The 47,972-nt window shown below is 59.7% G+C and carries 43 protein-coding genes (1 of these 43 only partly in view); 17 read left to right on the plus strand and 26 right to left on the minus strand.

All coding sequences use genetic code 11. The annotated features are described in order from the left end of the window. The 9 genes from truB to ACO54Z_RS03435 form a co-directional block, all read right to left on the minus strand. A protein-coding gene (truB, locus tag ACO54Z_RS03395) for a tRNA pseudouridine(55) synthase TruB (protein ID WP_485995753.1) crosses the window boundary here: on the minus strand, nt 1–431 show its 5' portion. Its footprint begins 469 nt before the window's first position; 431 of the gene's 900 nt are visible here — the first part of the coding sequence; it begins with the start codon at nt 429–431; its stop codon lies beyond the left edge, outside the window. Further along, a complete protein-coding gene (locus tag ACO54Z_RS03400) occupies nt 406–1,836 on the minus strand; it encodes a DUF945 family protein (protein WP_485995754.1) in 1,431 nt (476 codons plus the stop codon). The genes truB and ACO54Z_RS03400 overlap by 26 nt, the downstream gene beginning before the upstream one ends. 304 nt (nt 1,837–2,140) lie before the next feature. After that, on the minus strand, nt 2,141–5,206 hold the full coding sequence (locus ACO54Z_RS03405) for an NAD-glutamate dehydrogenase domain-containing protein (RefSeq protein ID WP_485995755.1): 3,066 nt from the start codon (nt 5,204–5,206) through the stop codon (nt 2,141–2,143). A 169-nt stretch (nt 5,207–5,375) separates the two neighbouring features. Further along, on the minus strand, nt 5,376–6,473 hold the full coding sequence (gene mcrC, locus ACO54Z_RS03410) for a 5-methylcytosine-specific restriction endonuclease system specificity protein McrC (protein ID WP_485995756.1): 1,098 nt from the start codon (nt 6,471–6,473) through the stop codon (nt 5,376–5,378). A gap of 2 nt (nt 6,474–6,475) precedes the next feature. Further along, nucleotides 6,476–8,659, minus strand: a complete 2,184-nt coding sequence (locus ACO54Z_RS03415; protein ID WP_485995757.1) for an McrB family protein — start codon at nt 8,657–8,659, stop codon at nt 6,476–6,478. A gap of 50 nt (nt 8,660–8,709) precedes the next feature. Next, nucleotides 8,710–9,333, minus strand: a complete 624-nt coding sequence (locus tag ACO54Z_RS03420) for a GDSL-type esterase/lipase family protein (RefSeq protein WP_485995758.1) — start codon at nt 9,331–9,333, stop codon at nt 8,710–8,712. Between the two features lie 32 nt (nt 9,334–9,365). Continuing rightward, complete coding sequence (gene recJ / locus ACO54Z_RS03425; protein ID WP_485995759.1) at nt 9,366–11,039, minus strand: single-stranded-DNA-specific exonuclease RecJ; 1,674 nt, start codon at nt 11,037–11,039, stop codon at nt 9,366–9,368. Between the two features lie 313 nt (nt 11,040–11,352). Next, nucleotides 11,353–12,663, minus strand: a complete 1,311-nt coding sequence (locus tag ACO54Z_RS03430) for a homoserine dehydrogenase (RefSeq protein WP_485995760.1) — start codon at nt 12,661–12,663, stop codon at nt 11,353–11,355. Nucleotides 12,664–12,727: 64 nt separating this feature from the next. After that, entirely contained in the window at nt 12,728–13,651 is a 924-nt protein-coding gene (locus tag ACO54Z_RS03435) for a mevalonate kinase family protein (RefSeq protein WP_485995761.1), read from the minus strand. Nucleotides 13,652–13,864: 213 nt separating this feature from the next. Here ACO54Z_RS03435 and ACO54Z_RS03440 point away from each other — a divergent pair, with 213 nt between their 5' ends. After that, nucleotides 13,865–14,611: a carbohydrate-binding family 9-like protein gene (locus tag ACO54Z_RS03440; protein ID WP_485995762.1), complete on the plus strand. Its 747-nt coding sequence runs from the start codon at nt 13,865–13,867 to the stop codon at nt 14,609–14,611. 60 nt (nt 14,612–14,671) lie between these two features. Here the strand turns inward: ACO54Z_RS03440 and ACO54Z_RS03445 are convergent, their stop codons facing one another. The 8 genes from ACO54Z_RS03445 to ACO54Z_RS03480 form a co-directional block, all read right to left on the minus strand. After that, nucleotides 14,672–14,974, minus strand: a complete 303-nt coding sequence (locus ACO54Z_RS03445; RefSeq protein ID WP_298081130.1) for a cupin domain-containing protein — start codon at nt 14,972–14,974, stop codon at nt 14,672–14,674. A 366-nt stretch (nt 14,975–15,340) separates the two neighbouring features. After that, entirely contained in the window at nt 15,341–17,410 is a 2,070-nt protein-coding gene (mdoH, locus tag ACO54Z_RS03450; RefSeq protein ID WP_485995763.1) for a glucans biosynthesis glucosyltransferase MdoH, read from the minus strand. Further along, complete coding sequence (locus tag ACO54Z_RS03455; RefSeq protein ID WP_485995764.1) at nt 17,407–18,960, minus strand: OpgD/OpgG family glucan biosynthesis protein; 1,554 nt, start codon at nt 18,958–18,960, stop codon at nt 17,407–17,409. Before ACO54Z_RS03455 ends, mdoH begins: the two co-directional genes overlap by 4 nt. A 112-nt stretch (nt 18,961–19,072) precedes the next feature. Next, nucleotides 19,073–19,519 (minus strand): hypothetical protein, encoded by a 447-nt coding sequence (locus tag ACO54Z_RS03460; RefSeq protein ID WP_485995765.1) that lies wholly within the window; start codon nt 19,517–19,519, stop codon nt 19,073–19,075. A 111-nt stretch (nt 19,520–19,630) separates the two neighbouring features. Then, a complete protein-coding gene (gene rho / locus ACO54Z_RS03465) occupies nt 19,631–20,893 on the minus strand; it encodes a transcription termination factor Rho (protein ID WP_485995766.1) in 1,263 nt (420 codons plus the stop codon). Nucleotides 20,894–20,948: 55 nt separating this feature from the next. Continuing rightward, a complete protein-coding gene (gene trxA / locus ACO54Z_RS03470) occupies nt 20,949–21,275 on the minus strand; it encodes a thioredoxin (RefSeq protein WP_298081135.1) in 327 nt (108 codons plus the stop codon). Between the two features lie 195 nt (nt 21,276–21,470). Beyond that, nucleotides 21,471–22,130 (minus strand): orotate phosphoribosyltransferase, encoded by a 660-nt coding sequence (pyrE, locus tag ACO54Z_RS03475; protein WP_485995792.1) that lies wholly within the window; start codon nt 22,128–22,130, stop codon nt 21,471–21,473. Between the two features lie 248 nt (nt 22,131–22,378). Next, nucleotides 22,379–23,212, minus strand: coding sequence for a transferrin-binding protein-like solute binding protein (locus tag ACO54Z_RS03480; protein WP_485995767.1), 834 nt, complete (start codon nt 23,210–23,212; stop codon nt 22,379–22,381). Nucleotides 23,213–23,345: 133 nt separating this feature from the next. Between ACO54Z_RS03480 and ACO54Z_RS03485 the strand changes: the two genes are divergently transcribed. From ACO54Z_RS03485 to phnE (ACO54Z_RS03510), 6 genes are all read left to right on the plus strand, one after another. Then, complete coding sequence (locus ACO54Z_RS03485) at nt 23,346–24,122, plus strand: exodeoxyribonuclease III (RefSeq protein ID WP_485995768.1); 777 nt, start codon at nt 23,346–23,348, stop codon at nt 24,120–24,122. A gap of 18 nt (nt 24,123–24,140) precedes the next feature. Further along, nucleotides 24,141–25,058, plus strand: coding sequence for an AraC family transcriptional regulator (locus ACO54Z_RS03490; RefSeq protein ID WP_485995769.1), 918 nt, complete (start codon nt 24,141–24,143; stop codon nt 25,056–25,058). A 296-nt stretch (nt 25,059–25,354) separates the two neighbouring features. Beyond that, the gene (gene phnD, locus ACO54Z_RS03495) at nt 25,355–26,374 is read left to right on the plus strand and encodes a phosphate/phosphite/phosphonate ABC transporter substrate-binding protein (RefSeq protein ID WP_485995770.1); all 1,020 of its coding nucleotides are present in this window, start codon (nt 25,355–25,357) and stop codon (nt 26,372–26,374) included. 25 nt (nt 26,375–26,399) lie between these two features. Beyond that, nucleotides 26,400–27,158, plus strand: a complete 759-nt coding sequence (gene phnC, locus ACO54Z_RS03500; RefSeq protein ID WP_485995771.1) for a phosphonate ABC transporter ATP-binding protein — start codon at nt 26,400–26,402, stop codon at nt 27,156–27,158. Beyond that, nucleotides 27,155–27,958, plus strand: coding sequence for a phosphonate ABC transporter, permease protein PhnE (phnE, locus tag ACO54Z_RS03505; protein WP_485995772.1), 804 nt, complete (start codon nt 27,155–27,157; stop codon nt 27,956–27,958). Before phnC ends, phnE (ACO54Z_RS03505) begins: the two co-directional genes overlap by 4 nt. Then, a complete protein-coding gene (phnE, locus tag ACO54Z_RS03510) occupies nt 27,951–28,766 on the plus strand; it encodes a phosphonate ABC transporter, permease protein PhnE (protein WP_298081142.1) in 816 nt (271 codons plus the stop codon). The genes phnE (ACO54Z_RS03505) and phnE (ACO54Z_RS03510) overlap by 8 nt, the downstream gene beginning before the upstream one ends. 208 nt (nt 28,767–28,974) lie before the next feature. Here the strand turns inward: phnE (ACO54Z_RS03510) and ACO54Z_RS03515 are convergent, their stop codons facing one another. From ACO54Z_RS03515 to ACO54Z_RS03540, 6 genes are all read right to left on the minus strand, one after another. Continuing rightward, the gene (locus tag ACO54Z_RS03515) at nt 28,975–29,679 is read right to left on the minus strand and encodes a lipoyl protein ligase domain-containing protein (RefSeq protein ID WP_485995773.1); all 705 of its coding nucleotides are present in this window, start codon (nt 29,677–29,679) and stop codon (nt 28,975–28,977) included. A 31-nt stretch (nt 29,680–29,710) separates the two neighbouring features. Further along, entirely contained in the window at nt 29,711–30,568 is an 858-nt protein-coding gene (locus tag ACO54Z_RS03520; RefSeq protein WP_485995774.1) for an EamA family transporter, read from the minus strand. A 177-nt stretch (nt 30,569–30,745) separates the two neighbouring features. Then, nucleotides 30,746–32,107: a hypothetical protein gene (locus tag ACO54Z_RS03525; protein ID WP_485995775.1), complete on the minus strand. Its 1,362-nt coding sequence runs from the start codon at nt 32,105–32,107 to the stop codon at nt 30,746–30,748. Between the two features lie 21 nt (nt 32,108–32,128). Then, complete coding sequence (locus ACO54Z_RS03530) at nt 32,129–32,407, minus strand: RnfH family protein (RefSeq protein WP_298081145.1); 279 nt, start codon at nt 32,405–32,407, stop codon at nt 32,129–32,131. A gap of 2 nt (nt 32,408–32,409) precedes the next feature. Continuing rightward, nucleotides 32,410–32,946 (minus strand): hypothetical protein, encoded by a 537-nt coding sequence (locus ACO54Z_RS03535; protein WP_485995776.1) that lies wholly within the window; start codon nt 32,944–32,946, stop codon nt 32,410–32,412. A gap of 1 nt (nt 32,947) precedes the next feature. After that, entirely contained in the window at nt 32,948–33,379 is a 432-nt protein-coding gene (locus ACO54Z_RS03540; RefSeq protein ID WP_485995777.1) for a type II toxin-antitoxin system RatA family toxin, read from the minus strand. A gap of 39 nt (nt 33,380–33,418) precedes the next feature. Between ACO54Z_RS03540 and smpB the strand changes: the two genes are divergently transcribed. The 8 genes from smpB (at nt 33,419) to ACO54Z_RS03580 (ending at nt 39,057) form a co-directional block, all read left to right on the plus strand. Beyond that, a complete protein-coding gene (gene smpB / locus ACO54Z_RS03545; RefSeq protein WP_298078709.1) occupies nt 33,419–33,889 on the plus strand; it encodes an SsrA-binding protein SmpB in 471 nt (156 codons plus the stop codon). 186 nt (nt 33,890–34,075) lie between these two features. Next, complete coding sequence (locus tag ACO54Z_RS03550) at nt 34,076–34,777, plus strand: MBL fold metallo-hydrolase (RefSeq protein WP_485995778.1); 702 nt, start codon at nt 34,076–34,078, stop codon at nt 34,775–34,777. Continuing rightward, nucleotides 34,770–35,195, plus strand: a complete 426-nt coding sequence (locus ACO54Z_RS03555; protein WP_485995779.1) for a GNAT family N-acetyltransferase — start codon at nt 34,770–34,772, stop codon at nt 35,193–35,195. Before ACO54Z_RS03550 ends, ACO54Z_RS03555 begins: the two co-directional genes overlap by 8 nt. Before the next feature lie 150 nt (nt 35,196–35,345). Then, a complete protein-coding gene (locus tag ACO54Z_RS03560; RefSeq protein WP_485995780.1) occupies nt 35,346–36,374 on the plus strand; it encodes a methionine ABC transporter ATP-binding protein in 1,029 nt (342 codons plus the stop codon). Then, nucleotides 36,364–37,092 carry a methionine ABC transporter permease gene (locus tag ACO54Z_RS03565; protein WP_485995781.1) on the plus strand — a complete coding sequence of 243 codons (729 nt, stop codon included), beginning with the start codon at nt 36,364–36,366 and terminating at the stop codon, nt 37,090–37,092. The genes ACO54Z_RS03560 and ACO54Z_RS03565 overlap by 11 nt, the downstream gene beginning before the upstream one ends. Before the next feature lie 240 nt (nt 37,093–37,332). Next, nucleotides 37,333–38,109 (plus strand): MetQ/NlpA family ABC transporter substrate-binding protein, encoded by a 777-nt coding sequence (locus ACO54Z_RS03570; protein WP_485995782.1) that lies wholly within the window; start codon nt 37,333–37,335, stop codon nt 38,107–38,109. 101 nt (nt 38,110–38,210) lie between these two features. Next, nucleotides 38,211–38,399 (plus strand): hypothetical protein, encoded by a 189-nt coding sequence (locus ACO54Z_RS03575; RefSeq protein WP_485995783.1) that lies wholly within the window; start codon nt 38,211–38,213, stop codon nt 38,397–38,399. 388 nt (nt 38,400–38,787) lie between these two features. Beyond that, nucleotides 38,788–39,057, plus strand: coding sequence for a DUF2335 domain-containing protein (locus tag ACO54Z_RS03580; RefSeq protein WP_485995784.1), 270 nt, complete (start codon nt 38,788–38,790; stop codon nt 39,055–39,057). 162 nt (nt 39,058–39,219) lie between these two features. Here the strand turns inward: ACO54Z_RS03580 and ACO54Z_RS03585 are convergent, their stop codons facing one another. The 3 genes from ACO54Z_RS03585 to xerD form a co-directional block, all read right to left on the minus strand. Then, a complete protein-coding gene (locus ACO54Z_RS03585) occupies nt 39,220–39,459 on the minus strand; it encodes a hypothetical protein (protein ID WP_485995785.1) in 240 nt (79 codons plus the stop codon). A gap of 158 nt (nt 39,460–39,617) precedes the next feature. Next, nucleotides 39,618–40,769, minus strand: a complete 1,152-nt coding sequence (locus tag ACO54Z_RS03590; RefSeq protein WP_485995786.1) for a disulfide isomerase DsbC N-terminal domain-containing protein — start codon at nt 40,767–40,769, stop codon at nt 39,618–39,620. A gap of 92 nt (nt 40,770–40,861) precedes the next feature. After that, a complete protein-coding gene (gene xerD, locus ACO54Z_RS03595) occupies nt 40,862–41,728 on the minus strand; it encodes a site-specific tyrosine recombinase XerD (protein ID WP_485995787.1) in 867 nt (288 codons plus the stop codon). 26 nt (nt 41,729–41,754) lie between these two features. On the opposite strand from xerD, the gene ACO54Z_RS03600 reads away from it, so the two are divergent. Together ACO54Z_RS03600 and ACO54Z_RS03605 are read left to right on the plus strand one after the other, a co-directional pair. Beyond that, entirely contained in the window at nt 41,755–43,089 is a 1,335-nt protein-coding gene (locus ACO54Z_RS03600) for a hypothetical protein (protein ID WP_485995788.1), read from the plus strand. A gap of 2,025 nt (nt 43,090–45,114) precedes the next feature. Further along, nucleotides 45,115–47,463, plus strand: a complete 2,349-nt coding sequence (locus tag ACO54Z_RS03605; protein WP_485995789.1) for a transferrin-binding protein-like solute binding protein — start codon at nt 45,115–45,117, stop codon at nt 47,461–47,463. The last annotated feature ends 509 nt before the right edge of the window (nt 47,464–47,972 follow it).

Raw genomic sequence — 47,972 nt, forward strand, 5'->3', positions numbered from 1 at the left:
GGCAATTCGCCGCGCCGTGCCAGCGCGTAGGCGCGTTCGCCGCCGACTTTCAACGCGGAAAAGGCGGGCGGCACCTGCCGCTGCACCCCGCTGAACCGCGCGCACAGCGCCGCCCAGTCCACCGCATCCAGCAGCGGCGGCGCGGCTTCGCGAATAACCGTGCCGGTGCCGTCGCCGGTGTCTGTCTCCGCGCCGAAAGCGAGCGTCGCCTCGTAGGCCTTGTCGCCATCGAGAAAATAGCGGCCAAACTTGCTCGCCTCGCCAAACAGCACCGGCAACAGCCCGGTGGCGAACGGGTCGAGCGTGCCGCCATGCCCCGCCTTCTCCGCCTGATAGAGCCAGCGCGCCTGCTGCAATGCCTGATTGCTGCTGATACTGGCGGGTTTGTCGAGCAGGAGTACGCCGTCAATTTTTTTGCGTTTGCGCGTCATGGTTGTGGTCACCGCGTATGAATGCAGTCAATGCGTTGAAAAACGTCTGCGCTTCGGCGGCATCATGGGATTGGCCGTTAACCAGAAGATGCGCATCCTGAATGCTGATATCGAGTGCGTAGCCTTTGTCATCCGCAATGATTGCCGGATTGCCGGTAATAAATTTCAGCGGAATAATGCTGGTCTTGGGGTTATCGGTAAACCATTCCTTGTTGGCGCGGAAAGTCAGAGTGCTGCCCTGGAAAGTGGATATTATGGATTTGGCATTATCCATTTTCAGGTTATCAAGTGTCTTTTTGTCTTTAATATGCTCGGCAATCTGGATGCCAAAATGAATATTTTTATCACCGCTATCCATAGAAAGTTGATATTTTGCGATGAGGTCGCGCATCAACAAATCCTGATAGAGCCGCAATCCCAATCCCATGACCATAAGATCCGGTTTGTTGTTCGTGTCGTCAATGCTGTCTATAAATACCGTCAGCGCCTTGATGGTATCTTCACTCACATTGTGCAGCGATACCTTTGCTTCAAGGTGATCGGGAATAAGCGGGAATTGTTCGGCCAGCCGCGATTTTAATTTGCCGTCAATGGTAAAGTGAGCATCAAAATGCCCCAGCAAATCGTAACTTTCGCCTTCCTGCGCTATGCCCAAAATCACCGAACTGTCATGAAAAACGGTATCTGCGGTGCCATCGGGGTTGGTCATGCGCGCGCCGGCAAAATGAATCTTGGCATTGGCCCGTGTTTTTTTGCCACCCACTGTAATGTTGCCCAAGGTCATTTGCGGTTTTTCCAGGATAAACTCACTCTTGTTGGCAAACTGCGCGTGGATTTTGTCCACAGAAAGCGAGAGCTTATTATCCTGCACATCCAGTTGGAATTGCCAGGGCAGTAGGGTCAAGGTGTCGTCATGGCCACCATTGAAAGTGGCATCCCAGTGCATATTGCGCGGAAATGTTTTTTCCGCACCACTGATCACAATTGTGCCGCCCTGGAAAAACACTTTGCCATTTTGTTGTGGCGGCAGCGTTTGTGTCCATAGCAATTGCCGTTTCCAATTAACACGCGAATCGCCCTCCGGCCAGGATTTGTCTTCATCCACGATACGGATACGGGCAAGATCCTGTCCGGTTTTTATCAATGGTGCATGAGTAATGACGAGTAAATAGCGGGAAGAATCTTTTTCCATATCCACGCGCAATGTCGCCGTGGATGTCGCATAGCCACGCTGATAATCCTCCAACGTCAATTTGATGTCCGAAAATTCCGGTATTTCCAGCGGGGCAACGCCTTGTTGTACTTTGCTCCGCAATTCTTGCTCAACCAGGATTCCGGTCAGCCACGGCGACGCCGCGAATCCGCCGAGCAGCAAAATCATGGCGGCTATCAACCCTTTTTTCATGATGTAAACTCCGTAGAAAAACAGCGCGCATTTTAGCGAAGCCGCCACGACCGCGCCGCAGGTTTGTGTGACGTCCCGACCTGCCCCGCTTTGCGAGGCGCCGAATGGCAAACTGCCCTGAATCCCGTGCGAGGCACCGCTTCGCCATACTGGACTTTGTGAGGATGGCCATACATGAATCGGTGCCCGCATCTATTAACCCCAACCCTCCCCCAAGGAGGAGGGGGCATATCGGTGGATGGCTACAAAGCACGCGCATAAAGAAACCCGCCATCAGGCGGGTTTCTTTCGTATGAACAGAGAGTTATTGGAACATTCCCTGCGCGGCGAGGCGGGCGACGGTTTCCTGCCACTGTTGTTCGAGGCTGGTGTCGTCTTTGGCTTCAAGGCAGGCTTTCAGTGCTTCCAAATGCAGCGGCAGGGTGGCGATGCGTTCGGCGAGCGCTTCCGGCAGGCCGAAGTTTTGCCAGGCCGCCTTGTCGCGCGGGCGGCTTTGCCCGTGCTGGTAGTGCGTGGTCGATAGCAGCGCGGTGATGCGGTGTTGCAGGGGGGTAATCGCTGCTTCGAGGTCGTCATAACTGCCGCCGTGGCGGGCGAGGGTTTCGATGCTGCGCTCCAGGTGGTCGCGGATGCGCAGTTGCAGTTCGTCTTGCAGGGTGGCGGGGACGCGGTTGTCCTGGGTTTCCAGCTCGCGCCAGAGGGCGTCCGCGCCGCTCACTTCGCGCGCGATGGTGTAGTGATTCACCAGCGCCGGGATGCTGCCGCTCGTTTGGCTGGCGCGCCAGGTGCCGGCGATGCCGAGGCGGTTTACCAGGTCATTGGTCATCCAGGTACTGGTGATTTCGCGGTGCAGGCGGTGCGTGCCCATGTATTTGCCGTATTTTTCGGCGAGTTGCGCCGGGAAGTAGTGGCGCAGGTTTCGTTGGTGGTACGGCGCATCCGGCAAGGGGGATTCCAGCAGGTGGTCGTAGAGCCACATTTTGGTGTAGGCGAGCAGTACGGCCAGTTCGGGCGCGGTGAGGTTGTCGCTGGCGTCGCGGCGTTTGCCGAGGCTGGCGTCGTCCGGCAGGTTTTCGATGGCGCGGTCGAGGCGTTCTTCGGCTTCGAGCTGCTGCATCAGGCGGGCGTAGTCGTCGAGGTTTTCGCGGCGGGAGAGGGCGAGGCTGATGGTTTGCGGCTGGAGGTAGTTCTGCCGCAGGACGTGCGCGGCGACGCTGTCGGTCATCTCATGTAGCAGCGTGTTGCGCGCGGCGTGGTCGAGTTCGCCTGCCTCAATCGCCTGATTCAGCAGGATTTTAATGTTGACTTCGTGGTCGGAGCAGTTGACGCCGCCGGAGTTGTCGATGGCGTCGGTGTTGAGGCGGACGCCGTTTTGTGCGGCTTCGATGCGGCCGCGCTGGGTCATGCCGAGGTTGCCGCCTTCGCCGATGATTTTCGCGCGCACGTCGCGCCCGTTGATGCGCAGCGCGTCGTTGGCGCGGTCGCCGACTTGGGCGTTGGTCTCGTCGCTTGCCTTGATGTAGGTGCCGATACCGCCGTTCCAGATGAGGTCAACCGGTGCTTTCAGCAGGCGGCTGATGAGTTCGGTCGGCGTCAGGCGGTCTTCGCTGATGTCAAACGCCGCCTTCATTTCCGGGGTGATGGCGATGTTTTTGTCGCTGCGGGCGAAGACGCCGCCGCCTTTGCTGATGAGGGCGGCGTTGTAGTCCGCCCAAGTGGAGCGCGGCAGGCGGAACAGCCGTTCGCGTTCGGCAAGGCTCGTCGCCGGGTCGGGGTTGGGGTCGATGAAGATGTGCAGGTGGTTGAAGGCGGCGAGCAGTTTGGTGTTTGCCGAGAGCAGCATGCCGTTGCCGAAGACGTCGCCGCTCATGTCGCCGATGCCGACGGCGGTGAAGGTGTCGTCTTTCTGGATGTTTTTGCCGAGCAGGCGGAAGTGGCGCTTCACCGATTCCCACGCGCCGCGCGCGGTGATGCCGATGCCTTTGTGGTCGTAGCCTGCCGAGCCGCCGGAGGCGAAGGCGTCGCCGAGCCAGAAGTGGTATTCGGCGGCGATGCTGTTGGCGATGTCGGAGAATTTGGCGGTGCCTTTGTCGGCGGCGACGACGAGATAGGGGTCGTCTTCGCCGTGGCGGACGGTGTCGGCGGGCGGGACGATTTTGCCATCGACGAGGTTGTCGGTGAGGTCAAGCAGGCCACGGATGAAGGTGCGGTAGCAGTTTTTGCCCGCCTCCAGATAGGCGTCGCGGTCGGCGGGCGGGTTTTTGACGACGAAGCCGCCTTTGGAGCCGACCGGGACGATGATGGCGTTTTTCACCATTTGCGCCTTGACAAGGCCGAGGACTTCGGTGCGGAAGTCGCCGTGGCGGTCCGACCAGCGCAGGCCGCCGCGTGCCACTTTGCCGCCGCGCAAATGCACACCTTCGACTTCGGGTGAGTAAACCCAGATTTCGTAGAGTGGTTTCGGTTTGGGCAGGTTGGGGATGTCGCGCGCGGCGAATTTGAAGGAAAGGCGGTTTTTCGGGCGACCGTCGGCGTCTTTTTGGTAGTAGTTGGTGCGCACCAAGGCGTTTAAGAGGTCAAGGTACCAGCGCAGGATGGCTTCGTGTTCGCCGCTTTTGACTTGTTGCAGTTGGTTTTGCAGTTCGGCCAGCGCGGCAGCGGCGCGGTTGGCATCATTGTTGCCCGGCTGCATTTTCGCGTGGAAGGCGTCAATGAAGGCGAGGGTGGCGTCGGGGTTGTTGGTGAGCGCGGCGCGGATTTGTTCGTAATTGTAGGGCGCGCCCGCCTGTATCAGGTATTTGCCGAGCGCGCGCAATACGGCGATTTCGCGGATGTCGCAACCGTGCGCGCTGACGTAGCCGTTGAGGTCGTCGTCTTCACTCGCACCTGTCCAGACGCTGATGAAGGCTTTGACGATGTTGTCAAAATGGCTGTCCGGGGCGTCACCCGGCTGGAAGTCGTTAAGTGCGCTGTCGATGTCGTAGCGTTGCAGCCAGTAGTTGTCGCCGAGGCTGTAGTCGTGCAGGGCGAGCGCAGGCAGGGCGAGGTTTTTCAGGATTTGGGCGACAGTCGGGAAGTAGGCGGCTTTGTCATCTTTGCCGTAGATGCAGAGGCGCAGGCCGTCTTCTCCCTCATCGTCGTGCCAGAGTTGTACGGCAAGCGGTTTGGTCTCATCAAGGCTGGCGAGCAGTTTGGTATCGGTCACGCCCTGCTGCGGCGTGTTTTCTTCGCGGTAGGCGAAGCTGAGGATGTCGTCAAAGCGGGCGAGTGCTTCTTTGCCTGCGGCTTTCAGTTGTTGGTGATACTGCGTGTTCCATTCGGCAAATGCTTGCAGTCGTGCGTCGATGCCGGTTTTTTGGCTTTTTCCCATGTTGCTGCTCCCGTGTTTTTTCAAGCGATAGCGGTTTTAACCTTGGGTGAATTTTAGCATGGCAGCGTTGTTTTTTGTGGACGGGAAAACGGTTTCGCGCAGTTTTCACCGTGAAATGCACAGCGGCGCAGCAGGCAGGGCACACCGCAAGGCATGAATAATAAATTGATTATTCAGCAATAACTTGCAATAACCGCTGGCGGATTTCGCGGGCAGAAGCACTTAAATCCACCGTGGCAAAGCGGATTTTGTGTCCCTGAATCACCGCCGTCTCGTCCACGTTGTACCCGGTTGCCGGATGCAGCAACAACCCGGCGGCGTTATCGGCAAGCGCACCATTGCCTTCCTGCGAGCGCAGATAGGCATAAATCTGGTAAATATAATGACTGCGTAGCGATTCCTTGCCGTGTCTGCCATTGCTCAAAACCGCATTAAATTTGGTGTCTATAATTAGGCAGTACGGCGCCGCCCGGTTTTCCAAAATAATATCAGTCTGCATCGCGGGAAATAGCTGCTTCATATTGTCGCTGGCTTGTGCTATTTGCCACTTTAACCATTTACCGGCTTCAACCCGCCAGCACGCCTTATCCAGCGTAACTTCATAAAACCCGGCAATAGCCTTTTCATACAAGCGGCGCATCCAGACAATATTCCGCTCTAGTATGGGCAGGGATTTATGCCCTGCCATTTCCGTCGGCAATGCCAGATTAAATGCCAAATGCGCCGCATCCACCATCGGGCGGTCGCCCGCATCGTGCCTGGCAAACACATCGGCCGCCATTTCATGCCGTCCGGGGCAATCGCCGCTAACGCCAAGGCGTTGCAATCCGGCTGCCAGTGAACGGCAACGGTGCGCTAACGTTTTGTCCTCCACTATTTTGGCGATTTCTGCCAATGCGGCACGCACATAGCGGTTTCTGGCGGTATTTACCGTTAATTCCGCAAAAACACAGGCAATCTTGCCGCGTGCCAATAAACGCCGCTGTTCGGTTTTTAGCAAGTCAATATGCCCCCGCAGCCGCGACAAAATATCCTGCCGCGTTTGATAGCCATAGCTCAAATTACGGCGTAAGCGGTATTCAACGCGGTGGCAAAGGATTTTTGCCACCAAGTCGGGAATCTCATCAGGCGTGTCTTCAATGGCGCGCCTGTCCAATGCAAGCTCACGGTACAAGTCTGAAGCATAAAGCATCAGTAGCCAAAGATTACGCACCGGAATGGCGCCGATATAGCCAACATCAGCTATTTTTTCGGATTCAGTCAGCACGCTTAGAATCCTTCTAACAAGGCTATTTTTGCCGCTTCTATTTTATCTGGCGCATCAAACCAATATTCTTCCAGCAAGGGTACAATCTCATTGGTGACAACGTGACGGAACCATTCCTTGCCATTATCAATATTTGCGTTGCGTGGCGGGGTAATATAACTATGCCCTATCTGGAATTGCGCGCCTAAATTCTTGTCGTTTTTGATGGTCTCATTAAGTTGTAATATGCGTTGTTCAATAACCGATAGCAGTTCAGTATCTATTCTGCATTTAGTATGCACCCAGTTACACCACTTATCCCCCAAAACCGGTTGCAGATTGATAAAGGCAAAACGGCGGCGCAGCGCCAAATCTACCAGCGCCAGCGAGCGGTCGGCGATATTCATGGTGCCGATGACATAGAGGTTGGCCGGAATATAGACCCGTTCATCATCTGTGCGGCGGTAAGTAAGTTCCAGTGCTTCATCGGGGGTTCGTTTATCCGCTTCCAGCAAGGTTAGCATTTCACCAAAAATTTGCGCCGGATTGCCGCGGTTAATCTCCTCAATCACGACAACGTATTTATTGTTGGCATTCTCTTTTTTCTTGGCAATGTTGATCATTTCCAGAAATGGGCCATCTACCAATTGCAGTGTCCCCTTGCCTTCCTTATCGCCTACTGGCCGCCAGCCGCGGATAAAATCTTCATAAGAAAGATTGGGATGGAATTGCACCGCACGGATACGCTCCTTCGCCTCTTGCCCCATTAGGGCATAAGCGAGCCGCTTTGCCAGCCAGGTTTTTCCTGTACCGGGCGGACCTTGCAAGATAATATTCTTCTTACGTTGCAGTTGGTCGCGTATTTGCCGGATTGTGGCAATTTCCAGAAAACAGCCATCTGTAATAATATCGTCGATGGTATAGGTGCGCGCCTGCGCTGTTTCGGCAGCGGCTTTTGCGGTCGCATCATTATCGTCATTTGTATCGCCAACAAAGTTCCAAGCAGCTAATGAAAGTTCGGGGAAGGAATGGACAGGATATGTATCTTCCTGGAAGTGATTACGCAAGGCATCTAACAGGGTAAGGTAATTTGCCGCACTACAACAATGTTTGGCAGTATCCATATCAATCTGCATATCCAGCACTTTATCTATATAAAGACGCGATTGTCCGTCCAAGGTTGGGAAAAACCAGGGGCGCGCCCAGAACAAGCCCATGCTCAGATTCCATTTGACGTTTTTGCGTGTAATGGCTTTATCATAAGCCGCCATAAAGGCCAGCCTGCTTTCATCGTCATCGTTATCTGCAAAAGCAAGCGCGCAGGCAAAAACTTCCCAAAGGGTATCTATGTCATCCGGGTTACGGTGTTCATCATAGGCAAAAAACCAGGAATTTTGGTTATTTAATAAAGGTACGCCATCAAAGGTAATGGGTATATCTTCTGTTACACCCAAGAATTGGGCAAGCTCAGCCGCAACTTCTTTGCGGTTTTCATCTGTCAATTTGCGGTTAAAGATACCCATCACGGTAAAAGGACAAATGTCTTTTAATGGGCCTTTACTGCCATCCTTGAAGTTGTCCTGCAAATGCGACATGCCTTTGACTTTAGCGGCAATGTCATGGATATTGGCAATAAGTTCTTCACGGCGGTGTCTGAATGCAAGCAATTTATCAGCAATTGCTTCGTAGAAATTGGTCCACTTAAAGCGCGTTTGCGCTGCGGCTTTGTCGCCAAAGCGGTCACGCCAATAGGGTGCGTTGCGGAAACGGTCAATATCTTGTGCTTTTCCAGAGAAGGTAAAATCAATAAGCGCCTCTTTTTCCCATTCATCTGGTGAAACGCGCCAAATCATTTTCATCACGGTGTAAAAATACCATTCGCGCGGCGGGTTTACCGCTTCCCAGCGTACTTTCAAGGTGCGACCATCTCCCGGATTTTCGGTAATCACGCCAATGGCTTTAATCGCCATAATGGAAACGCTTTTTCCACGGTTATCAAAAGGCAGGCCGTGTTTGCGCGTATAAGAGGCTTTTATCGCAATGCGTTCTCCCGGCCGGGCGGATTTCACCAGTTCCAGATATTTGTCGGGATAGCCATTTTCCCAGATGCCTTCCTGCAGGAAGCGGGGCGATTGGTCATCATTGCCATAAGTGGCACCAACAAACCAGCAGATTTCGGAGGTGTTTTCTTCGGGATGGATATTCATGGTTAGTCCTTAAGTAATACGGACAAGAAAGTGAAGGTTAAAGTGTAGGTTTATTTCAGCCAGCCGTTTTTTTTCAGCCAGGCGGCAAAGTCGCGGGTGAAGGCTTCGTATCCGGCGGCGTTGGGGTGTACCTGGTCGGATTTGAGCGCGTCGTTGCCGAGGATTTTTGACCAGCCGTCGGCGTAGTAGGGGATGTTTTCCGCCTGGGCGAGGTCGGCGTAGAGTTTGTGGTCGCCGGGGTAGCCCAGCGCCGCGCCGACACCGACGCCCGGCACGCCGACGAGGATGGTTTCTGCGCCAGCCGTTTTGCAGGCCTGGATGATGGCGCGGATGTTGGCGCGGGTTTCGTTTTCCGGCAGGCGGCGGAGGAAGTCGTTGCCGCCGATGCTGATGATGACCAGGCGCGGCGCGTGCGCGCGCAGCAGTTCCGGCAGGCGGGCAAGCGCTTGTGCGCTGGTGTCGCCGCTGATGCCGCCGTTGGTGATGTTCCAGCCGCTGATGGCGGCGAGGCGGGCGGGGTAGGATTCGGACGGATTCGCGCCCTGGCCGTAGGTGAGCGAGTCGCCAAGGGCGAGAACGGCGCTGCCGCGCGGTAGGGCGGCGTGTTTGGCGGTTTTTTTGCCGCAGGCGGCAAGTGCGGCGGCGGCGAGGAGGAGGAATAGGCGGCGGTTCATAGCTCTTGTGTGCGATGGGGGTGGCAGGGGATTTATAGCGGCTGTGCGTGCTGGACGAGGAGGCTCAGGCGTTCGTCGCCGTAGAAGCGGTTTACTTGTAGCTCGTAGGCGATGCGCAGGCGGGTGCCGGGGCGGTAGTCGGCGGTGTGAAAGAACCACGAGGCGCTGTAGGTGTTGCCGCTGTGCATTTCGCGCAGGACGAGGCGGGTGTGTGCGCTGCCAAGCAGGCGGCAGTCCAGCACTTCAAAGGGGTTGGCGAATACTGGCACGGGCAGCGCCGCGCCCCAGGGTTCGAGTTGTTCGAGGTAGCGCGCCCAGTCGAGGTTCAAGAGTGCGGCAGGCAGTTCGCCGTCAATGTACACGGGTTCGGGCGGGATGGTCGCGCCGTAGGTGTCGAGGAAGGCGCGGTTGATGGCGTCGATCAGCGCCGGGTAGTGTTCGCGTTTGACGCTGAGGCCGGCGGCAGCGGCGTGGCCGCCGTAGCGCAGGGTGTCTGTGGGCAGGTGGCGGGCGGCGGTGTGCAGCAGTTCGTGCAGGGGTACGGCGCTGACGGAGCGCAGTGAGGCCTTGATCCAGCCGTTTTCGCCGCTGTCGGTGGCGACCAGTGCCGGGCGGGCGAAGCGGCTTTTGAGACGGGCGGCGATGATGCCGATGATGCCTTCGTGCCAGCCGGGGTTGTAGGCGGCGGCCAGCGGCAGTACGGGCGAGATTTGTTGTGCGGCTTCTTGGACGGCTTCGTTTTCCAGCGCTTTGCGGTCGCGGTTTTTTTCGTCGCTTTCTTGGGCGTAGTCTTGTGCGGTTTGCCAGTCTTCGGCGAGCAGCAGCGCGACGCCGTCGCTCATGTCGCCGAGGCGGCCGAGGGCATTCAAGCGCGGCGCGACTGTATAGGCGATGTCTTGTGCGCCGAGGTGGGTGGGGTTTTGGTTGGCCACTGCCAGCAGGGCGCGGATGCCGGTGTTGCCCTGGCCGCTACGGATGCGGGCGAGGCCGTGGTTGACGAGGATGCGGTTGTTGTAGTCGAGCGGGACGAGGTCGGCGATGGTGCCAAGGGCGACGAGGTCGAGGTGGTCGGTGAGGCGCAGGTGTTCCGGCCAGCGGCCTTGTGCGCGCAGGTGTTGGCGCAGCGCGAGGAGGAGGTAGAAGGCGACGCCGACGCCGGCGAGGTTTTTGCCGGGGAAGGTGCTGTCGTGGCGGTTGGGGTTCACGATGGCGATGGCGTCGGGCAGGGTGTCGCCGGGGAGGTGGTGGTCGGTAATCAGGGTGTCGATGCCGCGCGCGCGGGCGGCGGCGACGGCTTCGTGGCTGCTGGTGCCGTTATCGACGGTGAGGATGAGTCCGGGCGTGCGTGGCAGCGCGGCGAGTCCGGCGAGGCTGAAGCCGTAGCCGTGGGCGCTGCGGTTGGGGATGAACCAGTCCACGTTGGCACCGAGTTGGCGCAGGACGCGCACGGTGAGGGCGGTGGCGGTGGCACCATCGACGTCGTAGTCGCCGTAAACGAGGACGGGTTCGCCGGTGGCAAGGGCGCGGTCAAGGCGGGCGAGGGCAGGGGCGATGTCGGGCAGGTTGTCCGGCGGCAGCAGGTGTTGCAGGCGTTTTTCGATTTCGTCGTGGCTGGCAAGGCGGCTGGCGTAGATGTTTTTGACCAGCGGGTGCCAGTCAGCAGGCAGGGTGGCGGCGTTGATGCGCGCAGGGCGGGGGGTGATCACGGGGTGTTGGTGTGTGCGGATGCTGTGGGGCAGAGCGGGATGGTTTATAGCCATCCACCGAAAGTTTCAGACAAGGCGCGCCGCTGAAGGCAGTACGCGGTTGTACGGCGAAGCGGCGCAACACCGTATGAGGCTTTCGGTGGATGGCTATACATACACCAAGAGCGCTCAGGTGTATGTAGATGGTTTGGGGTTGGCGAATCGGTAGCGAGGTATGCGGATTAACCCCACCCCAGCCCTCCCCCACAGGGGGAGGGAGCCGTCCGGTGGTTTTCGGGCTTTTGCTTCCGGTACAGGCAGGGGCGCTCGGTGTTTATTCGATGTTTTCGACGCGGATGCGTTTGACGGCGCCGGAGACGGCAGGCAGCGCGGCGAGTTGTTCGCAGGCGCGGTTCATTTGTGCTTCGCTGACGGTTTCGGTGAGCAGTACCAGCGGGATGTGGTCGTTGTGTTTGCGGTGGTTTTTCTGGCTGACGGAGTTGATGGAGATGTGGTTGTCGGCCAGTATTCGCGTGATGTCCGCCAGTACTCCCGCGCGGTCTTCGACGGTGAGGCGCAGGTAGTAGGCGCTGTGGTAGGCGTCGGCGGGCAGTACCGGCAGGCTGTTGCGGTCGTGCACTTCGCTGTAGCCAAATTCGGCGAGGCGGTCTTCGCCCTTGAGGTTGAGTTCGCGCACGACGTCGATGAGGTCGGCGACGACTGCCGAGGCGGTCGGCAGTTTGCCCGCGCCGGGGCCGTAGTAGAGGCTGTTGCCGACGGCGTTGCCTTGTACTTGCACCGCGTTCATCACGCCGTTGACGCTGGCTATCAGCGCGTTTTGCGGGACGAGAGTGGGATGGACGCGGATTTCGACGCCGTTGTCGCGGCGCACGGCAAGCCCCAGGTGTTTGATGCTGTAGCCGAGTTCGGCAGCGTCCTGGATGTCGTCCGGGGTGAGTGAATCTATGCCTTCGATGTAAACGCTGTCGAACTGGAGCGGGATGCCGAAGGCGAGCGAGGCGAGGATGGTGATTTTGTGGGCGGCGTCGGTGCCGTTGATGTCAAACGACGGGTCGGCTTCGGCGTAGCCCAAGGCTTGCGCTTCTTTGAGGACGTCGGCGAAGTCGCGGCCTTTTTGTGCCATTTCGGTGAGGATGTAGTTGCTGGTGCCGTTGATGATGCCGGCAACGCGCTTGACTTCGTTGCCGCTCATGCCTTCGCGCAGTACTTTGATGACGGGGATACCGCCGGCGACGGCGGCCTCGAAGGTGAGTTCCAGTCCTTTTTCGCGCGCCAGGGCGAAGAGGGCGTCGCCGTGTTTGGCGATGAGTGCCTTGTTGGCGGTGATGACGTGCTTGCCGTGCGTGAGCGCGGTTTCTATCAGTTCGCGCGCCGGGTGTTCGCCGCCGGCGAGTTCGATGATGATGTCAATCGCCGGGTCGCGGGCGAGTGCCATCGCGTCGGTGGTGCAGCTGAAGGGCAGGGCGGCGGTGTCGGTGTTGCCCCAGTTGCGACGGGCGACGCTTTTGACGTGCAGGTGGTAGCCGCAACGGCGCTCGATTTCGCGCGCGTTTTTGTGCAGGACTTCGACGACTCCCTGTCCGACGGTTCCGTATCCGATGATGCCGATGGCGACGTTTTTCACTGGTTTTCCTGTGGGTTGGTTAAGGTTATGAAAGGCGGCAAGTATAGTGTGGCGGCAAGGGCTGTCAATACGGGCAGGGGCGGTGTTCGAGGCGCACGCCGTCGCGGGCGATGGCAACCGGCTGGTGTTGCGCGGGCGGCTGGTCGGCCAGTGCGAGGATGCAGTCGCCGAGGCCGCTGCCGCTGATTTTTACCGCGTGGGCGTGCGGGCGGGCGGCGGCGAGGTGGGCGGCCTGGGTGTCGTCGCAGACGCCGAGGGCGTTCAGCAGTTCCTGGTAGTCGTTGAGGCTCTGGTAGTAGTCCGCCCAGTCGCCGCGTGTGGCGGCGGCGATGCTGCGCGCGCTGCCCGCGCCCATGCGGTCGTAGAGGTGCTGGTAGTAGTCGGGGTCGATGGCGGCGTGGGCGGCGATGCGGGCGAGGACTTCGGCGGTCGGGGTTTTGTAGCCCGCGTAGCGCAGGCTGAGGCCGGTGGGCGGTGCGGGTAGTGGTTCGATGCGGGTGAAGGGGCGGTTCTGGTAGGCGATGAGGCCACCGGCGAGCGAGGCGGCGAGGTCGGCGCCGCTGCCGCGTTGTTGGACGGTGAGGATGGTGCGGTAGGCGGCGCGGTGCAGCGCGAGCAGGTCGGGGTTTTGGCCGCGCAGGCGGTAGAGCAGGGCGGTGATGGCGGCGGTGACGGCAGCGGAGCTGCCGAGGCCGAGGGTGGGGTCAATGTCGCTGTCGATGGTGAGGTTGAGGCCGCCTGCGGGCGGGGTTTGGCGCAGTGCGGCGATGATGTAGCGCAGTTTGGGGTGGTCGGTGAGGTGGGCGAGGTCGGTGCGGTGTTCGCCGAGGGCGCTCTGGATGTGGATTTGCCGGTCGGTGCGCGGGGTGAGGTGGATGCGGACGCGCTGGTCGATGGCGCAGACGATGGCAGGCGCGCCGTAAACGACGGCGTGTTCGCCGGTAATCATGATGCTGCCGGGGGCGCTGGCGGTCAGGGTTTGGGTCATGGTTGCTCCGTGCGGGGGTGAGGCGGGAATTGTAGCGGATGTTGTGTAGCGCGGCGAAAGGGGCGGTGGCGTTATATAGCCATCCACCGGAAGCCTCATACTGTGTTGCGTCGCCTCGCCGTACAAATGCGTACTGTCTTCGGCGACGCGCCTTGTCTGAAACTTTCGGTGAACGGCTATAATCGGCTTCCTTTCTTTTGTCAGGAGTGTTTTATGTTCTGCAAGTCTGCTGTTGCCGCCGCGTTGGCGGGTTTGGCCGTGGTTGCGGTTGCCGCGCCGTCACCGGTGCTCAGTCCGAATTTCGGCATGGCGCAATATGATGTGGTCAGGCGCGAGGGCAAGGTCGCGCTGGATGGCAAGGTCGATGAGGCGGTGTGGGTGGAGGTGCCTGCGCTTGCCGGGGCGTTTCATTTTCCCTGGGCGCCGCAGGAGGCGCCAGCAACGGTGTTCCGTGCTTTCAGCGATGGCGAGGATTTTTATTTTTCGTTCGTGGTCAAGGACAAGCAGGTGCTGGCGGCGGAGCAATGGCAGGATGAAAGCACGGTTGATGGCGAGGATCGGGTCGAGTTGTTCTTCGCCGGTGCGCCGGTCGATCGCCCCGGCGAGAATGGCATGGAGCGTTATTATGCGATTGAGGTCGATGCGAAGGGGCGGGTGCATGATTATGCCATCGCCTATTACCGCCAGTTTGACAGCGACTGGGCGCTCACTGGGCTGGAGTCGAAGGCGGTGCTGACCGGCGATGGCTATAGTGTCGAGGGCAAGATTCCGCTGAAGGTCTTGCAGGATTTGCATTTGCTGCGCGACGGTCTGATGCGCACCGGTGTGTTCCGTGCGGAGTTTTCGCCGTCCGGTGGCACGGAGCCGCGCGCGGAGTGGATTTCCTGGGTCAATCCGAATACGCCGCAGCCGGATTTTCACGTTGATAGTGCGTTTGGCGTGTTCCGCTTTTTGCCGTGAGTACGTCAGACATCAAAAAACCGGGTGTTGAACCCGGTTTTTTTGTGCGCGCGGCGGCAGTCAGGCGGGCGCGGCAGCGAGGTTTTTGATGGCGATGATGTGGGTGTTGTCGGCGGTGGCGCGGATGCTGTGGCTTTGCCACGGCTCAAGGGTGATGATGCGGTCGGGTGTCATCGCCGCGCTTTCGCCGTTGCTGCGGATTTCCGCGCTGCCGCTCAGGGTAATGAGGACGATGGCTGCGCCGTTCTGGTAGGGCGGGATTTCGTTGCCCGCGCGCAGGCGCAGCTCAACGATTTCTTTTTGGGCGTCGCTGGCGAGGATGCCGCCCAGCGGGCCGCTGTGGTGCAAGAGCAAGGTTTGCATGGTTTCTGGTTTGGTTGGGGTTTTCGGTGTGGTGGTCTGTGTTTTTTATGGTTCAAGGTGGTTGGGGGCGTTTGCGTCGTTTTGAATGCGGTCGCTGCACGAATGGTTTGCTGCCCCCTCCCCGACTTTCTCGCACTTCGCGTGAGCTGTACCAGTCCCCCATGGGGAAGGGGGCAGGTTTTAGGGCGTGTTTACAATTCGGCGGATAAGCCTCTCTCTCTGAGAGAGGGGGTGAGGTGAGGGCAGCAAACAATTGAAAAATTGAAATTTCGGCGCATCAATAATATTGCTCACCCCCTCCCCAACCCTCCCCCGCTGCGGGCTTCGCCCTGCGGGGGAGGGGGATTTTTCAATTGTAAACAGCTCTTAGTCTGGCAGGTTGAGCAGCAGTTCGATCAGTTCGGGCGAGCCGGCGACGTGCAGCAGCTCTTGCGGGTTGAGGTATTTCAGCGCCTCGGCGTAGTGCGCCGCTTCTTGCAGTTTGGCTTTGGCGGTGATGTGCAGCAGCCGCTCTTTGGTGTTTTGCGGGGCGTCGAGGTCGAGCGCGGCGATGTGCTGCGCGGCGAGGTCGCGGTTGCGCCCCAGTTCGGTGATGCGCTGGTTGCGGCAGGCGGCAAAGGGGGCGCTGTCGGCGGCGGCTGTGGTTTCAATCGCAGGCGGCGTGATTTCTTCGGGGATGAGCAGTACCCGCTTTTTCGCCAGCCATTTGCCAAGGCCGATGTTGCCGCTGTGGCGCGACAGCCACGGCGAGAGGAAGAGGCCGATGATGATGGGCGAGAGCCAGATGATTTGGTTCGGCGCCTGCCAGATGAGGCCGGCGAGCATGATGGCGGCGATGATGACGTAGATGAGGTTGCGCTTGAGCGCGTCTTTCCACGGCATCAGCGCACCGGCGCGGTTTTGTGTGCGCCAGCCGCTGTCGCGGCCAAGGAAGATGTCGATAACGTGGCGGGTCTGGATGAGCATCAGCAGCGGCGCGTAGAGGGTGGAGACGATGAGCTCCACGATGAAGCCTTTGCAGACGGTGAGGCCGCCGCCGAAGGCACGCCGCTTTTTGTTGGAGAGCATGATGCGCAGCCAGCCGACGAATTTGGGCAACAGCAGCAGGCTGATGGCGGCGAAGAAGAGCCAGAGCATCCGCTCGGGGTCGAAGGTCGGCCAGTCGGGGAAGAGTTGGCGCGCGCTGGTGAAGTATTGGGGTTTGGTGAACAGGGTTTGCGCGGTGATGCCGGTGCCGACGATGAGCATGGTCAGCCAGATGGGGCTCATGATGTAGCTGGCGATGCCGATAAGGAAGTGGATGCGACTCGGCCAGCGCAGGCCTTTGGCGCCGATGATGCCGAGGTGTTGCATGTTGCCCTGCGCCCAGCGGCGTTCGCGGCCGACGAGGTCGTCCAGCGTTGGCGGCAGGCCTTCGTAGCTGCCGCCGAGGTCGGGGTCCATGCGCACGTTCCAGCCCGCGCGGCGCAAGAGGGCGGCTTCGACGAAGTCGTGGCTCATGATGTGGCCGCCGATGGGGTTGCGCCCGCGCAGGATGGGCAGGCCGCAGCTTTCGGCGAAGGCGTGGACGCGGATGATGGCGTTGTGTCCCCAGTAGTTGCCGTCTTCGCCCTGCCAGGCGGCGACGCCACGGGCGACGATGGGGCCGTAGAGGGCGCCCGCGAACTGGATGGCGCGCGCCAGCAGGGATTCGCCGCCGATGAGGCGCGGCATGGTTTGCAAGAGGCCGAGGCGCGGTTCGGCGTCCATGCGTGCGACCATTTCGACGAGGGTGTCGGCGTCCATCAGGCTGTCGGCGTCAAGCATGACCATGTAGGCGTAGCGGCCGCCCCAGCGGCGCACGAAGTTTTCGACGTTGCCGGATTTGCGGCCAACGTTTTGCGCGCGGCGGCGGTACCAGACGGGGATGGGCGAGCGTTCGCGCAGGATGTGCAATGCCCGCGTTTCGCCGAGCCAGGCGTCGGGTTTTTGTGTGTCGGAGATGATGAAGATTTCGCAGCGCGCCGCAATGGCGGTTTGGCTGATTTGTTGTGCCATTGCCAAGAGTGCGGCGTGGGTCATCGCCGGGTCTTCGCCGTAAACGGGCATGACCAGCGCCACTTTGCCGCCGTCCGGGTCAAGCGCGGCCTTGTGGCGGCGCAGCGGCAGGAAGCCGGCGAGGCAGGCGGTGGTGGAGAAGGCGACCCAGTAGAAGGTGAGCGCGAAGAAGACGAGCAGGATGTATTGCAGCAGGGTGCTGCGTCCGTCGCCAAAGGCCTTGAGCATATGCCAACTGCCGAGGGTACCGATGGCGAGTGCGCCGCCAAAGGCGATGAGGCGGGCAAGGTGGGTGCGCAGCGGGGTGTACACCGGCGGGCGTCCGGGCGCCTTGCGCAGCGACTGGACGCGCATATTCAGCGGCGCGGCAGGCGGGACGGCGGGAAGGTTGGCGCTCATAAGGGTACCCAGCGGTAGTACCAGCTTTCGGTAACGGGGACGTCTTTGCCGTCGGTGAGGCGCAGTTGCAGCTCGGCCATGGTGTTGTTTTTCGGGCGGTAGTCGAAGGCGGCGCGCAGTTTGCCCGCTTCCGGCAGACGGACGAGGTGGGCGCCGCTGATTTCGCCGACGCTGGCGTTGGTGCTGAGTTTGAGCGTGTCCGGGTCAAGCGGGGTGGTGCCTTCGGGCATGGTGAAGTCCACGGTGAAGGTGAACAGTTCGGGGTTGTTCACCGCCGCACCGCTGCGGGTGCCGCTGATGCGGGCGCGACCGGAGAATTCGGGGCCGGTTTGCGACCAGGTGAGGTCGTAGGCGAAGTCGTGCCGTTGTCCGGCCTTGAGCGGCTCTGCCGGGCTCCAGAAGGCAATGATGTTGTCGTTGAATTCGTTGGTCACGGGGATTTCAACGAGCGAGACGCTGCCCTTGTTCCAGTTGCCGCGCGGTGTGACCCAGGCGGAGGGGCGCTTGTCGTAGCGTGCTTCGGCGTCCTGGAAGTTGTCGAAGGCGCGCGCGCGTTGCAGCAGGCCGAAGCCTTTGGGGTTGTCGTCAATGAAGGCGGAGAATTGCAGCGTCTGCGGGTTGCACAGCGGACGCCACAGGCGGGCTTCCGCACCGGTGTAGATGGCAAGGCCGTCGTTGTCATGCACCGCGTTGCGGTAATCGTTAATCGCCGCGCGGCGGCTGGGGCTGAAAAAGTACATCGAAGTCAGCGGCGCGATGCCGTAGTGTTCGATGTCCTTGCGCGGGAAGAGGCTGGATTTGATGAGGAAGACGGTTTCCGCGCCGGGGATGATTTCCATCGCGTAGGCGCCGGTGAGCGAGGCGCTTTCCAGCAGCGCTTCGAGGCGGATGCTGCGGTCGTCCGCGCCGGGCTGGTAAATCCAGAATTGGGTGAAGCGCGGAAATTCTTCGCCGTTGGGGCCGCCGGTACCCAGCGCCAGGCCGCGTGCGGAGAGGCCGTAGAGGGTGTCGCGGGCGATGGCTCGGAAGTAGCTGGCGCCCTGGAACACGGCAAATTCGTCCAGGTAATCGGGCGAGTTGATGGGATAGCGCAGGCGGAAGCCTGACCAGCCTAGTCCCTGGCGCATTTCGTCGCTGAAGTCGAGTTTGCTGGCGTCAAACTGGTTCGGGTCGTAGTCAAACAGGGTCGGGTCAAAGGCGATTTCTTCGGCCTTGCCGTTCTTGACGAGGGAGATGCGCACCCGCTCTTTGAAGAAGTGGCCGGGCGGCAGCAGGTCAAGCCCGAACTGGGATTTGCCGGCCTGGATGGGGTCGGCGCTGCGGCGGAAGCGGATGCCGCGGTATTGGTCGTAACTGAGGTCGGCGTAGGCACCGGCGAGTTTGAAGAGGTCCGGTTTGTCCGGGCTTTGCGCGCGCTCCTGCGCGAGGGTGATGACGCGGCCAAAGCTGTGGGTATCGGCTTCGGCTTGTGGCGCGTTTTCCTGGGCAAAGGCTGTTTTGGTCAGGGCAGCGGCGCTGATGACGCCTGCCATGAAGTCCCGTCTGTTCATGTTGGTTGCTCGTGATGTGTGTGGTTTGAGGTTTTCGGGGCGCGAGAGTATAGCATGATTGGCGGATGGTAATCTGCCGCCGCGCGTGTACTGGTGCGGTTTTGCCCGGATTTCAGCCGCTTGCGGGGAACCAGCTCGCGGGTGGCTGGGCGAGCATGGCCTTGAGGTTTTCGCCGCACAGCCAAGCAGTGCGGCCATCGTCAAGGTAGTGCGCGTGATGATAGGTGTTGTAACCGCCGAGGGTGTAGGGTTTGCCGTCAAGGGTGAGGGTGAGCGGGCGCGGGTTGGGCGGTGCCTTGAGGTCGGCGAGGGGCTGCGGGCTGTGGCAGGTGGCGAGGATGTCCAGCATTTGTTCGGCTCTGCCGGGGCGGACGGGTTTGCCGTCGCCCGTCCAGCCGCCGCTGCCGCGCTCAAGGGTGATGGCGCTGTCTTTTTGGGTGATGGTGATGCGTTGCACCCGCGCCGGGTCAAGGAAGCGGTCGGCGTGGTCAAGGCGGTAGTCAAGGGTAAGGAAGGTCGCAAGCAGGGCGAGCCAGAGGAGGAGAGAGACGCTGGGCATGGGTTGACGGAATGTCTGGAATGGCGCTGATGCCGGAAGGGGGCGCGCAGCCGCAGCCATTGCCCGTCCCCTCCGCTATTCTGCAAGGGGCGGGGAATGGAAGCGCACGGGTTATTTGACGTTCTTCATCGACTGGAAGAATTCTTCGTTGGTCTTGGTGTTTTTCAGGCGTTCCAGCAGAAATTCGCTCGCTTGCAGTTCGTCCATCGGGTGCAGGATTTTGCGCAGTATCCAGGTTTTTTGCAGGACGTCGGGGTCAATCATCAGTTCTTCGCGACGGGTGCCGGAGGGGTTGATGTCGATTGCCGGGAAGATGCGTTTTTCGGCGATGCGGCGGTTCAGGTGGATTTCCATGTTGCCGGTGCCCTTGAATTCTTCGTAGATGACTTCGTCCATTTTCGAGCCGGTGTCTATCAGGGCGGTGGCGATGATGGTGAGCGAGCCGGCTTCTTCGGTGTTGCGCGCCGCGCCGAAGAAGCGTTTGGGGCGTTGCAGGGCGCTGGCATCTACGCCACCGCTCAGGATTTTGCTGGAGGCGGGGGTGATGGTGTTGTAGGCGCGGGCGAGGCGGGTGATGGAGTCGCAGAGGATGATGACGTCTTTTTTGTGCTCGACCAGCCGCTTGGCTTTTTCGATGACCATTTCCGCGACTTGCACATGGCGCTGCGCCGGTTCGTCAAAGGTGGAGGAGATGACTTCGCCTCTGACGCTTCTTTGCATTTCGGTGACTTCTTCCGGGCGCTCGTCAATGAGCAGCACGATGAGGTAGCACTCGGGGTGGTTTTGGCTGATGGATTGGGCGATGTTTTGCAGCATCACGGTTTTGCCCGCTTTCGGCGGCGAGACGATGAGGCCGCGCTGGCCTTTGCCGATGGGCGCGATGAGGTCAATCATGCGCGGGGTGATGTCTTCGCTGCTGCCGTTGCCCAGTTCCAGTTTGAGCATTTCGTCGGCGTGCAGCGGGGTCAGGTTTTCAAAGGGGATTTTGTGCCGCGCCGCGCCGCGTTCGTCGTAGTTGATGGTGTCGATTTTGGTCAGCGCGAAGTAGCGTTCGTTTTCTTTCGGCGGGCGGATTTTGCCGGTGATGGTGTCGCCAGTGCGCAGGTTGCCGCGGCGGATGAGGCCGGGCGGGACGTAGATGTCGTCCGGGTTGGCCTGGTAGGAGTTCACTTCGGCGCGGAGGAAGCCGTAGCCGTCTTGCAGGAGTTCGAGGGTGCCGTCGCCGCTGATTTCTTCGCCGCCTTTGGCGTGCGCTTTGAGGATGCTGAAGATGAGGTCTTGTTTGCGTTTGCGGGAGATGTCGTCAAGTCCCATGGATTCGGCGAGTTCGAGGATTTCCTGGGAGCTTTTTTGTTTTAGATCGCTGAGGTTCATACGGTGTGGTGATGGCTGGGAATGTTTGCCCCCGCGTGATGCGGGGGCGGGTGGGTCATGACATATGCGGTTTGGCGAAGTTCAGCAGGTCTTCTTTGCTCGCAAGGCCGATGTGGGTATCGACGTGCGCGCCGTTTTTGAAGAGGAGCAACGTCGGAATGGAACGGATGCCGTATTGCGCGGCGAGGTCGTTGTTCGCATCAACATCGACTTTGACGATTTTTAGCTTGCCGTCGGTTTCGGCGGCAAGGGCTTCGAGTTCGGGGGCGATGGCCTTGCACGGGCCGCACCAGGTCGCCCAGAAATCGACGATGACGGGTACGCTGGCGCCAATTACTTCGGCCTGAAAGTTGGCCTCGCTGACTGCGATGGGTTTGCTCATGGATAGTCTCCGGTTGGGATGTGTGCGGACGGCGAATCGGCACTGCGGTATTGCACCGCAGGGGATGGAAGTTAAAGGGGGATTCGCGTCGGCGGGTAAAGAAGAACCGCGCAGGAGGCGCGGCGGCGCGCAGTATAGCCGCTTCGCCGCCTGTTTCCTACTGCCGCGCCTAAATGGCGGCGAAAAAAGGGCTTTTCAAGCGCGTGCGCCGTAGCGGGCACGGTAGGCCTGCATCGCGGGCAGGTGCGCGGCGAGGGTGGTGTCGTCGCCGATGTACTGCAAAAGGTCGTCGAGGGTAACCACGGCGGCGGTGGTTAATTGCTCGCTTTGTGCCAGCCGCGCGAGGGCGGTGTCGCCGCCATCAACGGTTTCCTGACGGTCAAGCGCGACGACAACCGCGACCGGTTCGGCGGCTGCCGCGCGCAGCACCGTCAGCGATTCGCGGATGGCGGTACCGGCGGTCAGCACGTCATCCAAAATCAGCACGCGCTTGCCTGCGAGCGGCGCGCCAACCAGTGTGCCGCCCTCGCCGTGGTCTTTCGCTTCCTTGCGGTTGAACGTCCACGGCAGCGACAGGCCGTGTTCCGCGTGCAGCACCACTGCCACCGCTGCCACCAGCGGAATGCCTTTGTAGGCGGGGCCGTAGAGCGCGTCAAAGGCAACGCCTTCATCACGCAGGCGCAGCACGGTTGCCGCATAGGCGCGCGCCATTATGGTGAGCGCTTCGCCACTGGCAAAGGCGCCCGCGTTGAAGAAATACGGACTTTGTCGCCCTGATTTCAGCGTGAAATCACCAAACTTCAGCGCCGCAACCGCGAGCGCCGCGCGCAAAAAATCTTTCTGATAGGCTGCCAGCATCATTCACCTCAAAAAACAGTTTCAAAATCATCATGTATAGCGATACACCGAAAGCCTCAGACAAGGCGCGTCGCTGAAGACAGTACGCGGTTGTACGGCGCGGGTTTCCCATAAAAATGGCTTCGCCATTTTTATGGGTGCCCGGTCAAGCGACGCAACACCGTATGAGGCTTTCGGGGGATTGCTATAAGCCAACGGATGCAAAAACCCGCCCGTAAACCTTCGGGCGGGCTGCCAAAGGCGGGTTACAGTCTTCGCGCGCCGAACGAACCCATCACCGGTGTGGGTTCATCAATGCCCGGAATATCGGTGGCGGTGCCTTTGAAGATGCCGCCCACCTGTTCAGCCTGCGGGCCGTAGAAATGTCCCTGCATTTCCACGCCGTTTTTGCTGCCGCTGAACGCATTGCCGTTGATTTTGCCGCCCAGTTCGATGGGATTGACGCGGCTGTCGCCATAGACTTCACCGTCAATGGTTTTTTCGTCGAAATCCACATGGAATGAGGAAAGACCGGTGCGGAATGCCGGGTTAGTGCCCATCGCGAAGGTGCTGAGGCCGATGTAGTAAGTATCGCCGGAAGTGGGCATCTTGTCGGTGGGGGTCGGGTCGCCGAGGGCGAACACATAATGCTGTTTGTCGTTGCCCGCGCCGCCAAATTCCGTATGGAAGCCGAAGCGGACATAGCTCATGATGTTGCGACCGTTGGTAATCGTGCGGGTTTTGCCGTCATCGGATGTTGTCCCGAAATTCTGATCCTCAAACTCCGGACGGGCAACGGTAATATTGTGGCCGTTAATGGAAATGACCGAATCGCGGTCGCCGCTGACACCAATGGGGCGGGCGGTCGTCAAATCGTTCTGGTCAGCGAAAAAAGCGGCGCCCGCAGCAGAAGTCGTTTGCTTGCCCGTATTCGCCGGTTGGCTTGGCTGATTCACATTGCCAGATGAATTTGCCTGGTTCGGGACACTGGATGTCGCCTTGGGATCCACCGGTTGCGTATCGTCATCGCCGCCACCCCCGCATGCAGAAAGGGTGAGTGCCGCGGCAGAAACGAAAACCGCCAGTATGGATTTCTTCATAAAACATTCCTTTAATTAAACAAAAAACGCCCTTGCGGGCGCGGGCAATTTTAGCGGACTTTATCGCCCACGACATCGGCAATTACGCCTCTTGATATACTGCGCGCCCCACGCATCCCAGGATTAGAAAAAAATGTTCAAAATCATCACATTCAACGCCAACGGCATCCGTGCCGCCGCGCGCAAGGGCTTCTTCCAATGGCTCAACGCGCAAGACGCCGACGCTGTCTGCATCCAGGAAACCAAGGCGCAACTGCCGCAACTGGAAGGCGACGCCACCTATTTTCCCTTTGCCCACAACCACTATCACGACGCGGAAAAGAAGGGCTACAGCGGCGTCGCCTTGTACCTGAAACACCCGCCGCAGGCGGTGCAGCACGGCATCGGCTGGGCGGAAATCGACAGCGAAGGCCGCTATCTGGAGGCGCGCTACCCCGGTTTTTCGCTCATTAGCCTTTATATGCACAGCGGCACCAGCGGCGAGGAGCGTCAAGCCAAAAAAGAAGCCTTTATGGCGAAACTGGCGCCGTGGCTGAACGCGCGGGCAGCGGCGGGCGAGCGCCTCATCCTCTGCGGCGACATCAACATCGCCCACACCGAAAAAGACCTGAAAAACTGGAAGGGCAATCTGAAAAACAGCGGCTTCCTGCCGCAGGAGCGCGCGTGGCTCACCGACCTTTTCGCGGGTGAATTTCGCGACGCCTTCCGCCTTGTCCATCCCGAACTGGAGCAATACACCTGGTGGAGCCAGCGCGGCAATGCCCGCGCCAACAACGTCGGTTGGCGCATCGACTACCAGATTGTCAGCGCCAACCTCGCCGCGCAGGTGGAAAGCGCCAGCGTTTACACCGGCGAAAACTTCTCCGACCACGCGCCGCTCATCATCACCTACCGCGATTTGCAGGGATGAGCCTTCCCCGAACCGCCCATGCCCACCGATTACGCCAAGCGCCTACGCCCGGTCATCCGCCATCTTGAACAGCATTACCGCGAGCCGCTTGACCTCACCGCGCTTGCCGACATGGCGGCGCTGTCGCCTTACCATTTCCACCGCATCTACAAAGCGGTTGTCGGCGAAACGCCTGCTACGACCGTGCGCCGTCTGCGTCTGGAAAACATCGCACGCCAGCTCTTTTACGATGCCAACGCTAACATTACTGCCCTCGCGCTTGAGCACGGCTACGCCAGCTCGCAGGCGCTGGCCAAGGCGTTCCGCGCCCATTTCGGCATCACCGCGAGCGAGCTGCGCGCCTGCCGCGACCTCGCAAGCTATATCGCGACCCTGCAAAACAGCAAAATCGGACACCTGCTGCACAAAACGGGACACGCCGCCCGCCCGGCACAGGGCGATACTGTCGCGGTCATCAACCCACAGGAGCAAACCATGACCAGCGATATGCAAACGACCACCCTCGCGCCATGTACCGTCGCCTACATCCGCGTCGTCGGCGAATACGGCAAGAACTATGAGGCTGCGACCAACCGTCTCTACCAATGGGCGGGCGCGCACGGCTTGGCCGATGGCGAATGTCTCTATATCTACCTCGACAGCCCGGAAATCACGCCCGCCGACAAATGCCGCACCGACATTTGCCTCATCGTGCCGGAAGACGCGCCAACCGCCGACGATATCGAAAAGCAGCGACTGCCCGGCGGCAGTTACGCCGTCATTCGCCGTACGGTCAGCGATCCGGCGCAGTACCGCGTGTATTGGGAAGAAATCATAGCGGCGGTCATCGCCGCGCGGCTGGAAATCGACAACCGTCCCTGTTTTGAACGTTATCACCACTACGACGATGCCAGCGGCGTGGCTGATGTCAGTTTTTGCGTGGCGGTAGTGCTGTAAAGCGCATGGCAACAACCGGGCAAATGCCCGGTTTTTTTTTTGCGCCCGTCAGCGCATTTCGGCGGCTGGCACAGAAATTTGTGAGTATCGTTATAAAAAACTGTGGATTACCCACTTTTTTCTGCGGTTATCTGTGGATTATAATGGGTTCAGATTGTTGAAATGTGTGAATTGTCGCACTGCCGGATGCGCATCTTTCAACGCTACCGTTTGTTTCTCAGGCGGTTATCCCCTTGCAGGAATCAACAGCTTTTGGTCCTGAAGGTTTGCCTCTCCCCACATCCATAATGGAGCTCATGATGCAATTTGATGCCAGGCACAATGTGATGCCGATGTTCCGTCTCGGTCTGCTCGCGTCGGCGGGGCTGGCTTTTGCCGGTACCGCGCTGGCGGCAGATGACGCCTGCCCGCACCGCGGCGATCTCGATGCGATTTATTGCGACGCCGACAATGACATGGTCGCCGATCCGCCAACCGACCCGAAGAAATTCCGCGACCCGAAAACGCTGGTTTTCGCCTTCACTCCGGTGGAAGACCCAACCGTTTATGAAAAGCTGTTCCAGCCGTTCATGGGGCATTTGTCGCAATGCGTTGGCCGCAAGACGGTGTTTTTCGCGGTGCAGTCAAACGCGGCGGAAATTGAGGCGATGCGTTCCGGGCGCTTGCACATCGCCGCTTTTTCGACCGGCCCGACCAACTTCGCGGTCAATATCGCCGGTGCCGTCCCCTTCGCCATTCGCGGCACGGAAAAAGGCCCTGAAGGCGTCTCCATCAATATGATTGTGCGCAAAGACAGCCCCTACCAGCAGCTTGCCGACCTGAAGGGCAAAAATGTCGCGCACACCTCGCCGTCTTCCAACACCGGCAACCTCGCGCCGCGCGCGCTCTTTGTCGAACAGGGGCTTACCCCCGACAAGGATTACAAGGTGGTCTATTCCGGCAAGCATGACCAGTCCATTCTTGGCGTCAAATCAGGCGATTACGACGCGGCTCCCGTCGCCAGCGATGTGTTGCAGCACATGATTGAACGCGGTGTGGTCGGCGCCGATGATTTCAGGACGCTCTATACCAGCGAAATGTTCCCGACTGATTCCTACGCCTACGCGCATGATTTGAACCCGGAACTGGTGGCCAAAATCAAGCAATGTTTCTTCGACTACCGCATTCCGCCGGAAATGGCGAAAGGGCTGGGTGGCGACCGCTTCCTCCCCGCCAATTACCAGAAAGACTGGGAGCTGGTGCGCAAGGTTGCGACCGCCGCCGGGCAAAGTTTGAACCGCAGCGGCTATGAGGCCGAAAACGCGAAGAAGAAATAGGCTTGATGAACAGGCGGAGACAATCATGAGCGCCATTTTGCAAATCAGCGGCCTGACCAAGGCCTACAAGCCCGGTGCGCCGGTACTCAAAGGCATTGACCTGAGCTTTGCCGACAGCGGCCTGACGGCGATTATCGGCCCTTCCGGGACGGGCAAATCGACGCTCATCCGCATCATCAACCGCCTGATTGACCCCAGCGACGGCTCGATTCTCTTCAAGGGGGAAGAGCTTTCCCGCATCAAGGGGCGGGCGCTGCGCGAGGCGCGGCGGCGCATCGGCATGGTGTTTCAGGAATACAATCTGGTCGAGCGCCTGAGCGTCATGGAAAACCTGCTGACCGGGCGACTGGGCTACGTTTCGCCGCTAAACGCCTGGTTGCGCCGCTTCCCCGCCGCCGACATCGCCTACGCCTGGCGTCTGCTCAACATCGTTGGCCTTGCCGACTTTGCCAACCAGCGCGCCGACAGCCTCTCCGGCGGGCAACGGCAGCGGGTGGGCATCGCCCGCGCCCTGATGCAGCGCCCGGAAATCCTCTTGGCAGACGAGCCGACCTCCTCGCTTGACCCGAAAACCTCGGTGGAAATCATGGAGCTGCTGAAATCGCAAGGCATCGACCACCACATCCCGGTGCTGGTCAACATCCACGACGTCGGCCTCGCGCGCCGCTATGCCGACCGCATCATCGGCATGAACGGCGGCAAAGTCGTCTTCGACGGCGCGCCTGACGCCTTGACTGATGCCGACCTGAATACCATTTACGGCGGCAAGGACTGGTTGCAATGAACGCCCCGACCACCCCGCCGCTCCCCGCCAGCGTCCGCCCCTTCCGCGCCTCCTTGGGGGCGCAACTGCTGGCGCTCGCGCTCATCGCCTACAGCCTCTATGCCCTCGGCCAGCTCTACTTCTCCGCCGAACGCTTCCTCAAGGGCATCGACAACGGCGCCCGCTTCCTCGCGCGGATGTTCCCGCCGAACTTCAAAGACTGGCCGCAACTGCTCACCGGCCTGGTGGAAAGCCTGCAAATCGCCGTGCTCGCGACCTTCTTCGGCGTACTGTTCTCCCTGCCCATCGCCATCCTCGGCGCGCGCAACCTCATGCCCGCCTGGGTCACCTGGCCGGCGCGCTTCATCGTCACCTTCTGCCGCGCCTTCAACCCGGTCATCATCGCCATCATCTTCATCAAGGCGGTCGGCTTCGGCCCGCTGGCGGGCATCCTCGCGCTCATCGTCGCCTCCATCGGCTTCGTTGGCAAACTGTTCACAGAAACCATCGAAGAAATCTCGATGAAACAAATCGAAGCCGTGCGCGCCACCGGCGCCCCCTTCATCTCCGTCGTCACCTACGGCGTTCTGCCGCAAGTCATGGCGCGCCTCGTCGGCTTCTGCACCTACCAGTTGGACGCCAACCTGCGCAACTCCACCATGGTCGGCATCGTCGGCGCGGGCGGCATCGGCGGCACCCTCTTCGCCGCCTTCCAGCGCTTCGAATACGACTTCGTCCTCGCCATCCTGATCACCATCATCGCCGTCGTCCTCCTCGGCGAACTGGCTGCCAACGCGGTCAAACGGATCTTCAATGTCTGACGCAAACACCGCGGCACACCCCGCACGCCTTTGGCAACGGCACACGCTCACCGAAAAACTCATCCGCACCGCCTTCTGGCTGGGCATCGGCATCGCCGTCGCGCTGTCGCTGCAACACATCAACGTCATCTGGGAATTTCTCTGGGACGCGCCGGAACAAATGCTGGACATGGTGCAGCGGATGTACCCGCCCGACTACGCCTACTACCGCCTCGAAGTCCACGCGGCGCTGCTGGAAACCTTCCACATCGCCACCCTTGGCACCCTGTTCGCCCTCGTCGCCGCGCTGCCGCTATCCATCCTCGCTGCGCACAACCTGACACCCAACCGCGCCCTCAACTTCCTCGCCAAAACGCTGCTCGTCGCCAGCCGCTCCGTCAACTCGCTCGTCTGGGCGCTGCTCTTCATCGCCATCTTTGGCCCCGGCGCGTTGGCGGGTACCGTCGCCATCGCCTGCCGCTCCGTCGGCTTCATCGGCAAACTGCTCGGCGAAGCGCTGGAAGAAGTGCCGCGCGGCAGCATCGAAGCGCTGAAAGCGGCGGGCGCGACGCAGAGCAGCCAAATCCTCTACGGCTACTGGCCAGCCGTCAAACCGGCCTTCTGGTCGATCATGCTGCTGCGCTGGGACATCAACGTGCGCGAATCCTCCGTCCTCGGCCTGGTCGGCGCCGGCGGCATCGGCATGATCATGCAATCGGCGATTGAACTCTTTGAATGGGATCGCGTCGCCGTCATCCTGCTGACCATCTTCGCCGTCGTCGTCATCGCCGAAATCGTCATCACCTACTTCCGCCGCCGCCTGATCTAGCGCTGTTTATAGCCATCCACCGAAAGTTTCAGACAAGGCGCGTCGCCGAAGACAGTACGCTTTTGTACGGCGCGGGTTTCCCTAAAAAATGGCTCCGCCATTTTTTAGGGTGCCCGGTCAGGCGACGCAACACCGTATGAGGCTTTCGGTGGATGGCTATACAAAAAAACCGGGCGTTGCCCGGTTTTTTATGCGCCAGAAGCGGTCGTCAAACCATTCCCGGTGCGCTCACCAACGCTGCCAACGCTTCAGCGACCTCGTGAGCGCTGACCGGCGCAAGGTCGGCAACGGCGACCGTACGCTCCGGTAGATAGCGTTGCGTGCTGCCCAGCGCTGCCTCAAAGCGGTTGGCGCGGGCGGTCAGCACCGGCGCGGCGGCGGCGATAATCACCGCTGATACCAGCGCGGTATGCAGTTGCGCCCCGCCCCGGCGTTGCCAGAACTGCGCCGTACCGGCGATTTTGCGCCCGCCAACGGCGAGGTTGAAACGGCCATCGCAGAAGGAGCCATGCACCGCCTGATAATCCGTTGCAATGGCGAAAGTGGCGAACAGCTTTTGCAACAGCGCGCAAAGGTGGCGGTAATGACGCTCGGCAGCAGCCACCGGATAGGCGGTGGCGACAGGGTAGGCGAGATAGAGATTGACGGTGTCGGGCGACTGCGGCACCACGCCGCCACCGCTCAGGCGGACGTGTACCGGTAGCCCATCGGCGGCCAGTGCGGTGCAGGCGGCAGTAAAACCCGGCTTGCTGCGGTAACTGCGCGGTACAACGATGCCGTCGCGCCCACAATGCACCAGGGCGACGCCGCCCCGGCGTTGCACACTCAGGTCAATCAGGTGCTGTTCGTTGCCCGCCCAGTCGCGGCGGGACAGGTCAAAAGTATGCTCAGGCAGGAGGAAAAAACGGGGCATGGCGAATGTGGTCGGGTATGTAGAGCGGCCTTCACTCCGCCTTGTGCATCATCGCCCGTTGCACGCCGTAGATGGAGGCGAGCACCAGCACGAAGCCGGTCAGCGCGCGCAGGCCAAGGCGCTGGTCGAGCAGCAGCCAGCCGAGGGCGAAGGCGCAGACCGGGCTGAGCAGGCCAAGCGAGGAGACGGTCGCGGGCGAGAGCCAGCGGATGCCGCGGAAAAAGAGGACGTAGGCGAGCAGCGTGCCGCAGAGGCACAGGTAGGCGTAGCCGCCGATGTTGCGTGCGGTAAGTGCGGGCAGCGGCGGCTCACCGGCGAGTGCCAGCGGCAGCAGGCAAAGGCCGCCGATGGTCAGTTGCCAGCCGGTCAGCGCCAGCACGGAGAGGTGCATCTGCCAGCGTTTGGTGAGGAAGATACCCGCCGCCATCGCGCACGCGCCCGCCAGTGCGGCGGCGATGCCGAGCGGGTCGTAGCGGTTTTGCGGGCTGGCGACCAGCAGCACGATACCGGCGACGCCGAGCGCAGCCGCCAGCCAGGCCGCTTTGGGCGGACGCATTCCCGCCAGTGCCATCAGCGCCAGCACCAGCAGCGTTTGCGTGGAATTGAGGATGGCGGCGAGTCCGCCCGGCAGGCGGTAGGCGGAGACAAAGAGCATGGTCTGGAAGAAGGCAATGTTGAGCACGCCGATGGTGACGAGGCGCGGCATGACGGCGCGGCGCGGCCATTCGCGCGTCCACAACAGCAGCAGCAATCCGGCGGGCAGGCAGCGGATGAGCGCGGCGGTGAGCGGGCGGTCGGGCGGCAGGTATTCGGTGGCGACGTAGTAGCTGGAACCCCAGATGAGGGTGGCGAGCGCGGTGGCGCAGAGGGTCAGAGCGTGGCGGGGCATGGTAATTTCCGTTTAAGAACCTGTTCAAGATTCCGGGGCGAGGTGGGAGTGATGCGGGTTGGGATAGGATGCAAGGCGCAAAACGCAGGCAATGTGGGCTACCTTGCCAAGTTTTGCAACGCCGCAGACCGCCCAATCCCGCGCACATCCCGACCGTCACGGGATTTTGAACAGGTTCTAAGGTTGCTGTTGCAACATATGGGTGTTGGCGGTTTCCCGATAAGTTCGCAGGGAGGATGAATCGTCCAGCAGCTGGGTTTCCTCTTTTTCCGCTTTCAGATAAAGGTCGTACCCGTTGCCGGATAATGTGGCAGATTCCAGCAATACATCGTTTGGCCAGTCTGTAATTGAATCATAACCCTGAATAATATCCCCACGCTGATTCAGAAGATAGGCAGCTATATACAGGCTTCCGCTACGTCTTTTTGCCTCAGCCATAAAAAGTATCAGGGTATATTTTTCATTGCAGAAAGCCTGGGAAAGAAATTCCCCTTTTTCGAGGATAAGTTCCATGTCATGCAGGCGGATATGTTTGCCGCCTTGCGGTAACGGACAAGCGCGCAGGGTAATATCACTTTCTTCTTTATAGGTTTCTTCTTTGTAGAAGGGGAAATCACGCCGCCAGATTTTTTCCGGGAGAGGGGGATAGATGCCACGTGAGGAATCGGTACGAAATTCCTGCTGCCAAACGGGATCGCCATTGCCACGGCGCAGGGTGATGTGAAAGCGCTGCGGGGGGTCAGGCACAATCTGGTAACGGTAATCCGCTACGTTGCCGGGGCGGGCGATGATCACGGGATAATCGTATGGATTGAGGATGCCATAGTAGTAGCCGGGTTTTGCACCGGGGAAGGGTTTGTCGGTGTCTTTCAGGCTGGTATAGCGCAGGAGTTTCAAATCAGGAATGGCGTTCTCAACGATAATATTGGCATCCGCTGGCAGGCGGAAATCTTCCGGGACGGGCTGAATCTCAATGCCGGAAATGGTTTGGGTCGTAAATGCCATGCTGGGCGGAAGCAGGTGCTCCCTTTCTTCATCATTCATAATCCGGTATTGGTAGATATTCAGACCAATCAGCAGGGTAATGGCAAGGCTACAGAAAAATCCGGCAATACACAGGAACAGGGCAGGGTCGGAATGATGACGTACCGCCCGGGCAAGGGTCAGCACAATATAGGAAAGCAACCACAAGACGGCACCCCATCCCCAGGAAAGAACGGGGTCGAATTTGGGCATTTCACTAACCAATATCGTGGTATGAAAAATAATGGTCGCCGTCATTAGCCACATAATGCCCAATGAAATGATGCCATCTTTGCGCAGCAATGCCACCCAAAAGAAGATATTGGAATAAAGCGCCCAGCAGGATGCGGGTTGCAAGAAAGCGAATGGCATTACCGAGAGCAAGATCCAGCCGGTCCAGTTGCCCCAGGAATCCGCGTGTGACGTGAGGAATCCCGGCAGCGAAAGGGAGATGAACCATAAAATGAAGGCAAGAAGTTTTAGCGCGTTACTCCAATGCTGTTGCCGGTTTTCCATGCGGATTCCTTGTTCTTTAATTTAGCGCTGCCTTGCTCGCTGGCGGCGCATTTCTTTCGGGTCGGCGATGAGCGGGCGGTAGATTTCAACGCGGTCGCCATCGCGCAGCACGTAATCCAGCGGACGCGGCAGGCTGAAGACGCCGAAAGTCGCTTTTTGCAAATCCAGATGCGGGAAAAAGCGCACCATGCCGGAGCGCTCCACCGCTTGCTTGAGCGTCGCGCCTTCGTTCATAGTGAGGGTAATGATTTTCTGCCGTTCCGGCTCGGCGTAGGCGATTTCAACGCGGATGGTTGTCATCGTTAGCCCCGCCGCACTTGGTAATAGCGCCACAGCCAAAGCAGAACCAGCACCAGCAGGCTGGTCAGGCTGAGAAAGCCGGTCAGCGTTTTGAGTGTGCCGAGGATACTGCCCGCGCCCGCCAGTGCGGGGGAGATGTCTGGGTATTGGCGCAGCATGGTGAACGTCGCCGCATTTTCCAGCCAATCGCAGACGGCGCTGCAAACGGGCAAGGCGCATAGCAGGGCAAACCAGCGCTGCGGGCGGAAGTTCTTGCGCAGCAGGACAGCGAGCAGATTGGCGTAGGTCAGGGCAAAAAGCAGCGGGTAGAGGCTGTCGAGGACGAGCTGGGGCACGCGGTAGTAATCGCGCCCCGCCTCACCCAACGCGGCAAAAAGGCGCGCCGGATAGTCTGGCGCATAACCGAAGGGCAGCATATCGAGCGGCGGCAGACCGCCAGCGAAGACCTGCAAAGTTGGGAGCGTGCGGCTTGCCATCCACAAATAAAGGGCGTTGGTCAAAATAAAAAGCGCCGCAAGCAGCAGCGGTTTCTTCAGCATGTTATACCCCGTAAACCTGTGCGGCGCGGCGGGCAAAGGCATCGACCATGGTGTTGCTCATGTGGTTCATCAGCCCGCCAAGGATGGGCGCGAGCAAGAGCGGCACTTCAAAATCCATGCTGTAGCGCACTTCGCAGCCGCCGTCGTCGGTTGCTACAAATTCCCAGCGGCCGCGCAGGTGGCGAAACGGCCCTTCGACCAGGGCGATGTCCATCCAGTGCGGGTAATCGAAGCGGTTGCGGGTGGTGAAGGATTTGTGAAACGCGCCTTTTTGTGCGGTGATGGTGCCAACCAGTTCGTGCTCGTTGCGGCTGACCAATTTGCCGTTAGCACACCACGGCAAAAATTGCGGATATTTCTCGACGTCGGCGACCAAATCAAACATCTGCGACGGCGTCCAGGGCAATTTTTTCGACTTGCGGATTTGTGGCACAATAGGCGTCCTTTCAGGAATTTGGCGGCATTTTACCCCATGAGCAAGAAAAGCAAAGAACAGGACAACAACATCATTACCAACCGCAAAGCCTTCCACGATTACTTCCTGGAAGAGCATTTTGAAGCAGGCATCGCGCTGGAAGGTTGGGAGGTGAAAGCCCTACGTGCCGGGCGCATCCAAATCAAAGAAAGCCACATCCTCGTCAAAAGCGGCGAGGTTTTTCTTTTCGGCGCCTACATCACGCCGCTACCAGCCGCCTCGACCCACGTCATCGCCGACCCTTCGCGCACGCGCAAACTGCTGCTGCATCGCAATGAAATCAGCAAATTAATCGGCGCTGCCGAGCGCGACGGCTACACCCTGGTGCCGGTGAACCTCTACTGGAAAAACGGCTACGTTAAAGTAAACCTCGCCATCGCCAAGGGCAAAAAAGCCTTCGACAAACGCGCCAGCGAAAAAGACCGCGACTGGGCGCGACAAAAAGAACGCCTGATGAAAATTCACTGACCCGTTTGGCATTCCGAAAAACGGCGGCGGGGCGCTCCCTCCCCTGCAGGGCGAAGCCCGCAGCGGGGGAGGGCAGGGGTGGGGGTAGCGCCCGCGATATTACCGTCGATGCAAACCAGTCATCCGTGAGGACATCACCAAACCCCCCCCCCCCTTCCTTTTGAAAACCCGACACCGAGAACCCGCATGGCACACGAAATCCTCACCCTCATCGCCGAAGACCACGACAACTTCATCCACATCCTCGCCGACCGCCACACGGGCGAGGCGATGGTCGTCGATCCCGCCTGGGACGCCGAAGGCATCCGCGAAGTGCTGGCCGAAGAAGGGCTGATGCTCACCGGCATCCTCATCACCCACAGCCACCACGACCATGTGAACGCGGTGCGCGAACTCTACGGCGAGCGCATCACGCTCTTTATCAGCGAAGCCGAGCAGCCGCACTGGCCGGATTGCCCCGAAGACGCAGTACTCGTTAATGATGGCGACGAAATCAGCTTCGGCGGCAGCAGCATCGGCGTCATCATGACCCCCGGCCACACCCCCGGCAGTTGCTGCTACCACCTCGGCGGCGACCTCATCACCGGCGACACCCTCTTTATTTACGGCTGCGGCCGCGCCGACCTCAAAGGCAGCGACCCGCATGCCCTCTACCGCAGCCTGCAAAAGCTGAAGACCCTGCCTGCCGCCACCCGCCTGCACGTCGGCCACAACTACGGCATTGCCGAAAGCACCACCCTCGGCGAACAGCTCGCGGGCAACCCCTTTCTTATGATTGACAACGAAGCCGACTTCGTCCGCTACCGCATGGAGCTGGCGGCGAAAACGCGGCACGCGCCCTACGGTCCCATCAGCCGCGACGAACTGGCGCGGGTGCTCCGTGGCTGACATTACCTACCGCACGATGACGGCGGCGGACATCTCCGCCGCTTTGGCGCTGTGGCGCGCCATCCCCGGCGTTTTCCTCGACGCTGCCGACGAACCCGCCGCACTCGCCGCCTTTTTGGAACGCAATCCGGGCTTGAGCGACGTCGCCCTTGCCGACGGCGAAATCATCGCCACCTTGCTTTGCGGCGAAGATGGCCGCCGCGCCACCCTCTACCACCTCGCCGTCGCTGAACACTGGCGCGGACGGGGCATCGCCCGCCAACTGCTCACGCGCAGCGAAGAGCGCCTGCGCGCCCGTGGCATCACGAAAATGCGCCTGCTCGTCCTCAGCGACAACGCCGTCGGCAACGCCTACTGGCCGAAACAGGGCTGGCGGCAGCAGACCGAACTCAATTACTACAGCAAGAGCCTGATTTAACGCGCGCCATACCACCGCTCCGCCTCCTGTGTATGGGGGCAGGATGGCTATAAACGTCGCCCGATAACCAGCCGTTATTCCCTGATGCAAACCTTTCATATCCCGCGCCGTGGCGGGCGGCTATAATCGCCCGCCTGCAAAGGACACCCCATGATTACCCTCGAAAACCTGCAAAAAACCTACCAGCACAAAGGGCGCGACATCCACGCGCTCAACGGCGTTTCGCTGCACGTCGCCCCCGGCGAAATCTACGGCGTCGTCGGGCAAAGCGGCGCGGGCAAAAGCACCCTCATCCGCTGCGTCAATCTCTTGGAACGCCCGGACAGTGGCCGTGTCATCGTCGCCGGGCAAGAGCTGACCGCAATGCCGCCTGCCGAACTCCTCAAGGCGCGCCACAAAATCGGCATGATATTCCAGCACTTCAACCTGCTTTCAAGCCGCACGGTGTACGACAACATCGCCCTGCCGCTGGAACTGGTCGGTGCCAACAAAAAAAACATTGCCAGCAAAGTACTGCCGCTGCTCGCACTGACTGGCCTTGAAGACAAGGCAAGCCACTACCCGGCACAACTCTCTGGCGGGCAAAAACAGCGCGTTGCCATCGCCCGCGCCCTGGCCGCCGGGCCGCAGGTGCTGCTTTCGGACGAAGCGACCTCGGCGCTCGACCCGAAAACCACCGAAGACATCCTTAACCTGTTGAAAAACATCAACGAAAAACTGGGGCTGACCATCCTGATGATTACCCACGAAATGGAAGTCGTTAAACACATCTGCGACAAAGTCGCCCTTATTGATGGCGGACAACTGGTTGAAACCGCCGACGTCAGCACCTTCTTCACTGCGCCCGCCTCGGCGCTTGGCAAACAATTCGTTGCGCAAACCCAGCGCTTCGACCTGCCGGAGGACTACCAGAGGCGCCTCAAACCCGCCGGCATGCACCCCGTCGTCAAAATCGGCTTCCTCGGCCACCACATCGACGAACCCGTCCTCTCCTCGCTGACCAAACGCTTCGACGTCAACATCAGCATCATCCAGGCCAAAATCGAACACATCGGCAGCAGCACCCGTCACGGCCTGCTCGTCGCCGAAATCATCGGTGAACCGGGGCAGACCCGCGATGCACTTGCCTATCTCACCACCCAACCCGTCAGCACGGAAATCCTCGGCTATGTTGAATAACCTCCTCAAACTCTGGCATGCCATCAGCGGATGGTGGGAATCCTTCACCACCTGGCTGCACGCCCTCATCGGCGACATCCCCTACCTGCTCGTCAGCAGCACCTTTGAAACCCTCTACATGACGCTGACCGCGACCGCGTTTGCCACCCTGCTCGGCGTGCCGCTCGGCGTCATCCTCTACGCCACCCGTCGCGGCCGCTTTCTCGCCAACCCGTATGTCTATTACCCGCTCGGCATCGTGGTGAATATTGGCCGCTCCATTCCCTACCTCATCCTCGCGCTGTGGATAATCCCCTTTACCCGCGCCATCGTTGGCGTTTCCATCGGCAACACCGCCGCCATCGTGCCGCTCACCCTCTCCGCCGCGCCCTTCATCGCGCGCATGGTGGAAAATATGCTGAACGAAGTCCCCGGCGGCCTCGTCGAAGCGGCGCAGGCGATGGGCGCCAGCCCGGTGCAAATCGTGCGCAAAGTGCTGCTGCCGGAAGCGCTGCCGGGGCTGACCAACGCGCTCACCATCACCCTGATTGCCCTCATCGGCTACTCAGCCATCGCCGGCTCGCTCGGCGCGGGCGGCCTCGGCAAAGTCGCCTACGCCTACGGCTACCAGCGCTACCGCCCGGACATCATGCTCTACACCGTCTGCACCATCGTCGTCCTCGTGCAGCTCATCCAGTGGCTTGGCGACGCTCTCGCCAAACGCTTTGACCATCGCTAAACCAACCCCCTCCCCCGTGGGGGAGGGTCGGGGTGGGGGCAGCAAATATAAAAAGCCTGTCCCTGTTCATGAACAGCATCGCTCACCCCCTCCCCAGCCCTCCCCCGGGCCCCACGCAAAATGCGTCCGCATTTTGCGTGGGATCCCGCCCGCTGCGGGCTGAGCCCTGCAGGGGAGGGGGATTTCCAGGCAAAGCCAAACCAAGGTTTAACCCCATCCATCCACAAACCCGGAGAAACCATGAAAAAACTGACCCTCGCTGCCCTCATCGCCAGCTTCGCCCTTGCCGCCCAGGCCGCGCCCTTCAAAGTCGGCTCAATGAGCGGCCAAGAAGCCGACCTCGTCAAAGCCGCTGCCAAAGTCGCCAAAGAAAAACACAACCTGGACGTCGAAATCGTCGAATTTGACGACTACGTCGCGCCGAACGTTGCCCTTGCCGACGGCTCCATTGACGCCAACGCCTTCCAGCACAAACCCTATCTGGACGTCATGGTCAAAGACCGTGGCCTCAAACTCGTGCCGGTTGGTAACACCTTCGTTTACCCCATCGGTGCTTACAGCAAAAAAATCAAGGACATCAAAGAGCTGAAAGACGGCGCGACCATCGGCCTGCCGGGCGACCCCTCTAACGAAGGCAGAAGCCTCATCCTTCTCGAAAAACAAGGCCTCATCAAGCTGAAAGACAGCAAAAACCTCGAATCCACCGTGCTGGACATCGCCGAAAACCCGCACAACTACAAATTCAGCGAAGTCGATGCCTCGCTCGTGCCGAACAGCCTGCCGGATGTTGACCTCGCCTTCATCAACTCCAACTACGCCATCAACGCCGACCTGCTGCCGAAGCGCGACGCGCTGATTCTCGAAGACCCGGATTCACCGTATGTGAACATCATCGTCGTGCGCGAAGCGGACAAGGACAAGGACGAAGTGAAAAAATTCGTCGATGCCTACCACAGCAAAGAAGTGGAAGACGCGGCGGAAAAAGTCTTCAAGGGTGCCGCCGTCAAGGGCTGGTAAACCCCCGCCTTTCCCGCCACAAAAAACCGTCCTCCGGGGCGGTTTTTCCGTTCGCATCACGCTCCGCATCGCCTAAAATACGGCGCATGGAGGTATCACCCATGGCAAAAACAAAAACCTTTCAGGAACAACGCCGCGCCATCCTTGAAGGCGCTGCGTCCATTTTTGATATCGCGCCGCACATGACGCCGCGCAATTTTGATGCGGGTAATGACACGCGCAATCTGGCACGCGACTGGCATAACATCGGGCGCGATCTTGCTCACGCAATGAAATGCGAGGAAGCATGAGTGCACAGCGACCCGCAAGCGAACAGAGAGCGGGACGCACCCGCGTATTGCTGCCTGAAGAACGGGAAGCGATCAAGGACATCGTAACCATTAGACATCTTTCCAAACCAGGCAAAGGCATACGTTTTTTGGAATTTGTATCCCTGCCCCCACCCCAGCCCTCCCCCACGGGGGAGGGAGCCGTTCTGCGGCAGATTCAAATAACAGCTGTCATATCGCATATGGATAATTATGAAACTATTGCTATTTTTGCAGCCAATGAGTTCCCTCCCCCTGTGGGGGAGGGTTAGGGTGGGGGCAGCAGACAACAGCTCGGCAGGTTTGGAATTTTGTCGGGTTGCCGTGCAAGTTATGGTTTGGAAGGAAGTCTATTGAAGCGCGACGGCAGATGGTCAGCTACGAGGGTCCTTTGCCACCGTCTGCCGAATTTGGTCGCTATAACGAAATTCTGCCTGGCGCAGCAGAACGCATTTTGGCTATGGCAGAGCGGGAGCAGGAAGCGCGGCTTGCCGCGCAAAAGGCGGTGATTGACAAGGAATACCGTCTGCGGCGACACGGACAAATCTATGCGCTGATAATCACTGCAGCATTCATGTTTCTGGCAGGCGTATTCATTCAAAAGGGTACTACCTCGGCGCGGTTACGGTATTGGGCATGATTGCCGCCATCGCGGGAATATTTGTAAGCGGCAAGTCAGAGAAAGCGAGCCCGCAAAAGCCGGTGGAGGAATTACCGCCATCGCATGAAGGAGACTGACATCCCCGTGCGTCATCCCCGCCACAAAAAACTGCCCTCCGGGGCGGTTTTTTATGCGGTCATCTCAATGGCTTGAGGCAATATCGGCATCCCAGTCGATAACCCAGTCGTGCTGCGCCATAAACGTTTTCAGCTCGCGCGCGTCGCTTGCCCAGTGGTCGTAATGGTCTTCCGGGTTGAAGGGCGAGGTGAGCAGCACGAGAAATCCGCCGGTATAGTCCTTGTCGTTCAAAATTCTGATATGCCAGCCGAAGTAATCGCCCTGGATAATCTTGCCGGTTTTGTTGATTTCAATGCCTGCCATGCCACACCTGAAAGAATTGCCGTCTGTTGGACGCGGGACGGATGCCGCAGTTCGCCCTGTCGCGCCGCGCATCATAAGGGTTTTCGCGCCACACGCCAACGACCGTGCGCCCATGAAAAAACGGCCCGTTGCGAGCCGTTTCCTGCGCGTCCATCACCTTATTCCAGTGCCGCTTTGGCCGCCTCGTCGCCCTGCATTGCCGCTTTTTCAAACCAGGCGCGCGCCTGAACACTGTCGGCGATGACGCCCAGCCCTTCGCGGTACATTACCCCCAGTTGATATTGCGCTTCGGCATTGCCCGCCGCCGCGTCTTTTTGCCATTGTTGCAGCGCTTGGCGGTAGTAGAGTTCCGCCTTGGCGGCATCTTGGGCGACGCCTTCGCCTTCGTCGTAACGCCGTCCCAGTTTGAAGGCGGCGTCGGCGCTGCCCGCAGCGGCTTCTTTTTCCAGCTTTTGTTGCGGGTCGTTGCCGTCGGCGGTGGCAGTTTGTACCTTGAGGGCGCTCATCAGGGCGATGGCCAGCGCGGGCTGCGGCAACAGCGGCGGTTCGGGCGGCGGCGGGGGAGGCGGACGGCGTACCGGACTGCGCAGCTCCTTTTGGGCGGGACGCGGCGGATGCTGGCTCAATATGGCTTCGAGGTTGGCAGGGGCGACGAAGCCGGAAATCAGCGTGCCATCTTCGAGAATGACCGACGGCGTGCTGGCGATGCCGATTTGCAGGCCGGTGGCGAAGTGTTCGCGGATGATGTTGGTGCAGTCGCCACGCGAGTTGGGCAGCGGCTGGTCAGTTTCGGCGAGCAGGAGCGCGGTGAGGCGGTCGGGCGAACACCACACTTGCGACATCCGCAGCGCCGCGACGGATTCGGGGCCGCTGCGCGGGAAGGCGAGGTAGCGGATAGCGATGCCGCGCTGGGTGTATTCAAGGATGTTTTGTTGCATGACGCGGCAATAGGGGCAGTCCACGTCGATGAACACGCTCACCTGATGCTGCGGCGTGGTGGGCGAGACACTAATCATCGTTTTCGGGTCAACCTGCGCCAGCGCCTTGACCCGTTCGGAGGCGCGGAAGACTTCGGTGACATTGCTCTGCGTTTGCAGGTCAATCATCTCGCCCTGCATCACATAGCGGCCATCGGCGCTGATGTAGAACACCTCCGTCCCCTGCGCGAACTGGTACAGTCCGGGAATCGGCGATTCCTCCGCATTGCTCATCACCCGCGGGTCGAAGACCGATTTCGCCAGCTCCATGTTGGGCGAGGCGGCGTGCGCGAGGGTGGTCGCGGCGATGAGCAGACAGGGCAGGGTTCGCATGGGAATCAACGGCATCCGGGGGAAAAACAGACTTGTATCATACCGACAACAGCACAGCCGTATCATGACGATGCGCGGTTATTACCGTAACGTCATGCACGCGGATGATGCGCGGCAAACACCTTCGCCAGCCGCGCCTCGGCGACGTGCGTATAAATCTGTGTCGTCGAAAGACTGCTGTGACCGAGCAACAATTGCACCACGCGCAAATCCGCGCCGTGATTGACCAGATGCGTGGCAAACGCATGACGCAATGTGTGCGGCGACACCGGCGCAGTAATACCGACGGCAATCGCATAATCATGAATCAACTGCCAAAACGCGCGGCGGCTCATCGCCCCGCCGCGTGCGCTGACAAACAGCACATCGCTCACCCGTTTGCCCAGCAGCACCGGGCGCGCCTCACGACAATAACGTGCGACCATCTCCGCCGCCTGCTCGCCCATCGGCACCAGCCGCTCCTTGTCGCCCTTGCCGCGTACCCGCAAAATCCCCTCCTGCAAAAACACCGCCGACAGCGGCAAACCGACCAGCTCGCTCACCCGCAGTCCGCAGGCATACAGCAGCTCCAGCATCGCCGCATCGCGCAACCCTTCCGCCGAATCCGTCAGCGGCGCGGCGAGCAGCCGCTCCACATCCGCCTCGGACAACCCGCGCGGCAGGCGCTTCTCCTGCCGCACCGCCTCCAGCAGCGCCGACGGATCATCCGCACGCAGCCGCTCCTCCACCATCCAGCCAAAAAAACGGCGTAGTGATGCCCGCATCCGCGCCAACGACGACGGTTTGCGCTGCAAATCCAGCATTTGTGCCAGCACCGCCTGCACATCCGCCGTCGCAAACCCTTCGACCGGCTTGTCGCACAGCCGCTGCGCCAATTGCAAATCGCGGCGGTACGACGCCACCGACGCCGCCGCCAGCCCCGCCTCCAGCTCCATCGCCTCACAAAAACGCTCAATCACCGCAAAACCCCCGCTAAAATAGCCGCATGAAAAAACAGACACTATATTACACCGCGCTGCTGCCGCTCATCGCCGCCACCCTCATCGCCTGCGCCTGGTGGAGCCTGCACGACAACCGCGCCCTCATCCTGCGCGACCAGCCGCTGCTGCAACTCAGCGAAGCGCAAAAACAGGCGATACGCGACCTCAAAGGCGACATCACCCTCGAAGCCTACGTCCGCAACAACCCGCGCCAGCGGCGGGGATTCGCCGACCTCGTCGCCCCCTACAAACAACTGCAACCGCGCTTGCATTTGGAGTTTATCAACCCCGACAGCGACCCGCTGCGCGTGCAGGAGCGCGACATCACCCGCGAAGGCCAGCTCTACCTGACAGACGGCACGCACGGCGAACGCATCGACATCGCCAGCCCGCAAAGCCTCGCCACCGCACTACTCAACCTCGGCGAAAGCAGCGACAGCCAAATCCTGCACCTGCAAGGCCACGGCGAACGCGCCTGGCGGCAGGACACGAGCGGCAACTGGCGCGCCGCCTACGAGCGCATCCAAAACGCCAAAACCACCGTCGGCGACCAGGACCAAAACCGCACGCGCGACATCCCGCGCAGCGTCAATGTGCTCGTCATCGCCGACCCCGAAACCATCCCGCAAGACCACGGCAGCGCGCTACAAACCTACCTCGCGCGCGGCGGTAACCTGCTCTACACCACCGACACCCGCCACCCCTACCTGCCGCCGTGGCTCGCCACCCTCACCGGCCTGAAACTGGTAGAAGGCAGCATCATCGACCCCGGCGCGAAAAACTACGGCCTGAACGACCCGCAAATGCTCATCATCGACACCCTCGGCGACGACCGCGTCAGCGACGGCATCAGCCAGGCACCGCTGCTGCCGACCGCCGTCGCCATCGCCGAAGACCCCGATCACCCGCCGACCAGCGACTGGAAGCGCACCGCGCTCCTGTGGACGAACAACCAAAGCTGGGCAGAACACACCCCGGACGCTGCCGCCGTCCTGCCCGATGCCGAAGAAGCCAAAGGGCCGCTCGCCCTCGGCTGGCTGCTGGAGCGCGACTACCAGGGCAAACCACAGCGCATCATCATCCTCGGCGACAGCGACATATTTCAGGACAGCTACCTCAACATCGGCGGCAACAGCACCCTCGTGCAGAACCTCTTTGCCCGCCTGCTGCCGGACAAGGCACACGGCAACATCGCCCAGCCCAAACTCAAAGACCAATACCTCACCCTGCCCGAAAGCGAACAACTGCCGCTCGCCATCACCCTCATCGTCGCCCTGCCACTCTTGCCACCCATTACCGGCCTGCTCCTCGCCTGGCGCCGCCGGCGGAAATACAGCTAACCGCCAGCATTCCTGCCGCCGAACTACCCCCTCCCCCGTAGCGAAGCGCGGCGGGGGAGGACAGGGGAGGGGATAGCGCCCGCGATACAACCGCCGATGCCCATATAAACCCGTAGGGTGGGGCTTGCCCCACCACCAACGACGGGAAGCGCCCAACATACCTGCAAGCTATTCACCAACTACTGCCCAATCTCCCGCCGTTCTGCCCCCTCCCCCTGTGGGTGGGCACCCACGAAAATGCGTTCGCATTTTCGTGGGAACCGGCGGAGAGTCGGGGCGGGGTTTGCCTGCTTCCCCACCGATGAGAAACAGACAACTCGCGTAGAGCGGCCATTCATGCCCAACAACAAAAAACAACCGAAATGCCAAACGACCACCGAACTACCCCCTCCCCTGCAGGGCGAAGCCCGCAGCGGGGGAGGGCTGGGGAGGGGGTAGCGCCCGCGATGCAACCGCCGATGCTCATATAAACCCGTAGGGTGGGGCTTGCCCCACCACCAACGACGGGAAGCGCCCACCATACCTGCAAGCTATTCACCAACTACTGCCCAATCTCCCGCCGTTCTGCCCCCTCCCCCTGTGGGTGGGCACCCACGAAAATGCGTTCGCATTTTCGTGGGAACCGGCGGAGAGTCGGGGCGGGGTTTGCCTGCTTCCCCACCGATGAGAAACAGACAACTCGCGTAGAGCGGCCATTCATGCCCAACAACAAAAAACAACCGAAATGCCAAACGACCACCGAACTACCCCCTCCCCTGCAGGGCGAAGCCCGCAGCGGGGGAGGGCTGGGGAGGGGGTAGCGTCCGCGATGCAACCGCCGATGCTCATATAAACCCGTAGGGTGGGGCTTACCCCACCACCAACGACCGGAAACGCCCACCATACCCGCAAACCATTCACCAACCGCCGCCCAATCTCCCGCTGTTCTGCCCCCTCCCCCTGTGGGCGGGCACCCACGAAAATGCGTTCGCATTTTCGTGGGAACCGGCGGAGGGTCGGAGTGGGGTTTGCCGGTTTCCCCACCGATGCGAAACAGAAAACTCGCGTAGGTCGGCCATTTATGGCCGACAAAAAGACGACCGGAATGCCAAACAACTCCCCCATTCCGACCTCGTAGGTTGGGTTAGCGCGCAGCGCGCAACCCAACAAACCACCATAGGGTGCGCCTCGGCGCACCCTTCCGCACACACATTAACTGCCCGTATTCCTGCCGCCGAACTACCCCCTCCCCTGCAGGGCGAAGCCCGCAGCGGGGGAGGGTCGGGGAGGGGGTAGCGTTCGCGATACAACCGCCGATGCTTATATAAACTCGTAGGGTGGGGCTTGCCCCACCACCAACGACCGGAAACGCCCACCACATCTGCAAACTATTCGCCAACTCGCACGCATCCCAATCCCTGCCACCGATTTACCTCCTTCCCCCCTTCCGTAGGTTGGGTTAGCGCGCAGCGCGTAACCCAACAAACCGCCATAGAGTGCGCCTCGGCGCACCGTTCCGCACGCACATTAACCGCCCGCATTCCCGCAGCCGTTCTGCCCCCTCCCCTGCAGGGCGAAGCCCGTAGCGGGGGAGGGTCGGGGAGGGGGTAGCGTTCGCGATACAACCGCCGATGCTTATATAAACTCGTAGGGTGGGGCTTGCCCCACCACCAATGACCGGAAACGCCCACCATACCCGCAAACCATTCACCAACCACTGCCCAATCTCCCGCCGTTCTACCCCCTCCCCTGCAGGGCGAAGCCCGCAGCGGGGGAGGGCTGGGGAGGGGTAGCTTCCGCGATACAACCGCCGAAGCTCCGCCCATCCCCGCAAACCATACGCCAACTCGCCCCCCCAATCTCCGTCCGTCCTCGCCGCCGAACCGGGCGCAAACAACCCGCGTCGCGACCACAAAACATCACCCCGCAACGTGTTTCAAAAAAACCACAAAAAACTTGCAACAACCGCCGCACTTGGCATAACATAGCCGATAGCCAAGCTATGGCTATGGAAATTCACTTTCAACAGTTAAAGGTACATACAGCATGAAACTGACAAACCTCTCCCTGGCAATCCTCGTGGCCGTTGGCGTTGCTGCCTGCGGTGGCAGCGGTGATGACAACAGCAACAAACCGGCTGACCCGCCCAAGCCCAACCCGAACCAGCCGAACAATAACAACAACCAGCCGACCCCTCCGGCGAACGACGACAAAGTCGTTGACCCGACCGGCACCCAGGTCGTAGATGACAAAGACCTCACCAAACAAAACACCGTCGGCACCCTGCAATACATCCGCCGCGAAGGCTCACAATACGACCGCACCTACAACCCGAGCCAACCGGCATCCGCCTCTCCGCTCCTCGGCACCACCCTCAACGACCAGAACCCGAGCCTGACCAACATCGTCCTCGCCCGTCAGGAGATCGTCCGTGCCGACGGCACCCCGGTCAAGGCACAATTCGCAGGCAGCGACAACCCGGTACCGCTCAAGGCGAATGGTGACGCCATCAAGGATTCAGTCGCCGGACTGAACAGCCTGCAAGAAGAAAACTTCCAAAACGTGGATGTCTTGGCAGGACGTTATATGTTTAATATTGATACGAAAGCGGATCATCATTCGGATGATGGCAGTAGTCGTTCTTCTACAAGAGCGCGTAATAGTGGCTTTAACGATCTTGTAAAAGGAGCAAACAACGTTGATGAAAAGAACAAAATTAAGCGTGAGCTGATAGATAATGAAACGGTAGCCGAAGATCCTACTGATCCTAATTCGGATGCGCTTTTGTCTCATGTTAAACAATACCCTTATGTAATAGAAAGTGGAACCGGCTATAAAAGAGTTAACGTTAATAATAGTGATAACCTCGGTCTTGGTGCAAACAGAACTGGTGATATTAATAGCAATAGTGAATCGAGCCGAGTTGAACCAAAGGATCTCAACGCTAACATGAAAATCGGTCAAACTGGTTTGGCTAAAAATGCTGCTGAAGGTATTGCCTACCAATCTGATACGACAGCCAAGACATATACAGTCGTCAATGATGCAAGAACCATGACTGCTGTTATTGATCCTTATGCGATTGTTCGCGAACCTACAGATGGAAAATTGAAAAAAGTTTATTCCAAAGACGTGGAAGGTAATAAGGATGTCTTTATGTATCGTGGCACAACCCCAGCCTCAGAAACTGGCAGCAAAAAAGACAGGGTTGCAGTCACTCCGCGTTTTGCCGAGAAAAATGGCACGCGCTATGGTAAAGATTTGGTTTGGTGGACAAGCCATATAGACGGTTTTGAAAATGACTATACCCGTACCGGAAATTACGATGCTTTCTATACAGAGCAAAAAGTTAAAAATGGATTGGCTGCAACTAATGGTTTGATCCGTGTTGGTGGCGGTCTTTCTACCCTCGGTCAGGAATTGAACTGGAATAAAGACGAGAAGAAATGGGAAAACCACCACAATACTACTACCCGTATCTTCGGTCGCTACCACTTGGCCTATGCCGGTACTGCTGAGAAAAACAAGGGTATTCACCCTGTCACTTTCAACAGCTTCAGCGGCGCCAAGGCGTTCGTTGCCGAATATGAAACCGATTTGGCCGACACGGATTACACCAAGTATGGTACAGCAGACGACAAGGCAGGCAAGGCAACCCAATACAGCATTGGTGCCGTACCGATGACCCTGAAATACGTCCAGTACGGTCGCGTTTCTACCCAGCTCGATGTTGATGAAGGCGTTAAGGGCTATGCCGACAACTTCATCCGCAACCCGTACCGCAACAAGAACACCGACGACTCTGTGGACGATTACTTCTACCGTGGTACCGATGCCACCACCATCGAACAGATGGCGGCACTGCCGAGCGACCAGAAGGCTACCTACCAAGGCCACGCCTTGATGTACGGCATCGACAACGACTTCCACAACGCGGGCAAACGCAACCTGCCGAACGCCTTCGCCGGCAAGACCGACGGCCTCGGCTTGGGTAACTTCGTTGAAGCGACCGCCGACTTCGGCACCAAACGTCTGCAAGGTAACGTTTACAACGAATGGTTGCTCGACCAAACCAAGTCTGCTACCACCCGCGACAACCTCGTCGCCTTCCAGGGCAACATCGTGGGCAACACCGTGGTTGGTACCGCTGACCGTACCTACCTCGCCGGTGATGACAAGGCAACCTTCAAGGCATCCTTCTTCGGTGAAAAAGCAGAAGAACTCGGTGGTTCCTTCAACTCCGTCAAAGACGCTGACAAATACGGCTCTGCCTACGGCGAAAACGACTGGGGTGGCGTCTTCGGTGCAACCCGTGGCGGTACCAGCAACACCTTCCAGGGTGATGACAGCAACAACGTTTACGGCAACAACCAACAAAACGGACAACAACCGTAAACAAACCCTTACTGGAGCTTTCTGCGACCGCAGAAACAATCCCGGAACGGCCTCACAAGAGGCCGTTTTTTATTGAGGTTATACAACACCCCTTCGTTAGGTGTGTGGCGGCGAGGCCGACACGCACGCGCTTCCCGATGCTATGCCATCTCCTCTGAGAACCTGTTCAAAATCTTGGGGGAATCAGATTTTTCCGTATGTTTGTGTAGGGAACTGAAAGCTGGGGAAACAGCCAATATGCCCCCTCTCCCTGTGGGATTGGGATAGCTCGCGCAGCGACAAGCATTGCTTGCGAAGCAAGAGAGAAGGCTGGAGTGGGGGTTAAAACCCTCGAAAAACAGTAATTTCAGTTCATGAGCCATATCGTTCACCCCCTCCCCGACCCTCCCCCGCTGCGGGCTTCGCCCTGCAGGGGAGGGGGATTCAAATTGTAAATAGTCTCTAGGCGCTGTTCACAATTGGCCATAACATGATGATTTCATTCGCAGGTTTGGTTAAGGCCTGTTTAC

Source organism: Cardiobacterium sp. (assembly GCF_057314735.1).

Bases quoted from the DNA above. Each gene is read 5' to 3' on its own strand.
- ACO54Z_RS03565 (WP_485995781.1), top strand. From the start codon at position 36,364: ATGTTGAATAACCTCCTCAAACTCTGGCATGCCATCAGCGGATGGTGG.
- ACO54Z_RS03525 (WP_485995775.1), bottom strand. From the start codon at position 32,107: ATGGAAAACCGGCAACAGCATTGGAGTAACGCGCTAAAACTTCTTGCC.
- ACO54Z_RS03560 (WP_485995780.1), top strand. From the start codon at position 35,346: ATGATTACCCTCGAAAACCTGCAAAAAACCTACCAGCACAAAGGGCGC.
- mdoH (WP_485995763.1), bottom strand. From the start codon at position 17,410: ATGAGCGCCAACCTTCCCGCCGTCCCGCCTGCCGCGCCGCTGAATATG.
- ACO54Z_RS03530 (WP_298081145.1), bottom strand. From the start codon at position 32,407: ATGACAACCATCCGCGTTGAAATCGCCTACGCCGAGCCGGAACGGCAG.
- rho (WP_485995766.1), bottom strand. From the start codon at position 20,893: ATGAACCTCAGCGATCTAAAACAAAAAAGCTCCCAGGAAATCCTCGAA.
- trxA (WP_298081135.1), bottom strand. From the start codon at position 21,275: ATGAGCAAACCCATCGCAGTCAGCGAGGCCAACTTTCAGGCCGAAGTA.
- ACO54Z_RS03420 (WP_485995758.1), bottom strand. From the start codon at position 9,333: ATGAACCGCCGCCTATTCCTCCTCCTCGCCGCCGCCGCACTTGCCGCC.
- ACO54Z_RS03435 (WP_485995761.1), bottom strand. From the start codon at position 13,651: ATGACCCAAACCCTGACCGCCAGCGCCCCCGGCAGCATCATGATTACC.
- phnD (WP_485995770.1), top strand. From the start codon at position 25,355: ATGATGCAATTTGATGCCAGGCACAATGTGATGCCGATGTTCCGTCTC.
- ACO54Z_RS03590 (WP_485995786.1), bottom strand. From the start codon at position 40,769: ATGCGAACCCTGCCCTGTCTGCTCATCGCCGCGACCACCCTCGCGCAC.
- ACO54Z_RS03485 (WP_485995768.1), top strand. From the start codon at position 23,346: ATGTTCAAAATCATCACATTCAACGCCAACGGCATCCGTGCCGCCGCG.
- ACO54Z_RS03600 (WP_485995788.1), top strand. From the start codon at position 41,755: ATGAAAAAACAGACACTATATTACACCGCGCTGCTGCCGCTCATCGCC.
- ACO54Z_RS03480 (WP_485995767.1), bottom strand. From the start codon at position 23,212: ATGAAGAAATCCATACTGGCGGTTTTCGTTTCTGCCGCGGCACTCACC.
- ACO54Z_RS03585 (WP_485995785.1), bottom strand. From the start codon at position 39,459: ATGGCAGGCATTGAAATCAACAAAACCGGCAAGATTATCCAGGGCGAT.
- ACO54Z_RS03415 (WP_485995757.1), bottom strand. From the start codon at position 8,659: ATGAATATCCATCCCGAAGAAAACACCTCCGAAATCTGCTGGTTTGTT.
- phnC (WP_485995771.1), top strand. From the start codon at position 26,400: ATGAGCGCCATTTTGCAAATCAGCGGCCTGACCAAGGCCTACAAGCCC.
- ACO54Z_RS03460 (WP_485995765.1), bottom strand. From the start codon at position 19,519: ATGCCCAGCGTCTCTCTCCTCCTCTGGCTCGCCCTGCTTGCGACCTTC.
- phnE (WP_485995772.1), top strand. From the start codon at position 27,155: ATGAACGCCCCGACCACCCCGCCGCTCCCCGCCAGCGTCCGCCCCTTC.
- ACO54Z_RS03490 (WP_485995769.1), top strand. From the start codon at position 24,141: ATGCCCACCGATTACGCCAAGCGCCTACGCCCGGTCATCCGCCATCTT.
- ACO54Z_RS03550 (WP_485995778.1), top strand. From the start codon at position 34,076: ATGGCACACGAAATCCTCACCCTCATCGCCGAAGACCACGACAACTTC.
- ACO54Z_RS03455 (WP_485995764.1), bottom strand. From the start codon at position 18,960: ATGAACAGACGGGACTTCATGGCAGGCGTCATCAGCGCCGCTGCCCTG.
- ACO54Z_RS03400 (WP_485995754.1), bottom strand. From the start codon at position 1,836: ATGAAAAAAGGGTTGATAGCCGCCATGATTTTGCTGCTCGGCGGATTC.
- ACO54Z_RS03535 (WP_485995776.1), bottom strand. From the start codon at position 32,946: ATGCTGAAGAAACCGCTGCTGCTTGCGGCGCTTTTTATTTTGACCAAC.
- ACO54Z_RS03515 (WP_485995773.1), bottom strand. From the start codon at position 29,679: ATGCCCCGTTTTTTCCTCCTGCCTGAGCATACTTTTGACCTGTCCCGC.
- ACO54Z_RS03605 (WP_485995789.1), top strand. From the start codon at position 45,115: ATGAAACTGACAAACCTCTCCCTGGCAATCCTCGTGGCCGTTGGCGTT.
- ACO54Z_RS03575 (WP_485995783.1), top strand. From the start codon at position 38,211: ATGGCAAAAACAAAAACCTTTCAGGAACAACGCCGCGCCATCCTTGAA.
- ACO54Z_RS03580 (WP_485995784.1), top strand. From the start codon at position 38,788: ATGGTCAGCTACGAGGGTCCTTTGCCACCGTCTGCCGAATTTGGTCGC.
- smpB (WP_298078709.1), top strand. From the start codon at position 33,419: ATGAGCAAGAAAAGCAAAGAACAGGACAACAACATCATTACCAACCGC.
- ACO54Z_RS03520 (WP_485995774.1), bottom strand. From the start codon at position 30,568: ATGCCCCGCCACGCTCTGACCCTCTGCGCCACCGCGCTCGCCACCCTC.
- ACO54Z_RS03405 (WP_485995755.1), bottom strand. From the start codon at position 5,206: ATGGGAAAAAGCCAAAAAACCGGCATCGACGCACGACTGCAAGCATTT.
- phnE (WP_298081142.1), top strand. From the start codon at position 27,951: ATGTCTGACGCAAACACCGCGGCACACCCCGCACGCCTTTGGCAACGG.
- ACO54Z_RS03570 (WP_485995782.1), top strand. From the start codon at position 37,333: ATGAAAAAACTGACCCTCGCTGCCCTCATCGCCAGCTTCGCCCTTGCC.
- ACO54Z_RS03440 (WP_485995762.1), top strand. From the start codon at position 13,865: ATGTTCTGCAAGTCTGCTGTTGCCGCCGCGTTGGCGGGTTTGGCCGTG.
- ACO54Z_RS03445 (WP_298081130.1), bottom strand. From the start codon at position 14,974: ATGCAAACCTTGCTCTTGCACCACAGCGGCCCGCTGGGCGGCATCCTC.